Source organism: Acinetobacter sp. 1294243, from assembly GCF_000588015.1.
In the GTDB taxonomy this organism is placed as follows: Bacteria; Pseudomonadota; Gammaproteobacteria; order Pseudomonadales; family Moraxellaceae; genus Acinetobacter; species Acinetobacter pittii.
Map to the genome: position 1 here is coordinate 1 of NZ_JFXG01000001.1, position 57,671 is coordinate 57,671.

56 protein-coding genes and 1 pseudogene (1 of these 57 running past the window's edge) are annotated in these 57,671 nt (G+C 40.4%); 43 read left to right on the forward strand and 14 right to left on the reverse strand.

Annotated features, from left to right (window positions below; genetic code table 11):
- A partial coding sequence (locus J655_RS04990) for a helix-turn-helix domain-containing protein (protein ID WP_032052041.1) occupies window positions 1-272 on the reverse strand: 272 nt, incomplete at its 3' end.
- A gap of 410 nt (window positions 273-682) precedes the next feature.
- On the opposite strand from J655_RS04990, the gene J655_RS04995 reads away from it, so the two are divergent.
- Window positions 683-1,237: a TetR/AcrR family transcriptional regulator gene (locus J655_RS04995; protein ID WP_032052042.1), complete on the forward strand. Its 555-nt coding sequence runs from the start codon at window positions 683-685 to the stop codon at window positions 1,235-1,237.
- Between the two features lie 32 nt (window positions 1,238-1,269).
- Here J655_RS04995 and J655_RS05000 read toward each other — a convergent pair whose 3' ends face one another.
- On the reverse strand, window positions 1,270-2,181 hold the full coding sequence (locus J655_RS05000; RefSeq protein ID WP_017402676.1) for a LysR family transcriptional regulator: 912 nt from the start codon (window positions 2,179-2,181) through the stop codon (window positions 1,270-1,272).
- A gap of 417 nt (window positions 2,182-2,598) precedes the next feature.
- On the opposite strand from J655_RS05000, the gene J655_RS05005 reads away from it, so the two are divergent.
- The 24 genes from J655_RS05005 to J655_RS05120 all read left to right on the forward strand — a co-directional run bounded on the left by J655_RS05005 (window position 2,599) and on the right by J655_RS05120 (window position 26,208).
- On the forward strand, window positions 2,599-3,921 hold the full coding sequence (locus J655_RS05005) for a C4-dicarboxylate transporter DctA (RefSeq protein ID WP_017402677.1): 1,323 nt from the start codon (window positions 2,599-2,601) through the stop codon (window positions 3,919-3,921).
- A 30-nt stretch (window positions 3,922-3,951) separates the two neighbouring features.
- Entirely contained in the window at window positions 3,952-4,515 is a 564-nt protein-coding gene (locus J655_RS05010) for a carboxymuconolactone decarboxylase family protein (RefSeq protein WP_017402678.1), read from the forward strand.
- A 1-nt stretch (window position 4,516) separates the two neighbouring features.
- Window positions 4,517-5,335, forward strand: a complete 819-nt coding sequence (locus J655_RS05015) for an SDR family NAD(P)-dependent oxidoreductase (RefSeq protein WP_017402679.1) — start codon at window positions 4,517-4,519, stop codon at window positions 5,333-5,335.
- A gap of 79 nt (window positions 5,336-5,414) precedes the next feature.
- Window positions 5,415-6,254, forward strand: a complete 840-nt coding sequence (locus J655_RS05020; RefSeq protein ID WP_017480648.1) for an amidohydrolase family protein — start codon at window positions 5,415-5,417, stop codon at window positions 6,252-6,254.
- A gap of 63 nt (window positions 6,255-6,317) precedes the next feature.
- Window positions 6,318-7,091 carry a substrate-binding domain-containing protein gene (locus tag J655_RS05025; RefSeq protein WP_017480649.1) on the forward strand — a complete coding sequence of 258 codons (774 nt, stop codon included), beginning with the start codon at window positions 6,318-6,320 and terminating at the stop codon, window positions 7,089-7,091.
- A 9-nt stretch (window positions 7,092-7,100) separates the two neighbouring features.
- Window positions 7,101-8,012, forward strand: coding sequence for an alpha/beta fold hydrolase (locus J655_RS05030; protein WP_228131202.1), 912 nt, complete (start codon window positions 7,101-7,103; stop codon window positions 8,010-8,012).
- Between the two features lie 63 nt (window positions 8,013-8,075).
- Window positions 8,076-9,008, forward strand: coding sequence for an alpha/beta fold hydrolase (locus tag J655_RS05035; RefSeq protein ID WP_017480651.1), 933 nt, complete (start codon window positions 8,076-8,078; stop codon window positions 9,006-9,008).
- Between the two features lie 81 nt (window positions 9,009-9,089).
- Window positions 9,090-9,761: a 3-oxoacid CoA-transferase subunit A gene (locus tag J655_RS05040; RefSeq protein WP_017386040.1), complete on the forward strand. Its 672-nt coding sequence runs from the start codon at window positions 9,090-9,092 to the stop codon at window positions 9,759-9,761.
- Window positions 9,762-9,779: 18 nt separating this feature from the next.
- Window positions 9,780-10,433, forward strand: coding sequence for a 3-oxoacid CoA-transferase subunit B (locus tag J655_RS05045; protein WP_017480652.1), 654 nt, complete (start codon window positions 9,780-9,782; stop codon window positions 10,431-10,433).
- 12 nt (window positions 10,434-10,445) lie between these two features.
- A complete protein-coding gene (gene pcaF / locus J655_RS05050; protein ID WP_032052043.1) occupies window positions 10,446-11,657 on the forward strand; it encodes a 3-oxoadipyl-CoA thiolase in 1,212 nt (403 codons plus the stop codon).
- Window positions 11,658-11,659: 2 nt separating this feature from the next.
- Window positions 11,660-13,018: a 3-carboxy-cis,cis-muconate cycloisomerase gene (gene pcaB / locus J655_RS05055; RefSeq protein ID WP_032052044.1), complete on the forward strand. Its 1,359-nt coding sequence runs from the start codon at window positions 11,660-11,662 to the stop codon at window positions 13,016-13,018.
- On the forward strand, window positions 13,015-13,800 hold the full coding sequence (pcaD, locus tag J655_RS05060) for a 3-oxoadipate enol-lactonase (RefSeq protein WP_032052045.1): 786 nt from the start codon (window positions 13,015-13,017) through the stop codon (window positions 13,798-13,800). The genes pcaB and pcaD (J655_RS05060) overlap by 4 nt, the downstream gene beginning before the upstream one ends.
- A gap of 42 nt (window positions 13,801-13,842) precedes the next feature.
- Complete coding sequence (locus J655_RS05065; RefSeq protein ID WP_014206929.1) at window positions 13,843-15,198, forward strand: MFS transporter; 1,356 nt, start codon at window positions 13,843-13,845, stop codon at window positions 15,196-15,198.
- A gap of 15 nt (window positions 15,199-15,213) precedes the next feature.
- Entirely contained in the window at window positions 15,214-15,627 is a 414-nt protein-coding gene (gene pcaC, locus J655_RS05070) for a 4-carboxymuconolactone decarboxylase (RefSeq protein ID WP_005306044.1), read from the forward strand.
- Between the two features lie 10 nt (window positions 15,628-15,637).
- Window positions 15,638-16,363, forward strand: a complete 726-nt coding sequence (pcaH, locus tag J655_RS05075; RefSeq protein WP_000077913.1) for a protocatechuate 3,4-dioxygenase subunit beta — start codon at window positions 15,638-15,640, stop codon at window positions 16,361-16,363.
- Window positions 16,364-16,377: 14 nt separating this feature from the next.
- Window positions 16,378-17,007, forward strand: a complete 630-nt coding sequence (pcaG, locus tag J655_RS05080) for a protocatechuate 3,4-dioxygenase subunit alpha (RefSeq protein WP_032052046.1) — start codon at window positions 16,378-16,380, stop codon at window positions 17,005-17,007.
- 69 nt (window positions 17,008-17,076) lie between these two features.
- Window positions 17,077-17,904, forward strand: coding sequence for a type I 3-dehydroquinate dehydratase (gene aroD, locus J655_RS05085; RefSeq protein WP_075383137.1), 828 nt, complete (start codon window positions 17,077-17,079; stop codon window positions 17,902-17,904).
- A 19-nt stretch (window positions 17,905-17,923) separates the two neighbouring features.
- Window positions 17,924-19,375, forward strand: coding sequence for a NosD domain-containing protein (locus tag J655_RS05090; protein WP_032052048.1), 1,452 nt, complete (start codon window positions 17,924-17,926; stop codon window positions 19,373-19,375).
- Window positions 19,376-19,440: 65 nt separating this feature from the next.
- Complete coding sequence (locus J655_RS05095) at window positions 19,441-20,760, forward strand: carbohydrate porin (RefSeq protein ID WP_032052049.1); 1,320 nt, start codon at window positions 19,441-19,443, stop codon at window positions 20,758-20,760.
- Window positions 20,761-20,842: 82 nt separating this feature from the next.
- Window positions 20,843-23,272 carry a glucose/quinate/shikimate family membrane-bound PQQ-dependent dehydrogenase gene (locus J655_RS05100; protein ID WP_032052050.1) on the forward strand — a complete coding sequence of 810 codons (2,430 nt, stop codon included), beginning with the start codon at window positions 20,843-20,845 and terminating at the stop codon, window positions 23,270-23,272.
- Window positions 23,273-23,911: 639 nt separating this feature from the next.
- Window positions 23,912-24,370 carry a DUF6438 domain-containing protein gene (locus J655_RS05105; protein ID WP_014206923.1) on the forward strand — a complete coding sequence of 153 codons (459 nt, stop codon included), beginning with the start codon at window positions 23,912-23,914 and terminating at the stop codon, window positions 24,368-24,370.
- 135 nt (window positions 24,371-24,505) lie between these two features.
- Window positions 24,506-24,919 carry a YeeE/YedE family protein gene (locus tag J655_RS05110; RefSeq protein ID WP_032006308.1) on the forward strand — a complete coding sequence of 138 codons (414 nt, stop codon included), beginning with the start codon at window positions 24,506-24,508 and terminating at the stop codon, window positions 24,917-24,919.
- Between the two features lie 4 nt (window positions 24,920-24,923).
- Complete coding sequence (locus tag J655_RS05115) at window positions 24,924-25,337, forward strand: DUF6691 family protein (RefSeq protein ID WP_032006307.1); 414 nt, start codon at window positions 24,924-24,926, stop codon at window positions 25,335-25,337.
- A 4-nt stretch (window positions 25,338-25,341) separates the two neighbouring features.
- On the forward strand, window positions 25,342-26,208 hold the full coding sequence (locus J655_RS05120) for an MBL fold metallo-hydrolase (protein WP_032042682.1): 867 nt from the start codon (window positions 25,342-25,344) through the stop codon (window positions 26,206-26,208).
- 93 nt (window positions 26,209-26,301) lie between these two features.
- Here the strand turns inward: J655_RS05120 and pcaU are convergent, their stop codons facing one another.
- Together pcaU and J655_RS05130 are read right to left on the reverse strand one after the other, a co-directional pair.
- Window positions 26,302-27,114, reverse strand: coding sequence for an IclR family transcriptional regulator PcaU (pcaU, locus tag J655_RS05125; RefSeq protein WP_032038506.1), 813 nt, complete (start codon window positions 27,112-27,114; stop codon window positions 26,302-26,304).
- 42 nt (window positions 27,115-27,156) lie between these two features.
- On the reverse strand, window positions 27,157-28,077 hold the full coding sequence (locus tag J655_RS05130) for a LysR family transcriptional regulator (protein ID WP_032006304.1): 921 nt from the start codon (window positions 28,075-28,077) through the stop codon (window positions 27,157-27,159).
- Window positions 28,078-28,166: 89 nt separating this feature from the next.
- Here J655_RS05130 and J655_RS05135 point away from each other — a divergent pair.
- The 4 genes and pseudogenes from J655_RS05135 to J655_RS05150 all read left to right on the forward strand — a co-directional run bounded on the left by J655_RS05135 (window position 28,167) and on the right by J655_RS05150 (window position 32,002).
- A pseudogene (locus tag J655_RS05135) lies at window positions 28,167-29,408 on the forward strand (acyl-CoA dehydrogenase family protein).
- A 17-nt stretch (window positions 29,409-29,425) separates the two neighbouring features.
- Window positions 29,426-30,547 (forward strand): phosphotransferase family protein, encoded by a 1,122-nt coding sequence (locus tag J655_RS05140; RefSeq protein WP_032052051.1) that lies wholly within the window; start codon window positions 29,426-29,428, stop codon window positions 30,545-30,547.
- Window positions 30,544-31,242, forward strand: coding sequence for a histidine phosphatase family protein (locus tag J655_RS05145; protein ID WP_032052052.1), 699 nt, complete (start codon window positions 30,544-30,546; stop codon window positions 31,240-31,242). The genes J655_RS05140 and J655_RS05145 overlap by 4 nt, the downstream gene beginning before the upstream one ends.
- A gap of 16 nt (window positions 31,243-31,258) precedes the next feature.
- Window positions 31,259-32,002, forward strand: coding sequence for an SDR family oxidoreductase (locus J655_RS05150; RefSeq protein WP_032052053.1), 744 nt, complete (start codon window positions 31,259-31,261; stop codon window positions 32,000-32,002).
- A 36-nt stretch (window positions 32,003-32,038) separates the two neighbouring features.
- Here J655_RS05150 and J655_RS05155 read toward each other — a convergent pair whose 3' ends face one another.
- The 3 genes from J655_RS05155 to J655_RS05165 form a co-directional block, all read right to left on the reverse strand.
- Complete coding sequence (locus J655_RS05155; RefSeq protein ID WP_032052054.1) at window positions 32,039-33,295, reverse strand: OprD family outer membrane porin; 1,257 nt, start codon at window positions 33,293-33,295, stop codon at window positions 32,039-32,041.
- Window positions 33,296-33,404: 109 nt separating this feature from the next.
- A complete protein-coding gene (locus tag J655_RS05160) occupies window positions 33,405-34,754 on the reverse strand; it encodes a spinster family MFS transporter (RefSeq protein WP_017399597.1) in 1,350 nt (449 codons plus the stop codon).
- 400 nt (window positions 34,755-35,154) lie between these two features.
- The gene (locus J655_RS05165; protein ID WP_017399598.1) at window positions 35,155-35,622 is read right to left on the reverse strand and encodes a MarR family winged helix-turn-helix transcriptional regulator; all 468 of its coding nucleotides are present in this window, start codon (window positions 35,620-35,622) and stop codon (window positions 35,155-35,157) included.
- A gap of 149 nt (window positions 35,623-35,771) precedes the next feature.
- On the opposite strand from J655_RS05165, the gene J655_RS05170 reads away from it, so the two are divergent.
- From J655_RS05170 to J655_RS05235, 14 genes are all read left to right on the forward strand, one after another.
- On the forward strand, window positions 35,772-36,878 hold the full coding sequence (locus J655_RS05170) for an amidase (RefSeq protein ID WP_032052055.1): 1,107 nt from the start codon (window positions 35,772-35,774) through the stop codon (window positions 36,876-36,878).
- Window positions 36,879-36,917: 39 nt separating this feature from the next.
- On the forward strand, window positions 36,918-38,066 hold the full coding sequence (locus tag J655_RS05175) for an acyl-CoA dehydrogenase family protein (protein WP_081311969.1): 1,149 nt from the start codon (window positions 36,918-36,920) through the stop codon (window positions 38,064-38,066).
- A gap of 25 nt (window positions 38,067-38,091) precedes the next feature.
- A complete protein-coding gene (locus J655_RS05180; RefSeq protein ID WP_000387554.1) occupies window positions 38,092-38,451 on the forward strand; it encodes a hypothetical protein in 360 nt (119 codons plus the stop codon).
- A gap of 4 nt (window positions 38,452-38,455) precedes the next feature.
- Entirely contained in the window at window positions 38,456-38,989 is a 534-nt protein-coding gene (locus J655_RS05185) for a nuclear transport factor 2 family protein (RefSeq protein ID WP_080973549.1), read from the forward strand.
- Window positions 38,990-39,018: 29 nt separating this feature from the next.
- Window positions 39,019-40,296, forward strand: coding sequence for an aromatic ring-hydroxylating oxygenase subunit alpha (locus J655_RS05190; RefSeq protein WP_005069110.1), 1,278 nt, complete (start codon window positions 39,019-39,021; stop codon window positions 40,294-40,296).
- Window positions 40,297-40,306: 10 nt separating this feature from the next.
- Window positions 40,307-40,792, forward strand: a complete 486-nt coding sequence (locus J655_RS05195; protein ID WP_002120925.1) for an aromatic-ring-hydroxylating dioxygenase subunit beta — start codon at window positions 40,307-40,309, stop codon at window positions 40,790-40,792.
- A gap of 10 nt (window positions 40,793-40,802) precedes the next feature.
- Window positions 40,803-41,540: an SDR family NAD(P)-dependent oxidoreductase gene (locus J655_RS05200; RefSeq protein WP_032006294.1), complete on the forward strand. Its 738-nt coding sequence runs from the start codon at window positions 40,803-40,805 to the stop codon at window positions 41,538-41,540.
- Window positions 41,541-41,574: 34 nt separating this feature from the next.
- The gene (locus tag J655_RS05205) at window positions 41,575-42,528 is read left to right on the forward strand and encodes a PDR/VanB family oxidoreductase (RefSeq protein ID WP_032006293.1); all 954 of its coding nucleotides are present in this window, start codon (window positions 41,575-41,577) and stop codon (window positions 42,526-42,528) included.
- Between the two features lie 45 nt (window positions 42,529-42,573).
- Window positions 42,574-43,530, forward strand: coding sequence for a p-hydroxyphenylacetate 3-hydroxylase reductase component (locus J655_RS05210; RefSeq protein ID WP_081311968.1), 957 nt, complete (start codon window positions 42,574-42,576; stop codon window positions 43,528-43,530).
- Between the two features lie 198 nt (window positions 43,531-43,728).
- A complete protein-coding gene (feaR, locus tag J655_RS05215; RefSeq protein WP_032006291.1) occupies window positions 43,729-44,643 on the forward strand; it encodes a transcriptional regulator FeaR in 915 nt (304 codons plus the stop codon).
- Window positions 44,644-44,851: 208 nt separating this feature from the next.
- Window positions 44,852-47,167 carry a primary-amine oxidase gene (gene tynA / locus J655_RS05220; RefSeq protein ID WP_080973547.1) on the forward strand — a complete coding sequence of 772 codons (2,316 nt, stop codon included), beginning with the start codon at window positions 44,852-44,854 and terminating at the stop codon, window positions 47,165-47,167.
- A gap of 144 nt (window positions 47,168-47,311) precedes the next feature.
- The gene (locus J655_RS05225; protein WP_080973550.1) at window positions 47,312-48,529 is read left to right on the forward strand and encodes a hypothetical protein; all 1,218 of its coding nucleotides are present in this window, start codon (window positions 47,312-47,314) and stop codon (window positions 48,527-48,529) included.
- 66 nt (window positions 48,530-48,595) lie between these two features.
- Window positions 48,596-50,203 (forward strand): GMC family oxidoreductase, encoded by a 1,608-nt coding sequence (locus tag J655_RS05230; protein WP_032006287.1) that lies wholly within the window; start codon window positions 48,596-48,598, stop codon window positions 50,201-50,203.
- Window positions 50,204-50,247: 44 nt separating this feature from the next.
- Entirely contained in the window at window positions 50,248-51,735 is a 1,488-nt protein-coding gene (locus J655_RS05235; protein ID WP_032052058.1) for an NAD-dependent phenylacetaldehyde dehydrogenase, read from the forward strand.
- A 56-nt stretch (window positions 51,736-51,791) separates the two neighbouring features.
- On the opposite strand, the gene pcaD (J655_RS05240) is transcribed toward J655_RS05235, so the two are convergent.
- From pcaD (J655_RS05240) to J655_RS05270, 7 genes are all read right to left on the reverse strand, one after another.
- Window positions 51,792-52,571: a 3-oxoadipate enol-lactonase gene (pcaD, locus tag J655_RS05240; protein WP_032006285.1), complete on the reverse strand. Its 780-nt coding sequence runs from the start codon at window positions 52,569-52,571 to the stop codon at window positions 51,792-51,794.
- A gap of 10 nt (window positions 52,572-52,581) precedes the next feature.
- Window positions 52,582-53,796, reverse strand: a complete 1,215-nt coding sequence (gene pcaF, locus J655_RS05245; protein WP_032006284.1) for a 3-oxoadipyl-CoA thiolase — start codon at window positions 53,794-53,796, stop codon at window positions 52,582-52,584.
- A 495-nt stretch (window positions 53,797-54,291) separates the two neighbouring features.
- Window positions 54,292-54,945 (reverse strand): 3-oxoacid CoA-transferase subunit B, encoded by a 654-nt coding sequence (locus J655_RS05250; RefSeq protein WP_032006282.1) that lies wholly within the window; start codon window positions 54,943-54,945, stop codon window positions 54,292-54,294.
- 18 nt (window positions 54,946-54,963) lie between these two features.
- Window positions 54,964-55,635: a 3-oxoacid CoA-transferase subunit A gene (locus J655_RS05255; protein ID WP_017386040.1), complete on the reverse strand. Its 672-nt coding sequence runs from the start codon at window positions 55,633-55,635 to the stop codon at window positions 54,964-54,966.
- A gap of 134 nt (window positions 55,636-55,769) precedes the next feature.
- Entirely contained in the window at window positions 55,770-56,690 is a 921-nt protein-coding gene (gene catA / locus J655_RS05260) for a catechol 1,2-dioxygenase (protein ID WP_017481036.1), read from the reverse strand.
- 160 nt (window positions 56,691-56,850) lie between these two features.
- Window positions 56,851-57,141, reverse strand: a complete 291-nt coding sequence (catC, locus tag J655_RS05265; RefSeq protein ID WP_005069136.1) for a muconolactone Delta-isomerase — start codon at window positions 57,139-57,141, stop codon at window positions 56,851-56,853.
- A 23-nt stretch (window positions 57,142-57,164) separates the two neighbouring features.
- A protein-coding gene (locus tag J655_RS05270) for a muconate/chloromuconate family cycloisomerase (protein WP_032052059.1) crosses the window boundary here: on the reverse strand, window positions 57,165-57,671 show its final stretch. 600 nt of this gene lie beyond the right edge of the window; only the last 507 of its 1,107 coding nucleotides appear in the window; its start codon lies off the right edge, out of view; it ends in the stop codon at window positions 57,165-57,167.

The following is a 57,671-nucleotide window of genomic DNA, read 5'->3' on the forward strand; positions in this document are numbered from 1 at the left end:
CTCAGATTTAACCGTCTTCTAACTTCTCTTACCGGTATCTTATCAAGAAGCATTTGTACAGCCTTGATTTTAAATTCGGAAGAGTAGTAGGTTTTTTTAGTTTTAACATTCAGGCCATCTTCACCTTGTGCCTTATAGTTTTCAATCCATAAGCGGATGGTTTGGAGATCTACATTAAATTCTTGTGAAAGGATTTTATATCCTTTACTTCCCTCTAAATAAGCTTGAATGACTTTTAATTTTAACTCTTTTGAATGCTTCGGAATTGGCATAGAGCACACCTCATAAGTTTTAAAAGTCTAACTTATGGGGTGCAGTTCAGGACGGGAGAGGGACACCCTCGGGTGTGCTAGTCTGAGTTCATGCTAGTCTGTCAACCTTCTTCCGTTCTGCCACCATAATTCTATAAATGTCTGGCAGAACTCCCTATAAAAAGGAGTTGGCTTTGCACATTCTTAATTTCTTGGCAGCCTTTGCCAAAAGCTATAACGACACAACTTAAAAATTTAAAGCAGCTTGATGCCCTTTAGGGTTTTCAGGCTTTAAGTCATTACGGCTCAAAAAACTTGCATCAACAATAAAACTTGAGATGTGCCAAGCACAGTCTTACGGCTTTGCTATGCCTTTTTTCTCCCAAAAAGTATCTCGTTTAGAAACAACAAGAATTTATAACGGTAAAAATATGCCAAATTTAGTTCTCTCAACACGTGCGATCCAAATCATTAATACATCGATTCATTTGTTTCACCATCACGGATTTCATACGGTTGGGGTCGACCGAATCGTGAAAGAGTCTCACACTCCAAAAGCAACTTTTTATAACTACTTTCATTCTAAAGAGCGATTTATAGAAATCTGTTTGATCGTGCAAAAAGAACGCTTAAAAGAAAAAGTGGATGCAATTGGTGAGTACGATCAAAGTACAAACGTGAAGGATAAACTTAAGAAACTTTATTTCTTACATACCGATTTAGAGGGACTGTACTATTTATTGTTTAAAGCAATTTTTGAAACGAAACTGACCTATCCAAAAGCCTATATCACCGCAGTGAGATATAGAACGTGGCTCATCAATGAAATCTATAGCCAACTTAGAATACTTAAAAACGATGCGACTTTTCAGGATGCCAAATTATTTTTATATATGATTGAAGGCGCAATCATTCAGCTTTTAAGCCCGGATGCGGCAATTGAGAGGGAAAAGGTGTTGGATTGTTTTTTGGCGGGATTTGTTTAGGACAAATGAAAAAATCAACGTATAAAACAATCCTATTTATAACTATTTATAACGGATCTAATCACTTCTTGTACATCCAAAATAGCTTTGTCTTTTAGAGATGTTTTTCTACATGAAAGAACCATCGGGTAGGTCGGGATCGAAATTGGACATTTTGTATAAATCAGTGAGGGTACAATTTCAGAAATTTTTCTTGCAGCATGGGTTGGAAGCGTACAAACCGTTCCTTTTCTTTTTAATAACCAAGGAATGGCTGCAAAATGAGAGGTGGATGCAAATATGTGTCTGGTTTTATTTAATTTTGTTAAATGTTCGTCAACTATTCCGATCTGTGCTGTATTAGAAATTAATAGATGTTCAAAACCTAAAAACTTTTCCAAGGTCAGATCAACAGCATCTTCAGGGTGAGTGACTAAACAAGAATAATCACCTAAAACCATTAATTCTCGGTACAAAGAGTGATAGTAAATACCACCAGAAGTCACTCCAATATCAACATTATGTTTTACTAACATTTCAGCAATAATATGCATGTATGTCTGTTTTATCACGATTCTATAATGCGGAAATTTTAATCTAATTTGCTCGATAATCTCTTGTGCAAATGCAATTTCAAAATCATCTGACATACCAAGAGTGATAATTCTTTGCTGTAATGTATTGGTATTATCTGGTAGAGATATCAGTGTTTCTCTAAAAATATTTAAGGCATTGCTGACCAATGGTTTTAAAGCATGGGCTTTAGTAGTGGGTGCTAGACCTCGGCCAGTCCGTTGGAAAAGTGGATCTTGGTAAATATCCCTGAGGCGTCTTAAAGATGCACTGACCGCAGACTGAGTAATTCCTAAACGTTCCGCTGCACGCGAAGCATTCTGCTCTTCATATAGGATTTCAAAGCACTTCAAAAGATTTAAGTCGATTTGTTCGATATTAATTTCATTCATATCTGATAGTGCCTAAATCCTATTCCATAAAGATGGTGATTATATAACAATGAATTCAGACGTAATGAACGGAACTTGTATGGAAAGTTATAGATAAGGTTCTTATTTACGTGATGCTTTATCAAAATATATCAATTTTTTGGTCAAAAGTTATTGATATTATTGTTGATTTTTAACCTGATCTAGTAAATAGGATTGATCAGGTTTATTTGGAAAAATATGATTAAGGACTGATTCTATGACAGATTATCTTTTAAATCTAGCTTTTCGATGAGTTAATCACTCTAGACAATTGAACCCCCCGTTAAATTTAAATCTAAACACATATGAATGTTGTTTATAGGGGATTCGTTTGCCAAAAAATGCAGGGATGTGTTCAAGCACAAGCATTTTAAAGTTTCGATATAGGAATTCGACATGTTAAAAAAACTACATGTGCAGGTAATTATTGCAATTATTGCTGCCATTATTTTGGGTTTAGTCTCTCCTGAATGGGCAAAGGCAATGAAGCCATTAGGTCAAGCATTTATTGCTTTACTCAAAATGCTTTTAGCTCCTTTGATTTTTCTTACCTTGGTTCATGGTTTAACTCATATTAAAGATATGAAAAAACTGGGCCGTTTGGGTGTTAAGTCACTTATTTATTTTGAAGTGCTAACAACTGTAGCAATGCTGATTGGCTTTGTATTTGTCAATGTGTTGCAGCCCGGTTCAGGACTTCATGCAACCGATTTAGCCGAACCTGATGCGGCAAAAGGTTCAGCAACACTTTCGGCGGTTGATTTCTTCTTAAATATGATTCCGCACACCATCGTAGATGCTTTTGCGACCGGAAACGTATTGCAAGTATTGGTTGTTTCGATTTTAGCGGGTATGGCTATCAATTTATGTTGTGGCCCAGACTCTGTAATTGTTAAAGGAATTGATGAAGCGCAAACCATCTTGTTCAAGATGCTGGGCTTTATTATGAAACTTGCTCCGCTCGGTGCATTTGGTGCGATGTCGGCTGCAATTGGTAGTTACGGCGGTGAAACACTCATTTATTTAATGAAATTAATTGGTGTTTTCTATGCAGCATGCTTCTTCTTTATGGTGTTTGCCCTTGGTGCAGTGACATGGATTATTGGTCTACCTTTTCTCACCATTTTAAAAGTGATTCGCGACGAAATACTTTTGGTGTTCGGTACAGCATCAGGTGAAGTTGCCTTTCCAAAACTGATTGAAAAGCTCAAAAAAACGGGTTGTGACGAGGCTGTTGTCGGGTTCGTATTACCTACAGGTTATAGCTTTAATTTAGATGGCACAGCTTTATATATGGCAATTGCGGTGGGCTTTATTGCACAAGCAACTGACACACCTTTGAGCTTAATCGACCAGTTGGTTTTATTAGCAATCTTAAGCTTTACATCGAAAGGGGGAACTACTGTCGCTGGCGGCGCCTTTATTAAGTTGGCGGCGACCTTACAGTCTGTAAAAACTTTACCACTCGGTGGTTTGGGACTGTTATTTGGTGTTGACCGAATTATGGCAACTATCATGGCAATTACCAACATTATTGGAAACACGCTTGCAGTCTATGCGGTTGCTCGTTGGGAAAATGCTTTCGATGCTGATGCTTTTGAAAAACAAACAGGTAAGAGACCTAAACGTAGTTTGCTACGGGCGAAAGATTCTTTGGTAGAGACACCATTAGCCTCCGATTCAAATCAATCAAGTCAAGTTTTAGATAAATCTCATTAATTATCTCAACTTCTTATATCGAGAATAGACATGCGTTTAAAAGCGATAGACCCAGAACATTTAACTGCTGAACAACAAGTTGTTTTCGATGCAATTGCAAGCGGTCCACGTAAAGGGGTGCGAGGTCCTTTAGCGATCTGGTTGCATCATCCGAAGTTAGCCAATTTGGCACAAAGTCTTGGTCAATATTGCCGATACGATAGTTGTTTAGAGCCGCGTTTGAGTGAATTAGCCATCTTACTAATGGGTAGACACTGGCTCGCTGAATATGAATGGGCTGCTCATAAACCATATGCAATTGAGGCTGGCCTAAATACAGACGTCATTGAAGCTATTCGTTTAGGTGAGCAACCCGCATTTATTCATAAGGACGAACAATTAATTTATCAGTTTATTTGTGAGCTTCACGAGACCAAAAGGGTTTCTGATCAGACTTATCAAGAAATAGAGCAACTACTTGGGACAGATACATTAATCGATTTAGTCGCGATTGCAGGCTATTACACCCTTATTTCTATGACGATTAATGTTTTCGAAGTTCCACCACCAGCAGGTGTAGCTCCTGAATTACCAACTCCAAAAGCAGGAATTTAATATGTTTGATGAAATTAATCCTCAAGGACGTTTGCAAGACAAAGTTGCAATCATTACGGGTGCAGGTTGTGTTGGTCCGGGGTGGGGAAATGGTCGTGCCGCGGCAGTACTTTTTGCTAAAGCAGGGGCAAAAATTTTTGCTGTAGATCGTTCGATTGATGCAATGCAAGAGACTTTAAATCGTATTCAAAACTTCGGTGGTGAAGTAACCCCTTTTGCATGTGATGTGACTGACAGTGAGTCAGTTAAAACCATGGTTGAAGCCTGTGTAGAGAAATATGGTCGTGTCGATATTTTAGTTAATAACGTAGGTGGTTCTGCCGCTGGTGGAGCTGTCGCATTATCAGAAGAAGCTTGGAACAAACAACTCGACTTAAATTTAAAAAGCGTCTTTTTAACTTGTAAGCACACCATTCCATATATGGAGCAACAAGGCGGTGGTTCGATTGTAAATACGGCTTCAACTTCTGGAATCCGTTTTACAGGTGCTCCGCAAGTTGCCTATGCCGCAAGTAAAGCCGCGATTATTCAATTATCAAAAGTGACTGCTGTCGAATATGCCCCTAAAGGAATACGCGTAAACACTGTCTTGCCTGGTCAATTACATACTCCAATGGTTGAGGTCCGTTTAGCAGGACAACGTACTGGCGGTGATGTCGATCAATTGCTTGAAAGTCGTTTAAAACGAATTCCCGCAGGTTTTATGGGAGATGGTCGTGATACAGCTTTTGCTGCTCTGTTTCTAGCAAGTGATGAAGCCCGTTTTGTTACTGGAACAGAAATTGTGGTCGATGGTGGAATGACTGCACGTTGTGATTAAGGTGAATTCTGAGTAACTCCAAATATGTGAGGTACATGGAATATTTGTTGAACCTAATAAGATTTGTTTAGGAAGTACTATGTCATTTAATTTGCCAAAAGGTTCATGGGATTGCCATTTTCATATATACGGGCCTTTTGATCGTTTTCCGTTACCTGAAGATGCTGCATATCATCCTGAACCAGCAACATTTAAGCAGTTGCTTGAATTACACAAAAGTTTAGGAATTGAACATGGTGTTTTTGTTCAAGCTGTTGCCTATGGTTCAGATAACTTCATCATTTTAGATGCGATTGAACAAAGTAACTTTAATTATCGAGGAGTTGCTTTAGTAGATCACGATATTACAGATGAACAACTTGTTGAATTAAAGCACGGCGGAATTTGTGGCATTCGCTTTAACATGATGGGGCATTTGCCTGGAAATCATGATCCACAAGCATTACGAGGTTTGGTTGAACGAGTTGCAAAGCTCGGATTGCATATTCAGATACACGGAAAAATTGAGGATATCTTCCCAGCGATTGAAGCGTGGCAAGACATAGATGTCGATATTGTGATTGATCATATGGCACGACCTAATTTGCTTGATTCACAAGATGCAGAAAATACTTTTAACAAGTTGCAACAAGTCATGATTAATCCGAAGCATTGGCTAAAAATTTCCGGAATTGATCGCGCACAGAATGGACAACCTGCCAGCACTTGGGATGCTTCACTGAATTGGGTTCAGAAGTTAATCAAACTTGCACCAAACCGCGTGGTGTGGGGAACAGATTGGCCTCATCCAAATGTAAAAGGTGAGGTTCCTAATGATGATGAGCTTTTAAAGTTTGCATTAAAAGTACTCGATACGCCTGAATTACTACAAGCCGTATTTGTCGATAATCCACGGAATTTATATTTCAGAGAAAATTAATGTTTTAAAACCAATGAAGTATTCATTGACTGAATACTTCTTCACTTAAAAGGAAGTTAAAAAATGAGTTTAAAAAAACTAGTTTCAGGAATGGGCTTATCAATTGCTATGGTCGTGCCAGCACATGCAGCGCAATTAAATGTTATTGCATCTGGTTCTTTTCATGGTGCTATGGATATCCTTATTCCGATGTATGAAAAATTAACTGGAAATACGGTTCATATCGAATGGGGGCCATCTGCCGGAAAGTCTCCTGAATCATTACCAATGCGAATTAAAAACAATGAAAAAATGGACTTGGCTATTATTTTGGATGATGCACTTAAATCGAATGAATTGAGTCAAAATTTTGACTTGTCTAGTCGCACTGAATTGGCAAATTCAAAAATTGGTTTGGCTGTGAGTAAAGGTACTAAAGTACCGCCGTTAAAAAATGAAGCAGACCTAAAGGCGGCTTTATTGTCTGCTCAAAAAGTTGCCTACTCTCAAGGTTCAAGTGGTGTCTATATTCGTTCAACCTTATTCAAAAAATTGAATATTGAACAGGAAATGCAAACAAAAGGGCTTGAGGTTCCAGGCAAAAAACTGGTCGGAGAAGTGTTAGCAGAACATCAGGCTGATGTGGGAATGCAACAGATTAGTGAGCTTAAGCATACTAAAGGGATTACCTTTGTTGCACCTTTACCTGAAAGTTTGCAATACGTTAGTAAGTTTTCATCGGTTATTTCAAAAAAAGCTGAACATCCTCAAATCGCAGCTCAATTTGTACAGTTTTTAAAGTCTAAACAAGCAGCAAGTATTTTGACCAACAGTGGGTTGGAACCACTGGGTCAGTGAGGAATCACCATGAAGAAATACTTAACTGTAATTTTATCGACATCATTGAGCCTCATGGGATGCTCAAGTCTTGATAAGGTTGAATCTAATATGGATCAAGCAAATTTAATTTCAAATTTCTCTGTTCATAAAAAGCAGATCCAACAAGGTGATGTCTCAATTGAGTTCTATGTACAAGGGAAGGGCCCCGTAATTGTATTATTGCCTTCGTTAAGTCGTGGAGCTAGGGATTTTGATGTTGTTGCAGATTATCTTGCAAAATCAGGCTTTAAAGTAATACGTCCTGAACCTAGAGGTATCAATGGCAGTACAGGACCTTTAGAGAATTTAACTCTCCATGATTTTGCTGCTGACGTTGCTTTAGTTTTAGATGCTGAAAAAACTGGACCAGTGGTAGTCGTTGGACATGCATGGGGAAGTCAGCCTGCACGTATGCTTGCTGCTGACAGACCAGATCTAGTTCGCGGTATTGTCATGGCCGCTGCTTCAGCAGGTAAGTTACCTAAAGATTCAACTGAAAAACCGTATGGGCGTTTAAGAGATACAATTGATAACGCAGGCAATTATAAGCTTCCTCAAGAACAACGTATTTCATATCTAAAACAAGCTTTCTTCGCACCTATGAATGATCCACATGTGTGGTTAAACGGTTGGTATGAAAAAAACCATGCTGCTGAAGCGCATGCACGAATTGTGACGCCAATTGATGAATATTTTTCAGGTGGAAAAACGATTCCAATCCTTGATTTACAAGGAGAGTACGATGCCGTTGTCGTCAAAAATGTAATGAAAGAGTATTTGCCTGAACGAGTTGTTGAACAGGTCATCAAAAACGCAGGTCATGCGATGGTACCAGAACAACCAGAAGCGATGGCAAATGCGATAGCCAAATTTTCCAAACAAGTTTATTCAGCCAATTAGTTGACTTAAATCTGCTTATTTAATTTTTAAACCACAATCATCTAAAACATGGAGTTGATTAAGATGAACAAAACCTTAGCTATTTTATCTACAGCAATATTATTAGTCACAGCAACAGTTACGGAAGCAAAGCAAACAAACGTTTCACCAGCAACGCATACGGCAGCTGCCTCTAAGGTAAGCAATGTGCCTTATGAGATGGTGAAGTATGGTGATGTTTCTATTCAAGCCTACGTACAAGGGAAGGGACCAACTATTGTGATTATGTCGTCACTAGGACGTTCTGTACGTGACTATGATGTGGTTGCACAAGATTTAGTTAAACAAGGCTTTAGAGTGATTCGACCTGAAGTTCGTGGAATTGGTTTAAGCCGTGGTCCAATGGAAAAACTGCATATTCAAGATTATGGAAATGATGTTGCAGCAGTGATCGAACATTTTAAAGCTGGTCCTGCAATTGTAGTCGGTCATGCATGGGGCAATTTCCCAACCCGTATGGTCGCAACGCAACGTCCAGATTTGGTTAAAGGGGTGGTGTTAGCAGGCGCTTCCGCAGGTAAAGTGCCTGAGGGATATAAAGGTAAACCAATTGGACCTGAGATTCGTGAGGCGATTGATAATGCTGGAAATGAAGAGCTTCCAGAAGCTAAGCGTATTGAATATTTAAAACGTGCATTCTTTGCACCAATGAATGATCCGCGCGTATGGCTAACTGGTTGGCACCACGAAGCACACGATGCACAAGGTTATGCGCGTAATAACACTCCTGTAGATGACTATTTTGCTGCTGGCAAAGCACCAATTTTAGATATTCAACCAGAATATGACACAGTTGCGCCTAAACCTTTAAGAGGTGTTTTAAAAGGTGCTTTAGGGGATCGAGTGACGATAGTCGAAATTAAAAATGCAGGTCATGCCTTAGTTCCAGAGCAACCGAAAGCTTTAGCGGAAGCCATTGGTAAATTTGCTAAACAACAATTCGCGAAAAAATCATAGTTGTTCCTTAAAGAAACGAACGTTCAAGAACGTTCGTTTCTAATCGATTTTGTGCATTAAGGCTTTAAGAGACTTTTCCATATGATTGACAAAAGTAAGTCCTCACTAAGCGAGGTTCTATCGCAAATCAAAGATGGTGCAACCATTCTGATTGGCGGTTTCGGTACCGCAGGACAACCCGCTGAACTCATTGATGGTCTGATTGAACTCGGTGTTAAAGATTTAACCATTGTCAGCAACAATGCCGGTAATGGCGATTATGGTCTGGCGAAATTGCTTAAAGCCGGTTCGGTTAAAAAAGTCATCTGTTCTTTCCCACGTCAGTCAGATTCTTATGTATTTGATGAACTGTACCGTGCTGGAAAGGTCGAGCTTGAAGTGGTACCGCAAGGTAATCTGGCGTGTCGTATTCAGGCAGCCGGTATGGGCCTAGGCGCTGTGTTTACTCCAACAGGCTTTGGAACACTTTTGGCCGAAGGTAAAGAGACCCGTGAGATTGATGGGAAAGATTACGTACTTGAATATCCGATCAAGGCTGACTTTGCCTTGATTAAAGCTTACAAGGGCGATCGTTGGGGCAATCTGGTTTACCGTAAATCTGCACGTAACTTTGGCCCGATTATGGCCATGGCTGCTGATGTCACCATTGCTCAGGTTTCTGAAGTGGTTGAACTCGGTGGATTAGACCCTGAGCACATTATCACCCCGGGTATCTTTGTACAGCACGTTGTACAAGTAGCGCCCGCACAGTAAGCAATAAGGAGAAATAACATGAGCTACCAGAAACTCAGCCGTGACCAGATTGCACAACGTGTGGCACAAGATATTCCAGATGGTGCCTATGTGAACTTGGGTATTGGCCTGCCGACCAAGATCGCGAGCTACTTACCTGACGATAAAGATATTTTTCTTCATTCTGAAAATGGCCTGTTGGCTTTTGGCCCACCGCCAGCTGCAGGTGAAGAAGATCCTGAACTGATTAATGCGGGTAAAGAGTTTGTGACCATGCTTGAAGGCGGCAGCTTTTTCCACCATGGCGATTCATTTGCGATGATGCGTGGTGGTCACCTTGATATTGCAGTACTTGGTGCATTTCAGGTTGCCGCGAATGGTGACTTGGCAAACTGGCACACGGGAGCACCGGATGCGATTCCTGCGGTAGGTGGTGCGATGGATTTGGCTGTGGGTGCCAAGAAAGTATTTATCACTACAGACCATGTGACCAAACAAGGTGAACCGAAGATTGTGGCTGAGCTGAGCTATCCAGTGACAGGCAAGAAATGTGTTGACCGTATTTACACCGACCTGTGTGTGATTGACGTGACTCAAGATGGTTTAAAGGTAATTGAGAAAGTGGAAGGTCTTAGCTTTGATGAGTTACAGGCTTTGACTGGTGCAACTTTGATTGATGCGACTCAAGGGTAAGGAAGTAGGGAAATGACATTAAAAAATGCTTATATCATCGATGCCATCCGTACTCCATTCGGCCGTTACGCCGGTGGTCTTGCACCTGTCCGTGCCGATGACCTGGGCGCTGTACCGATTAAAGCCCTCATCCAACGTAACCCAAATGTAGATTGGGAACAGGTCGATGATGTGATCTATGGCTGTGCCAACCAAGCCGGTGAAGATAACCGTAACGTCGGCCGTATGTCAGCACTGCTTGCTGGTTTACCGTATCAGGTTCCAGCAACCACCATTAACCGTTTGTGTGGTTCTTCACTCGATGCGATTGCCATTGCTGCCCGTGCCATTAAAGCCGGTGAAGCAAACTTGGTGATTGCAGGTGGTGTCGAAAGCATGAGCCGCGCACCTTATGTGATGGGTAAGTCTGACAGTGCTTTTGGCCGTAGCCAGAAGATTGAAGACACCACCATGGGCTGGCGTTTCATTAACCCTAAACTTAAAGAATTGTATGGTGTAGACACCATGCCCCAGACTGCCGAAAACGTCGCTGAACAGTTTAACGTGAATCGTGCAGATCAGGACCAGTTTGCCTTGGTGAGCCAACAACGCACCGCAAGCGCGCAAGCCAAAGGCTTTTTTTCTAAAGAAATCGTGGCAGTTGAAATCCCTCAGCGTAAGGGCGATGCTGTTGTGATTGATACCGATGAACATCCACGTGCATCAACCACCCTTGAAGCTTTAAGCAAACTTAAACCAGTTGTTAAAGCAGATGGTTCTGTGACTGCGGGGAATGCTTCAGGTATTAACGATGGTGCTGCGGCTCTGCTGATTGCTTCTGATGAGGCAGTTCAAGCTTATAACCTCAAACCACGTGCCAAGATCATTGCTTCAACAGCAGTGGGTGTAGAACCACGTATTATGGGTTTTGCTCCTGCACCAGCGATTAAAAAACTACTTAAACAAGCCAACCTAACTTTAGATCAGATGGATGTGATTGAGCTGAATGAAGCTTTTGCTGCACAAGCTTTAGCAGTGACCCGTGATTTAGGCTTGCCAGATGATTCTGACAAGGTAAATCCAAACGGTGGTGCAATTGCTTTGGGTCATCCGCTTGGTGCATCAGGTGCACGCCTCGTAACTACAGCCCTAAACCAGCTTGAACAAACAGGTGGTCGTTATGCCTTGTGTTCAATGTGTATTGGTGTAGGTCAAGGTATCGCATTGATTATTGAGAGAGTCTAATCATGAGCCAGTTATATGCCAGCTTGTTTTATCAAAAAGACGTCACTGACATCTTTAGTGATTCAGCTTTAATCACATATATGATTCAGGTTGAAGTTGCGCTAGCTCAAGCACAGGCACAAGTTGGCGTGATTCCTCAAAATGCTGCTCATACAATTGCCCAAGTAGCTGAGCAGGCACTAGAAAAGTTTGATTTTCCAGCGTTGGCTGTAGCAACTGGCTTAGCTGGAAATATCGCAATTCCATTTGTAAAGCAGCTTACGGCAATTGTTAAAGATGTAGATGAAGATGCTTCACGTTATGTGCATTGGGGCGCAACAAGTCAGGATATTTTAGACACAGCTTGTATTTTGCAATGCCGCGATGCGTTAAACATTGTGGAAGCACAACTTCAACAGTGCTACACCACTGCATTACAACAAGCTAAGCAATATCGCCATCAGGTCATGATTGGGCGTACATGGTTACAGCAAGCTTTGCCAATTACTTTAGGACATAAGCTTGCACGTTGGGCTTCTGCATTTAAGCGTGATTTAGATCGTATACAAGCTATGAAATCACGTGTACTCACTGCTCAGTTAGGCGGTGCCGTAGGTTCATTAGCTTCTTTGCAAGATCAAGGTTCACTTGTGGTCATTGCATTTGCTCAGCAGCTGAATCTGACTGTACCGACAAGCACATGGCATGGTGAGCGCGACCGTATTGTAGAAATCGCAAGTGTGCTTGGCATGATTGTTGGGAATACGGGCAAGATGGCACGTGATTGGTCACTCATGATGCAAACTGAAATTGCCGAATTGTTTGAACCAACTGCAAAGGGCCGTGGTGGTTCATCAACCATGCCTCATAAGCGGAATCCAGTTGCAGCAGCTTCAGTACTTGCAGCAGCAAATCGTGTACCAGCACTTATGTCTAGCATCTATCAAAGCATGGTGCAGGAACATGAGCGTAGCTTAGGTGCATGGCATGCTGAATGGTTAGCAATCCCTGAAATTTTTCAGCTTTGTGCTGGAGCATTAACTCGTACTGGTGAAGTTTTACAAGGTTTCGAAGTTAATGCTGAGCATATGCAGCAGAACCTTGACTGTACCAACGGGCTGATTATGGCAGAAGCTGTGATGATGGCGCTTGCTCCAAAAATTGGACGTTTAACTGCTCATCATGTTGTTGAAGCAGCTTGTAAAACAGCCGTGGCTCAAAAGCAGCATTTATCTAAGGTTGTTAGTCAGTTAGATGAAGTAAAAGAACATTTTAGTCAAACAGAAATTTTGGAAATATTTAAAGCAGAAAACTATTTGGGCAACATTCAAGCTCAAATTGATGCTGTTCTGCAAGAAGTACAAGGAGGAGACATAAAGTGAAACAGCTTATAACCAATCGACAAGGTAAACAGCTCGCTGTATATACCGATGGATTAAAAGATGCTCCAGCACTTGTGTTATCTAACTCGTTAGGAACAGATCATGGAATGTGGCAGCCGCAAGTAGATGAGCTTAAAAGTCATTTTAATGTCATTACATACGACACACGTGGTCATGGCGAAAGTGATGTGATCGCTGAAACATCTTTACAAAATTTAGGTGAAGATGTTGCTGATATTTTAGATGCCTTAAATATTGAAAAAGCTCATTTTTGTGGCATTTCAATGGGCGGAATTACAGGGCTTTGGTTAGCTATCCATTACCCAGAGCGCTTTCTAAGCATTACTGTCGCAAATTCGGCGGCAAAAATTGGACAGGCTGAAGCGTGGTTGAGTCGCGCAGAATCAGTAGAACAAAATGGACTGGCTGAATTGGTTAAAACCACGCATATGCGTTGGTTTAGTGAAAAATTCGACTATCAACATAATGTGGTTGCGCAAACGACGATTCAAAGTCTGGCAAACACACCAGCACAAGGTTATGCCTATGCGTGTCGTGCTTTAGCACATGCTGATTTAAGAGATGAAATTACGCAAATCCAAGTGCCTGTATTGCTCATTGCAGGAACGGCAGATCCAGTGACAACAGTAGCAGATGCTGAGTTTATGCAGAATGCTATTAAGAACAGTCAAATTGCTAAATTGGAAGCATCTCATCTTTCTAATATTGAGCAACCGCAAAGATTTACTCAGGAATTGACTAGGTTTATTGAGCAAATCTAATAGCTTAGTAGTTTAAAAGGAATTGGCCTTAAGGAGGCAAATATGGCGTCTCAGGATTACGCTGCACCAAATAAAAGTATCGATGCTCAAGCATTAATTAATGATGCTCCACTCAGTAAGTATCAATGGATGATCGCAATCATCTGTTTCTTAATTATTTTTACTGATGGTATCGATACTGCTGCAATGGGTTTTATCGCTCCAGCTTTGGCTCAAGATTGGGGTGTTGATCGCTCTCAGTTAGGCCCAGTGATGAGTGCTGCACTTGGTGGAATGATTATTGGAGCTTTGGTTTCTGGCCCAACAGCTGACCGTTTTGGTCGAAAAATCGTTTTAGCTTTTTCGATGCTTGTGTTCGGTGGTTTTACTTTAGCATCTGCTTATGCAACCAACTTAGATAGCCTTGTCGTTTTACGCTTTTTGACAGGTATTGGTTTGGGTGCAGCGATGCCAAATGCCACTACATTATTTTCTGAATACTGTCCAACACGCATTCGTTCACTGCTGGTGACCTGTATGTTCTGTGGCTACAACTTAGGTATGGCAACAGGTGGCTTTATTAGTAGCTGGCTGATCCCGACCTACGGTTGGCACAGTCTATTTTTACTTGGTGGCTGGTCACCTTTGATCTTAATGATTTTAGTGATTTTAGTTTTACCTGAGTCTTACCGCTTTTTAATTGTGAAAGGTAAGAATCCTGAAAAAGTACGCAAAATCTTAAATCATATCGCTCCAGCTCAGATCGAAAATGCGACAGCATTTCACGTACCTGAAGAGAAAACTGAAACAGCTCAAAAGAAAAATGTCTTTGGAATTATGTTTTCTAAACCATATGCGAAAGGAACGCTTTTGCTTTGGTTGACCTATTTCATGGGCTTGGTGGTTGTTTACTTGCTGACCAGCTGGTTGCCAACGCTTATGCGTGAAACAGGCGCCTCAATGGAGCGTGCTGCATTTATCGGTGGATTGTTCCAGTTCGGTGGTGTGGTGAGTGCATTGTTTATTGGTTGGGCGATGGACAAATTTAACCCGAACCGTGTCATTGCCATTTTCTACTTTGCCGCAGGTCTATTTGCGATTGCTGTTGGTCAAAGCTTAGGAAACTCAACATTACTTGCAGTATTGGTGCTTTGCGCGGGTATCGCGATTAATGGTGCGCAATCTTCAATGCCAGCGTTAAGCGCTCGTTTCTACCCAACGCAGTGCCGTGCAACGGGTGTGTCTTGGATGACAGGTATCGGCCGTTTTGGTGCGGTATTTGGTGCTTGGATTGGTGCCGTACTACTCGGTAATGATTGGTCGTTTACTGCCATTCTCAGTTTATTACTAATTCCAGCGACTGCTGCGGCTGTTGCTGTATTTGTTAAATCACTTGTTGCGCATACCGATGCAACTTAATAGAGGTCTATCACAATGAATGATGAACAACGCTATAAACAAGGCATTGAAGTGCGGACTGAAGTTTTGGGTGAAAAGCATGTTGGTCGGTCTTTGCAAAACTTAAATGACTTTAACCAAGATTTTCAAAACTTTATTAGCCGTTACGCATGGGGTGAGGTGTGGTCTCGTCCGGGCCTTCCGCGTCATACACGTAGTTTAGTGACGATCGCAATTTTATTGGCGCTTGGCCGCGAAGACGAACTACGCATGCATTTACGTGCTTGCTTTAACAATGGCGTAACTAAAGAAGATTTAAAAGAGCTGATCTTACACAGTTCACTCTATGCAGGTTTACCTGCTGCAAATGCTGCAATGCATATGGCTGAAGAAGTCTTTAAAGAGTTGGGAATAGAAGTCAACTCAGTTGCAGCAAAAGAACAGGATTAAGGAGATAAAGATGTCACAACATAGCTGGGGTGCTTACGCCCAACGTAATACAGATGATCATCCACCAGCGTATACGCCAGGTTATAAAACAAGTGTATTGCGTTCGCCAAAAAATGCATTGATCTCTATTAACGAGACTTTAACTGAAGTCACTGCACCGCATTTTTCTTCAAATTTGTTTGGCCCAAAAGATAACGATTTGATTTTGAACTATGCCAAAGATGGTTTACCAATTGGTGAGCGTGTCATTGTCCATGGCTATGTTCGTGACCAATTTGGTCGTCCTGTGAAAAATGCACTTCTAGAAGTATGGCAGGCCAACGCTTCTGGTCGTTACCGTCATCCAAACGACAAGTTTATTGGTGCAATGGATCCTAACTTTGGTGGTTGTGGGCGTACCTTAACTGATGAAAACGGTTTTTATATTTTCCGTACCATTAAACCGGGTCCATACCCATGGCGTAACCGTATTAATGAATGGCGTCCTGCACATATTCATTTCTCTTTAATTGCTGATGGTTGGGCTCAGCGCCTAATTTCGCAGTTTTATTTTGAAGGCGATACGCTCATTGACACTTGCCCAATCTTAAAAACGATTCCTTCTGAAGATCAACGTCGTGCCTTGATTGCACTAGAAGATAAAAACAACTTTATCGAAGCTGATAGCCGTTGTTACCGTTTTGACATCACTTTACGTGGCCGTCGAGCGACTTACTTCGAAAACGAATTGACTTAATCGGGAGCACGAGCATGAATAACTGGAATTTTCAGGAACTAAAAGAAACTCCATCTCAAACAGGTGGTCCTTACGTTCACATTGGCTTATTGCCACAACAAGCAAATATTGAAGTGTTTGAAAACAACTTTAATAACCAGTTAGTACAAGATCAGACCAAAGGTGAGCGTATTCGTCTTGAAGGCCAAGTGTTTGACGGATTGGGTTTACCGCTACGCGATGTGCTGATTGAGATTTGGCAAGCTGATGCAAATGGTATTTACCCAAGTCAGGCAGATACGCGTGAGCAAGAAGCTGACCCAGCATTTCAAGGTTGGGGCCGTACAGGTGCTGACTTTGAAACGGGTGTTTGGAGCTTTAATACAATTAAGCCAGGTGCTACAGCAGGTCGCAAAGGTTCAATTCAGGCACCTCATATTGCCTTAGTGATTTTCGCTCGCGGTATTAACTTAGGTCTTCATACACGTGTTTATTTTGAAGATGAAGCTGAAGCAAATGCTAACGATCCAATTCTAAATAGCATTGAATGGGCACCACGTCGCCAAACACTTATTGCGAAACGTTTTGAAGAAAATGGTGAAGTTGTTTACCGCTTTGATATTCGTATTCAAGGTGATGACGAAACTGTATTTTTTGATATTTAAGAAACACCTAAGGCTACACCTGATTATTCAAGGATGCGTGTAGCCTTTTTAAGGATGAACGATATGAACATGAAAACATTATTAAGCCTCAGTTTGCTTGCGCTCCCATTTTTTACAGCACAGGTGAATGCTGAACCTGTTGCTTTAGCCGCTCAAACACAACCTGCTGCTACAGCCGTTAAAACGATTGTTCCGATTACCGCAAAAACCAAAGAACAAGCTTTGGCACAAGCTCAAGTCATTGCAAATACAGCAGATGCTGATTTGGCAGAGTTTCGTATCGATTTACTCAGTTTTGCGAGTGATACAAAACAAGTGATTGCTTTGGGGCATGAGTTAAAAAAGATTTTAGGCAATAAGCCAATGATCGCCACAATTCGCACCAAAAACGAGGGTGGCCAGCTTGAAATTAGTGACGTGGATTATGGTAAGACTTATCAGGCTTACTTAAAGAATCCGTTCATGGACTGGTTAGATGTTGAAATGTTCCGTGATCAAAAAGTAGTTTCAGAAATTGTTCAAAAAGCACATCAAAAGAAAGTGCTGATTGTCATGTCTAATCATGACTTCCAAAAAACACCAAGCCAAGATGAAATTGAAAAACGCTTATTAAAACAAGATCAAATGGGTGCAGATATTCTCAAAATTGCCGTAATGCCAAAATCTAAACAAGACGTTTTTACTTTAATGAACGCAACTTTAAAAGTAAGTCAGCAAACAACTAAACCTTTATTGACGATGTCAATGGGGCAACTAGGTACGATTTCTCGTGTTGCGACTGCCAACATGGGCGGAAGTTATAGCTTTGGCATGATTGGTCAGGCTTCTGCACCGGGTCAAATTGATGTGACTAAGCTCAAACAGATTTTACAAACCGTTCAACCAACAAACCCATAAATCATAAGGATATGATGAAATGACTACATTACGTTTAACTACTCTTGCATTAGGTTTGATGGTTTCAGGAATAGCTGCGGCTCAAACTTATGTGGTTGACCGTTATCATGACGATAGCAATAAAGGCTCTTTACGCTGGGCAATTGAACAAGCCAATGCAAACCCAAGCGAAGCTAGCGACATTTTGATTCAAGCAGTAGGCAAAGCGCCTTATGCGATTAAATTAAATAGTGCACTTCCTGAAATTAAAGCACCTGTCAAAATCATTGGTACACAGTGGGATAAAACTGGCGAATACATCGCAATTGATGGTTCAAATTATATTAAAGGAGAAGGTGCAAAAGCTTGTCCTGGGGCAAACCCTGAGCAGTACGGCACTAATGTACGTACGATGACTTTACCGGGGTTGGTATTGCGTGACGTCAACAATGTCACTTTAAAAGGTTTAGACATCCATCGCTTCTGTATTGGTGTATTGATTAACCGTTCAAGCAATAACCTCATCCAACACAACCGTATTAGTAATAACTACGGCGGTGCTGGTGTCATGCTCACTGGTGATGATGGTCAAGGTAACCCAACCGCAACCACCACCAATAACAACAAAGTTTTAGACAATATTTTCCAAGACAATGGTGATGGTCTAGAGCTGACACGTGGTGCTGCGTTTAACTTAATTGCGAATAACCATTTTGTTTCAACCAAAGCAAACCCAGAACCATCACAAGGTATTGAAATTTTGTGGGGTAATGATAATGCGGTAGTTGGTAATAAATTCGAAAACTATTCAGATGGCTTACAGATCAACTGGGGTAAGCGTAACTATATTGCCTACAACGAAATGACCAATAACTCGATTGGTTTCAACATGACGGGTGATGGCAATATTCTTGATAGCAATAAAGTACATGGTAATCGTATTGGTGTAGCCATCCGTTCTGAAAAAGATGCAAATGCAAAAATTACATTGACTAAAAACCTGATTTGGGACAATGGTAAAGATATTAAACGCTGTGAAGCGGGTGGTTCATGTGTACCAGATCAGCGTTTGGGTGCAATTGTATTTGCTGTGCCTGCACTTGAGCATGCAGGATTTGTAGGTTCTCGTGGTGGTGGTGTGGTTGTTGACCCATCTAAACAACAAAAAACATGTACTCAGTCAAATGAACAAGGCTGTAATGCTCAACCTAATCAGGGTATTAAAGCTCCTAAATTAACTGCAAATAAAGGTTCAGTTGCTGTAGAAGTCAATGGCTTGCCAAATCAACGCTATCAAGTTGAATTTTTTGGTAATCAAAATGCATCATCAAAAGAAGCTGAGCAATATTTAGGAGCAATAACTGTTGCTACAGATGCACAAGGGATCGCAAAAGCGAATTGGAAGCCGTCTGTAAAAGTTGCCTCAATTACAGCGAATATTACTGATCGTTTTGGCGCAACATCTGAGCTTGGTTTTACAAGTGTTAAATAACAATAAGGAAAGCGCCTCATATGAGGCGCAGCATAGAAATATAGAAATGATAAAAGGGACTTGAAATGCCAAATTTAATGAAACTGAGTGTTTTAACGCTCGCTGTATTAGGTAGCCAATTTGCGCTCGCGAATGAACCTTGGTCACAAGACCGTCAATGGTTGCTAGGTGACTGGAATGGAAAACGCCAGCAATTAGAGCAGCAGGGCTATAAATTTACAGCTTCTATTATGAGCCAAAGTGCTACAAATTTAGATGGTGGTTACAACGACAGCAATACTTTTGAAAATGCTGCGCAACTTTCTTTAGGTGCAAACCTAGATTTAGAAAAGATTGCTGGGTGGAAAGATACAACAGCGAGCCTAATCGTGACCAAACGTGATGGTAATGCATTAACTCTCGAGCGTATTAAAGACCCACGTTCTAGCCAATTGGGCAATGCTCAAGAAATTTATGGTCGCGGTAAAATCTGGCGTTTATCTCAAGCATGGGTGAAAAAGGGCTTTGTTGATAATACTGTACAGGTCAAATTTGGTCGTATGGGAATGTCAGAGGACTTTAATAGTTCTCAATGTGAATTTCAGAACTTATTGCTCTGCGGTGGGCAGTTAGGAAAATCAATCGGTTCAATTTGGTATAACTCACCAGTAGGTGTTTGGGCGACAAACGTTAAATATCAGTTTGCGCCTGAATGGACTTTGGGATTGGGTGTGTATGAGGTCAATCCAGACAACATTAAAACCGAATCAAATAGTGATGGTTTTAATCTGGATATGAACAATGTGAAGGGCGCCACCATACCAGTTGAACTTGCATGGAAACCAAAACTTGCTGCCTTCAATGGCTTGCCGGGTGAATATAAAGTAGGTGCACTGTATTCAACCGCCGAAGCAAATGATATTAAAACTGCCGGTAAAGTGCATGACGGGAAACAAAGTTTCTGGATTAATGCACAACAACAACTGACGAATAAAGGCGAAGATCCGAAACGCGGTTTATATGTAAGTTTTAATGGCGTTGTAAATGATAAGGCAACGACTTTTGTTCAAAGTACGCAACAACTTGCTCTTTGGTATAAGGGGCCATTTAATAGCCGTCCAAATGATTCGATTGGTTTTGGTATAGCCAATTATGTAGTTAATGACCGTGCTAAAGATAAACAGATCGCAACAAATGAAAGTCGTGGATATTACAGCTATGATCCGATTGCATCTGACTATATTCCAATACAAGACGACGAGCTAAATGTCGAGTTGAACTATACCTATCAATGGTCTCCGGCCGTCATGTTACGTCCAAACATTCAATATATTCATCAACCTGCTGGTGTAAAAGAGGTTGATGATGCTTGGGTGGCTGGTCTTAGTGTGAAAGTCAATTTTTAACAATATTGATGGCTGGTTAGACATAGTTTAACTGGCCCAAATGCTTGAACTATTCGGGTTCAGTATATGTGGAGTAGGATCTATGTCTGAGTCAGATTCTAAGTTTCATATCTTATTCAAAATATGGTGTTTTATATTAGGTCTAGTTTTGTTGGCTACTGGTGTTTTTTATATCGTAGGTGGCGGAAAACTAGTATCTCTTGGTGGTTCTTGGTATTTCCTTATCTCAGGACTTTTTATAACCATTTCGGCAATTAGTATTTTCCGTAAAAAAGCACTAGGTGTCTGGATTTTTGCGGCTGTTTTTGTTGGTACCGTAATTTGGTCATTTGTTGATGCTGGATGGGAATTTTGGCCGTTATTTTCGCGCTTAATGTTTCCTGCTGGTCTTTTTGCTGCCTTGCTATTTACTTTACCTTCAATCCGACGTTACCAATTTCAAACGAGCTTGGCATCTTCATCCTATGCGGTAGGTGGATTAGTTGTTGTGGGAATGTTGATTGCGCTCTATCAAATGTTCCAACCACATCCAACAGTAGAAAGTTCAGGTGAAAAACTACCTTTAGTACCAGTTGATCCTGCTAAAAAACAGGTAAATTGGGAAAATTATGGTAATGATGCAGGTGGTAGCCGCTTTGTTGCTCTCGATCAAATTAACCGAGATAATGTTCATAAACTAAAAGAAGCTTGGCGCTTTAGAACGGGCGACTTTACAACGGGTAGTGGTAATGGTGCTGAAGACCAAATGACTCCGCTACAAGTGGGAAATAAAGTGTTTTTATGTACACCACATAACAACATTTTTGCGATAGATGCCGACTCGGGCAAACAACTCTGGAAAGCTGAGGTGAACTCTACAGCCGATGCTTGGGAACGTTGCCGTGGTGTTGCATACTTTGATTCAACTAAACCACTTGTACAACCAACTTTAGCGGGTGCAAATGCAGTAACTGCGGTTGCAACCAATACAGCATGTCCACGTCGTGTATATACCAATACACCTGATGGTCGTTTAATTGCAGTGAATGCAGATAACGGTCAGCGCTGTGCTGATTTTGGTGTAAATGGAACGGTTGATTTGCTAGAAGGTCTTGGCGCTGGAACAAAAGCTCCACGTTTTGAAGTGACTTCTGCACCGACTATTGCTGGAACAACTATTGTGGTGGGTAGCCGTATTGCCGACAACGTAGCCGCAGATATGCCGGGCGGTGTTATTCGTGGTTATGACGTGATTACGGGTAAACTTCGCTGGGCATTTGACCCGCGTAATCCAAATCCTAACTATGTTCTTAAACCGGGTGAAACCTATAAACGTAGTTCGGCAAACTCATGGGCTGCAATGTCATATGATCCACAAATGAATACGGTGTTCTTACCGATGGGCAGTTCATCTGTCGATATTTGGGGTGGTAACCGTAATCCATTAGATCACAAATACAATACTTCTGTGTTAGCACTTGATGCGACAACAGGTAGAGAGAAGTGGGTATATCAAACTGTTCATAACGATTTATGGGACTTTGACTTACCAATGCAACCGAGTCTAGTCGACTTCCCATTAAAAGATGGTACGACTAAACCAGCTGTTGTCATTGGAACCAAATCAGGCCAATTCTTTGTTCTTGACCGTGTAACGGGTAAACCACTGACTAAAGTGATTGAACAACCAGTTAAACCTGCCAATATTCCGGGTGAACAATACAGCTTAACTCAACCTCGTTCAGTTGAAATGCCTCAAATTGGTAATCAGACTTTAACTGAGTCAGATATGTGGGGTGCAACGCCGTTCGACCAACTGATGTGTCGTATTAACTTCAAGTCAATGCGTTACGAAGGCCTATTTACTGCACCGGGAACTGATGTTTCTTTAAGCTTCCCAGGTTCTTTGGGTGGTATGAACTGGGGTAGCATCGCTTTTGACCCGACTCATCGTTATATGTTCGTGAACGATATGCGCCTTGGTTTGTGGATTCAATTGATGGAGCAAACTCCTGAAGATATTAAGATTCAGGCGAATGGTGGCGAGAAAGTAAACACAGGTATGGGTGCTGTACCAATGAAAGGTACACCTTACAAAGTGAATAAAAACCGCTTTATGTCGGCGTTAAAAATTCCATGTCAGAAACCACCATTTGGCACCATGACTGCAATTGACATGAAAACTCGTCAAGTTGCATGGCAAGTACCATTAGGTACAGTAGAAGATACTGGGCCTATGGGTATTAAGATGGGCTTAAAGGCACCGATCGGTATGCCAACAATTGGCGGGCCGATGGCAACTCAAGGTGGCTTAGTTTTCTTTGCTGCAACACAAGATTACTACTTACGTGCATTTGATTCATCTACAGGTAAGGAACTGTGGAAATCACGCATGCCAGTAGGTAGCCAAGGAACACCAATAAGCTATGTTTCACCTAAAACAGGTAAACAGTATGTGGTTGTTACCGCAGGTGGAGCACGTCAATCACCTGATCATGGTGATTATGTGATCGCTTATAGCTTAGAACAATAATTAAGTAAGGCAAAAGAGAGTATTTCTCTTTTGCCTTACTCTTTAATATATTTTTTATATAAAAGAGTAAAAGTAAATTCTATATTTTTAACTAGATAGCTTTACCAAATAGTAAAAAAGTGCTTGATGTTGTTGCTAAACTTGAAATAGTCTTATGGTCAATCCAGCCTGAACGCTAGATATAGCTTAACTATTGACCAGTTCCTTAGGATGTTTTACCTATAAATAAAACCTTAACTTTTATTAAGTTTTGTTTAATTTAACATTGTGAATTTTAATTAAAAATAAACATTATTAAGTTTTAAACCTTAAAAATACGGTGTTTTTTGTTGGAAAAACGAGCTTAAATATATACTTATATTATATTTATATAATTTATTGGGTTGCGCTAGAATGGTCGACGCAGATTATTACTATCCAGTAATAATTTGTATTTCAGGAATTTAAGCTTTTATGGCTTAAGGCTCATCGAAAGATGGGCCTTTTTTTATGGGTGAAAGAAAATGTTTTTGTCTTACTCAATAGCCTAAGCAAAATTAAATAATGAATAAAATCACAAAAAATAGTCTTTAATGACAAGAAGTGTATGATTTGATAAATTAAAGCCACTTGATAATAATAGGTGATGTAATGAGATTTTTGGTTCTTGCAACTTTATCTGGTTTAGCTTTGATGGGTTGTGCTTCTGTTCAGCAAGCACCGAATACACAAGAGACAATTCGCTATGCTTCAAGCCCATGTTTTGGCGCATGTCCGATTTATTCTGTAGAAGTAACACCTACAGGTTTAATTCGCTTTGAAGGTAAACAATACACTAAGGCTATAGGCGTTAAAGAAATTCAAGGTAGCGTAAAAGATTATAAAAAACTTGCAGATGATCTAAAAACTTATCGCCCTGAAACAGGTACACAATCAAAAACTGCGGGTTGCCAGCAAACAGCGACCGATATGTCTAGCTATTACATTACTTGGATTCAACCTAATGGCACAGAAACTAAATTAAGCCATTACACAGGTTGTATCTCTCCAGCAAATAATAGATTGAATAAGGTTATGGAAAAGTTACCTGAACAATTAGGCATTAAAGATCTAATTTAATGACAAAAGCCCCAGAATCTTGGGGCTTTTTCTTGTTAAGAAGAATTATACACTTAAGAGTTTTATTTTAAGTATTTCTAAAAGAATCAGCGTATAATACAGATTATAAAAACATATATTGTTAAGAGTGGTTATATGTCAAATATTGTCTATGCCTTTTTTGGTGGTTTATTACTAGGCATCGCAACAGTTGGATATTTATATATAAATGGCCGTATAGCCGGAATCAGTGGTTTGCTTGCTCAAGTCATCAATCCTACTAAAGACACCTTTAAGAGTTCGGCATTCTGGTTTATTGCGGGACTCGTGATTACACCTTTCGTATATGGTTATTTTTATCAGCCTGAAATTGAAATTAAAACCAATACATTTCCACTTATTCTAGCAGGTGTACTTGTTGGTTTTGGAACACGACTAGGCTCTGGATGCACAAGCGGCCATGGCATTTGTGGTATGAGCAGGTTATCAAAACGCTCGATGATAGCGACAGCAGTTTTTATGTTTGCTGGCATGTTAACGGTTTATATCATTCGTCATGTGATGGGGTAATCCTATGAAAAACTTTTTTGCTTTTTTATTTGGTAGCTTATTTTCAGTAGGTTTAATGATCTCTGGCATGTCTAATCCAGAAAAGGTATTAGGTTTTTTAGATATTTTTGGGCAGTGGGATATTAGCTTAATGTTTGTAATGTTAGGTGCTATTGCTGTGGCATTTATTCCATTTCAAAAGGCTATAAAAACTCCTAAAACACTCTTTAATGAACAAATTCAATTACCAACGAATACACAGATTGACCAAAGGTTAATTGTGGGTGCTTTTATTTTCGGTATAGGCTGGGGAATAGCAGGTATATGTCCAGCGCCCGCTTTAACTCTGATTGGATTAGGGCATTTTGAAGCGCTTTATTTTATTGTCGCAATGTTATTAGGAATGTTTATTTACCGAATTTTAAATAAAGGAAATTAAGCCTATGCAACAACCTCTAGTAAAAGATTTTTTTGATGAAAACACCAATACTTTTAGCTATGTTGTTGCGGATGTAGCGACTCTTCAATGCACTATTATTGATAGCGTGCTTGATTACGATGCCGCATCGGCCACTACAAAAACATCCAATGCTGATCTGATCGTCGATTATGTCTTGGCGCAAAACTTCAAAGTACAATGGATTTTAGAAACCCATGTACATGCGGACCATATGACTGCGGCTCAATATTTAAAATCTAAATTGGGCGGTACAATTGCGATTAGTCAAAAAATCTCGGTAGTACAAGAAACTTTTGCAGCTATCTATAATTTTGATTTTAAGAAATTCAATGAAAATCAGCCGTTTGATTATTTGTTTGAAGATTATGAACATTTTAAAATAGGGGAGATAGAAGCCTATAACATTCCTACACCAGGGCATACGCCAGCTTGCTTAAGCTATGTGATTGCCGATGCTGTTTTTGTAGGTGATACTTTATTTATGCCTGATTATGGTTCGGCCAGATGTGACTTTCCTAAAGGAAGTGCTGCTGCACTTTATGATTCGGTACAAAAGCTTTATACACTTCCTGACGATATGCGTATGTTTCTATGCCATGACTATAAGCCCGAAGGCCGTGACGAATATATCTGTCAAACAGATATAAAAACTCAAAAACAAAGCAATATCCATTTAAATCGACGAGTTTCTAAAGAATCATTCATCAAAATGCGTCAAGAAAGAGATGCTACTTTGGCAATGCCAAAATTAATTTTGCCTTCAATTCAAATTAATATGAATGGTGGAAATTTTCCGGAACCTGAAGCGAATGGTATTCGCTATTTGAAAATCCCTTTCAATTACTTTTAGAAATAGCCTAAGCATTCATTTGGGAACGTTCAATCTATTCAAATAGCCTAAGCAAACAATAAAATTAACCCTATGAAATAGCCTAAGCAAGATTTAAAGAACTTGTCTTAAATCCCGCGAAGTCTCTTGCAATAAAGGCAGAATATGTTGAATTAAATATTCTTCAGTTGTTTTCATAGTTGGAGAAACAATATTTAAAGCTGCAACCACTTTAAAGTCTTGTCCATAAATTGGTACGGCGAGCGCATGAACTCCTAATTCGTGTTCTTCACGCGAATAACACCAATCTTGTTCTCGAATCTCTTGTAGTAACTCTAAAAATTTATCATTTTCGACATGCGTATATTTAGTTAAACGCTGAAGAGGATATTTTTGGAGCCAGTCCAATTGTTCTTGTTGGCTTAAATGTGCCAGTAAAATTTTACCCGCAGATGTCGCATGAGCAGGTAAGCGGTTACCCAAGTGTAAGCCGTATGGATTTACACGGTCAGTTTGTTGGTGGGCCGCACTACGGGCAATAGTAATGGCTTCATAACCATCAAGTACCATCACTGAATAAATGAGAGAAGTTTGGTTAGTTAACAGATTTAATAAAGGCTGAGATACTTTCGGAAGCTGGGCTGCACCTAAATAAGCTCCTGAAAATTTAAGAACTTTCGGAGTTAAATAGTAATAGTGACCATCTGACTCAAGATACCCTAAATATTCTAAAGTTAATAAATGGCGTCTTGCTGCCGCTCGGGTAAGCCCGGTTTTTTCGGCAGCCATAGAAATGTTTAAACGATGTTGATTACTACTAAAGCTATCTAAAATCGCCATGCCTTTACCAATACCAGCAATGTAATCTTCATGACGAATCGTTTTTTTGTTGTCCTGATTCTGGATTATCCGTTCATCTTTACTCATTACTGATCCTTGTACGATAGAAGCTTAGTAGATCAATTTGCTTTACTGAAAAAGTTTAATAATTTCATGTCGCAGAAATTGATGTCTTAAATTATCCCTTAAATCTTCGTGCCAAAACATACCCATTTTAATATTGGTTATCTCAAAAGGCAGAGAATGTAAGCAAATTTCATGACTATAAGACAAATGCTGTAAAATCATTCGAGGCATGGTGAGTATTGCGTCGGCTTGAGCTCCCAAAACTTGTAACGCCGTTGAATAGTTTTGACAGCGCATAAATACATTTCTTGAAATTTTTTGGTGTTGGTTTAAATAAATATCTTCAAGTAAAGCGCCCGTACGGCGTGACGAAACACCAATGTGCCGACCACTGATATAACTAGCTAAATCGACTTCTTTAAGTTGGCTGCAAATGACAAACTCATCTGTTACCAAATGATCAAAGGTAATTTTTGGAGATAAGTATTGTTCTAGGTCAATCACGAAATCGAGTTGTTGTGTCGCTAAGTCAGTCATAATATGTTTTCGATCGAGTTTCATACTCACAAACTGCAAATCTAAATTAAGATTTTGAAAATGTTGAGCTAGTCTTGGAAGAATAATCGGCTCAATTTCATCATGCACGGCGATTTTTAAGTTTTTTAAGCTTGTTGGATCGAACACATGTTTCTGCTGGCTAATATTTTGGATGGTTAAAAGTGCTTGTTTCACCGTTGGGTAAATCTGCTCAGCAAAAGGAGTGGCAGACATTTTATTGCCTACTCGTATAAATACATCATCTTCAAGTTGCTGACGTAAACGCTGCAAAGCATGACTTGCCGCTGACTGCGTAATATTAAGGCTACTTGCGGCATTCGAAATACTTTTTTGTTCATAAATCGCGATAAAAAGCGGATATAAATTGATATCAATCCGGTGGAAAAAACTTAGATCTAGGCCATGTAAGTTATGAATATTATTCATGAGGTGTTATTTAATAAAATCATTTCATTCATATTAAGTTTCAAGTTATGTTGATGTAAAGACCAGATAATGATGTGAAGGAAAAAAGAATGTTTGAACTTTCAAAGAAAGCTCAAGATTTTGCTGAGCGAACAAGAAAATTTATTTTAGAAGAAATAGAACCTGTCGAAGCAAAATTTTGGGAAGAGGTTCATGAGTTAAATCCAGATGGGAACTGGAAAAAATGGCAGTGGCCTGAACTGTAAAAAACTCAAAAAACAAAAGAAAAAAAAGCCGGTCTTTGGAATATGTTTTTACCCGATGAAAAGTTGGGTGCTGGGTTAACTGTTCAAGAATATGCGCATATTGCTGAATTGACTGGCCGCAGTTTATTGGCACCAACCGTTTTTAACTGTAATGCACCAGATACAGGAAATATGGAATTGTTATGGCGCTATGGTAATGAACAGCAAAAACAGCAATGGTTAGAGCCATTATTGGACGGAAAAATCCGTTCGGTTTTTTGCATGACGGAACCCGAGGTTGCTTCAAGTGATGCAACAAATATGCAAGCGACTGCCTTAATCGAAGGTAATGAAATTGTTTTAAATGGCAAAAAATGGTGGTCGTCTGGTTTAGGTGACCCAAATGCTAAAGTCATTATTTTTATGGCACATACTCCAGATGAAACAAAAGACCGTCATCATCAACACTCTATGGTTTTAGTACCGATTGATACCGCAGGTGTTGAAATTCAACGGATGTTACCTGTGTTTGGCGACTATGATGCACCGCATGGACACGGTGAGGTTCATTTTAATAATGTTCGAGTGCCTCTCGAAAACTTTATTGGCGGAGCGGGGCAAGGTTTTGAAATTGCCCAAGGCCGTTTAGGACCAGGGCGTATTCACCATTGCATGCGTTGCATTGGGGCTGCTGAAAAAGCACTAGAACTCATGATTGATAGAGGCATGTCTAGAACGGCGTTTGGTAAAGAAATTTTAAAACTCGGTGGAAACCTCGAACGCGTGGCTGATGCTCGAGTCGCCATAGATCAAGCCAGACTTTTAACCTTGTATGCTGCTTATAAAATGGATACTTTAGGAAATATGGCTGCTTTAACAGAAAAATCTGCAATTAAAGTGGTCGCTCCGAGTGTTTTAGAAAAAGTAGTCGATATGGCGATTCAGCTACATGGCGGTGCAGGTGTTTCAAGAGATACGCCATTAACGGGTTTCTTTGCCCAAGCACGCAGTTTACGTTTAGCTGATGGTCCAGATGAAGTACATAAAGGCATGATTGCCAAATTAGAGTTGGCCAAACGTGGTTATGGTCGTCATAAGAAAGTATAAGTTTAAAGGAAGTGAATATGTCGGTAATTGATGTAGGCGGTGAAGTACGTGAAGGTGAAGAACTTGATATTGGGGCAGTTAAAAACTGGTTAAAGAACCAAGGGGTTGAGCTGGTTGGCCCAGCAGTTGTTACTCAATATACGGGCGGGGCGTCAAACTGGACTTATCGTTTAAAGTATGAAAATACCGATTTAATTTTGCGTCGTCCTCCAAAAGGAACTAAAGCGAAGTCGGCCCACGATATGGCCCGTGAATATATAGTGCAGAAAAATCTTGCGCCTTATTATCCAGTGCTTCCTAAAATGGTTGCACTTTGTCAGGATGAATCGGTCATTGGCTGTGATTTTTATGTCATGGAACGCATTGAAGGTATTATTCCTCGTGCAAAATTACCACCTGAACTTGGTTTTAATGAAGAAGATGTCCATCAACTTTGTGTAAATGTTATTGATAAGTTGATTGAGTTACATCAAGTTCCTTATGAAAACACGCCTTTAGCTGAACTAGGCAAAGGTACAGGGTATTGCCGTAGACAAGTTGAAGGATGGGATAAGCGCTATGAAAAAGTCCGTACAATCAACGTGCCTTCTTTTAAATATGTTCGAAAATGGCTAAACGATAATATCCCTCAAGACTCTACGACTTGTATTATTCACAATGATTGGCGTTTTGATAATGTGATTTTAGATCCAGAGCATCCAACAGAAGTGATTGGCGTGCTCGATTGGGAAATGGCGACCTTGGGTGATCCATTAATGGATTTGGGCAGTGCTTTGGCCTATTGGGTTGAGCCAACGGATAACATGATTTTTAGATCAACACGCCGTCAGCCGACTCACTTAAAGGGAATGTTCTCTCGAAAAGAAGTCGTTGACTATTATTTGCAAAAAACAGGTCTGGAACCTCAAAACTGGGCTTTTTATGAAGTGTTTGGTGTATTCCGTTTAGCCGTGATTGCCCAGCAAATCTATTATCGTTATTACCATAAACAAACCCGAAACCCCGCTTTTAAAGATTTCTGGATTGTCATTCATGCGCTACATATTCGAGCTTTAAAACTTATCGCGCAGCAAAAACTGCAAGACTCAGAATTTGCTCAGCAATCTCTACAGAAAATACAGGGTATTTTAAGAAAATGACCACAATTTATCTGGTAAGACATGGGCAGGCATCATTTGGTAAAAGTAACTATGATGAGCTGTCTGAAAATGGTGAAGCTCAAGCAACTTTATTAGGCCAATATTTTAAGCAAATATTAAAAGAACAACCTTATGTGATTGCAGGAACTATGCAGCGTCATGAGCAGACTGCAAAGCTCGCACTCAATGAATGCTTTCCAGATGCGATGATTCATCATAATAATTTATGGAATGAATTTAACCACCAACAGGTTTTCGCTCGTTACGAACCGCGTTTTGAACAGCCTGAACTTTTAAAAGCTGATGTAGCACAAGAACAGAACCCTCGCGCATATCTTGCCAAAATATTCGAAGGTGCCATTGGACGATGGACAGATGGTGATTTTCATCATGAATATGATGAGTCTTGGCCACACTTTAAAGAAAGAGTCGAAACAGCATTGCAGCAACTTTGTGATGAGTTAGCAAAAACCAAACCTCGTTATGCAGTTGTTTTTACCTCTGGTGGTGTGATTTCGGTAGCAATTGGCAAGCTGCTTGAACTTAGCCCTAATCGAACTTTTGCGTTGAATTGGGCAATTGCTAATACAAGCCTCACCACTTTGCGTTTGGTTGGAAATGAGGCTCAGGTGTTAAGTTTAAATGAACATCATTTTATAAAAGCTGAACGTCCAGATTTACTGACATGGATTTAAAAATAAGGATAAAAGCATGGCAAAGACAATTTTAATTACAGGTGCAAGTTCTGGATTGGGCGCGGGTATGGCGCATGAATTTGCAGCCAAAGGTTATAACTTGGCGATTTGTGCACGCCGTTTAGACCGACTAGAGACTTTAAAAACTGAACTAGAAAATCACTACGGTATTAAAGTCATTGCAAAAAGTCTGGACGTAACTAATTACGATCAGGTTTTTGAAGTATTTCGCGCCTTTAAACAAGAATTTGGCTATTTAGATCGAATTATTGTAAATGCGGGAGTCGGCAATGGCCGCCGTGTTGGTAAAGGTAATTTTGAAATTAACAGAGCCACAGCTGAAACAAACTTTATCTCTGCCTTAGCACAGTGTGAGGCGGCGACTGAAATTTTTAGAGAGCAAAACGCTGGTCATTTGGTTGTGATGTCATCCATGAGTGCGATGCGTGGATTACCAAAACATTTATCGACTTATGCAGCAAGTAAAGCTGCAGTTGCTCACTTGGCCGAGGGTATTCGTGCTGAATTACTGGATACCCCAATTAAAGTCTCAACTATTTTCCCGGGTTATATCCGTACCGAAATGAATGAAGGTGCTAAACATTTACCTTTTGAAGTCGATGCCAAAACAGGATGTAAAGCTTTAGTAAAAGCGATCGAAAAGCAACCTGTAAAAGCTTATGTGCCACAGTGGCCGTGGTTACCAATGAGTATTGCTATGAAGGTTTTACCATTAAAGTTGGTCAATAAATTAGGATAAAAAATTACCCCCTAAGTTTTAGGGGGTAATTTTTATTTAGAATTTTTTGGTGTAATTGACGAATAAACGGTCTTCGCCAAAGTCATTGCCATGTTTAACGTTGTAATCAATACGAATGTATTGCAGAGCAACGCCTTTTAAGAAAGGCTGCTGAAATGCATAGTTTAAAATCACATTAGACTCGGTTTCATGGTTTTTCTTGCCATTGGCAGCTTTAAAGTCATGTCCGTAAACATATTTCACCATCGCATTTAGGCCCGGAACATAATCTTTAAAATCGTAGCCATACATGACATGGTAAGACTTTTCATCTTCTTTAAAGAAGCCAGTGGCATTCCAATTAATGAAATACGTTTCTGGTAAAAAACCGTCTGGTAAGGGATAAGCTGACTCACCTATAATTTGTTGGTAACCCAAACCAAAGGTATGGTTTTTTACTTTGAGTGTTTCTAGCACCCCGATGTTCTGCGCATCAATGTCAAAAGTGTTGCCATCATCTTTTGCATTGAAGTATTTAAACTTAGAGGTGAGGGCAAAAGTTGGCTGTTTCCACGTATGTTCAAGTCCTACATAGTGTTTGTTATACAGATCTTCTAAATTACCGAAGTAATATTCACCCTTTAAAGACGGCGTGAATTGATAGCGCAGGTCAATGTAGTTCAAACCATCAGATTCTTTAGTAATCCCATTTGATGTGAAAGAAAACTTTTTAAAGTCTTCTTCATTTCGTGGAGATACTTTTTCAACCCGACCAATTTCTGCGTAGAGTTGGTCTGAAAGTTGTGACTTTAGGTTGGTTCCCCAATACGAAGTGAGTAACTGACGACTAGCATCTACGGCAGTTACAGGTAAATCTAGCCAGAGTTCACCGACACTTAAAAGAGTTTTGTCATAACCCAGCTTTAAAGTCGCGCCGTATTTTAGATAGTCTGAAGCCTGAGATTGCGTTTCTTTATTAAAAGGCAAAACTGTATCCGCAACATGTTTGTCTGAACTCAAGCGCACGGCGTATTGGACAGAAGCATCAGCCCCAATCGTGATTGGCTTGTCTGCAATGACTAACGGGGGGTCATGCATTTTCGATTTATAAAATAATGACGCTGCCTGAGACCAACTACCAGTATCTTTTAAGGCATCATTATCAAAATCACGGTTGATATAGGCATTTTTTAAAGTGAATTTCCATTCATCTTCAGTTTGCTGATTTGGATGTGCAGCCCATGAGTTGCTGCACATCAGTAATAAAGTGGCAACGGCTAAAGTGTGTGGTTGAAAGCGGTGAAATAATTCCATAATCCATTTCCCAAATGTATGCCTGTCCTCGGCACTAAATAATTTCTAATATTTCGGTACTCTCTAAGCGTTTAGTTAGAGAGTACATTTTTGCAATTGGTGAGACCTATTAATTTAATTTTTCAAGCTTCATGCTTTCACTAAAGAATTTGCAGCCTTTAAAAAGTAGAATTAAAGCCAGTACACAAGACAAACCACCCACAATAGATAAAGAAGAACCCACCATTAATGGGCTACCAAAAACTTTATCTGTAATAATGGCTACCAGTGTTGTGCCAATACCGAGTCCAATTAAGTTACTCACCAAAAGGAAGAGGGCAGAAAGGCGTGCTCTAAACTGGTTTGGGGCTAACATTTGCAAAGCAGTTGCTGAAATCACTAGAGGGAAAGATGCAAAGAACATTGCAGGAATCAGTAAGCTAACTGAAAGCCAAAGCTGATCTGTTTGGGTAAAAAATGCAATTGGAATAATCAGGCCAACAATACCAATTACACCCGTGAACATCGGCGCATCTTGACGGCCTTTTTTGATAAACCAGTCATTTAGCCAGCCTGCACAAAATACGCCTAATGTATTTGCGACTAACAGAATCGTACCGAGCATATAGCCTGTTTCAGTCGGCGCGAGTTGAAACTTACGAATATAAAATGCAGGTGTCCAGCTAGTTAGGCTATAGAGTGCCATTGCATAAAAGGTAAAACCTAAATAATGACAAGCAAATGTTTTCGAATGTTTTTTAATAAACTGAAGACATTGTGTGAATTTAACTTGGTCAACTTGTCCATTTTGGTTGAGCTGTTGGCCTTTACGTGCAGGATCTTTAACGGTCAAAATAAACAGCAAACCAATAATGATGCCGGGTAAACCCACCACTAAAAAGGCAATTTGCCATGCTTTAAGGGCCCCTAATAATGGAACTTCAATGAGTGTCACGCCTTTAAGCAGATTAATGACATAACCGCCAACTAAGAAGGCAATACCTCCACCTAAAAAAGCACCAATTGAATAGATCCCGACAGCACGCCCCAGTTTGTCCTTACTAAACATGTCGCTAAACATTGAATAAGCCGCTGGAGATAAAGCCGCTTCACCGACACCTACCGCCATACGGCTTAAGAACAGTTGAATAAAGTTTTTACTTAAACCGCAAGTTGCTGTTGCCAGACTCCAAACAATAATCCCGATTGAAATTAATTTTGGTCGTGAAAAACGATCGGCAATATAGGCTAACGGTAAACCCATAACCGCATAAAACAGTGAGAAGGCGAGGCCATGTAATAAGCTAAATTGTGTATCTGAAAGTTGGAGATCTGCTTTGATGGGTTCAATCATCAGCGCCAGAATTTGGCGGTCAATAAATGAAAATATATATGCCAACATACAAAGTATGACCACATACCATGCATATGCATTGCTTTTCTTCTGTGTCCTTTCAACAGCGATATTACTTTGGTTCATACACTTAATCCTTATGTATAAAACGCTTAAAGAAATTGATATCTAACTTTTATTATTCCTCTAAAATTTTCGATATTTCCCCCGTTTAGATAAGAATAATAAATAGGCTAGAAATGAGTAATTTGGTCTCGTACAGACCGGAAGAGTGCGTCTAAACCCAATTACGAGTTAATGGGATTTTTAAGATCATGGAATTATTATTTTCTTTTTATATGTAAAATTCCATTACTTATTGAGTATGTTAGAATACCTAAAAAGTATGTTAAGTAATTATATACAGATAAATTTATAATATAAAGATTTGATTTTATTAATTTTTATTGTTTTAACAAAAGAGCAGCTAAAGAAAAAGAAATTTTTAACTGCTCTAAGAGAGCTAATTTATCATAATGAGAAATATTTAACTGGATGGCATCAGGTCAAATAATTTTTTTAACTGGTTATTTAAATTATGTAGCTCGTCTTCTGAAAAAGCGTTAAGGATGCCTGCCAAGGTAACCACACTAATCTGATTAATCTGTTCAACCAGATCAACACCTTTGGGAGTTAATTTCACCATCGAGATGCGTTCATCGGAAGTAGAAGAGTAGACCTCGACAATTCCATCTTCTACCAAGCGATATACCGCTTTGGTTGCCGTCGTTAACTTTAAAGTAGAAAGATTGGCGATGTCGGTGATACTGGCTTCCCCAAGGGCATTAGTGCTTAAAATAATTTTACGGCGCGTATTATCAATACCTAGCTTTTTTATTGATTTTTCAATCAGTTGTGAATACTTTCCATTCACTTGGGAAACCCAAAAAAAAGGGAAATTTTGAATACTCGACGGTTCTTTATTAGGAAGAAATTGTTCTAAATGATCAAGCATAGCTAAGCAATAACTTAGTGAAAAAAGGGTAATCCTATTATAAACAAAATTTTGCATATTTCCTTGAGAACAAATTATAAAAAATACTTGACAATTCCATTAAATTTTCCCATATTTTGATTAATGGATAAAAATACATGGAAAAGTGAATGAATATTGTTAGCCAAAGCGTGCACAAAGGAAGTGGCAAGCTCAAGGTCATGGTTAAGGACACAATTGATATTCAAGGTCTAAAAACCATTGCTGGCAGTCGAGCTTTATTAAATGTTGAACCTGCTCAAGATGATGCTGAGGTGGTTAAAAACATTTTAAAAGCTGACTGTGAAATTATTGCGAAAACAAACTTGCACGAATTGGCTTTTGGTATTACAGGCATTAATCACGCTTTTGGTACACCCATCAATCCTAAATATCCTGAACTTATTCCAGGCGGCTCTTCGAGTGGTTCGGCTGCGGCAGTTGCTGCTAAACAAGCTGACTTTACTTTAGGTACAGACACGGGCGGCTCTATCCGTATGCCCGCTGCGTGCTGCGGAGTTTTTGGATTAAAGCCATCTTTCGGTCGCGTGAGCAGAAAAGGCGTATATCCGCCATCGAGTTCTTTAGATTGCGTTGGCCCTTTTGCAAATTCAGTCGAGATGATTGAAAAGGCCATGCAAATTATTGATCCAACTTTCAAACCTACTGAATTTACTCGTAAACCAAAAATTGCTGTTCTCGATGTAAGCGCAGATGAGGTTGTTTGGAACTGTATCCATCAAGCACTTCAAAAAGCTAATTTACAGACCACTTCAGAAAAAGTTGAACATTTTGAAGATGCTTATGATGCAGGAATGCAGATTATTAATTATGAAAATTGGCAAGCTTTTGGTGAGTTAACTCAAACCGGCTTAATTGGTTCTGATGTAAATGGTCGTTTATTAAAAGCGGCACACACCACTTTAGAGCAAGTAAAACAAGCGGAAGCTGTAAAAGAGCAGCTCACCCAAGAACTCGATGCTTTATTAGAAAAATATGATGCATTGGTTTTACCGACACTTCCACAAATTCCACCGAAAGTTTCTGAAGCTGAAAACACAGTCGCTTTTTTGAATCTTACAGCTTTAGTTCGACCATTTAATTTATCAGGTCATCCAGCCATTTCAGTGCCACTTGAAACCAGTGAAGGTTTACCTGTGGGCCTACAGATCGTATCAAAGCATCAAAAAGATGAGCAATTATGCGCTATAGCTAAATTTTGTGTTGATGCAATGTAATAAATTACAAGGAGTTAGATGATGAATAAGTTGTCTAAAATGGAGTTTGTTTTTCAAGACAAAGCAGTTGACTTAGACGCTTTGTGTCAAGAAATTCGTGAGCGTGCCTGTACAGGTGAATTTGATAATCAGGCATATGTGAGCCAAGACATTATCGAAAAACTTAAACAGATTGGCGTTTACCGTGCATTGGTGCCTAAACGTTTTGGTGGCGAAGAATGGTCACCACGGCAGTTTTGCGAATTGATCGAAACTTTATCTAAAGCTGACGGTTCTGTGGGCTGGGTGGCAAGTTTCGGCATGAGCCCTGCTTATTTAGGAAGTTTGCCTGAAGAAACACTGAAAGAGTTGTACCAAAACGGCCCGGATGTGGTGTTTGCCGGAGGTATTTTTCCACCGCAACCAGCTGAAATTACCGATGAAGGTGTCGTAGTTCGTGGACGTTGGAAATTCTCAAGCGGCTGCATGGGAGCTGACATTGTTGGCGTGGGAATTTCACCGCTTAAAAACAATGAAATGCAAGGCTTACCACGCATGGCAGTGATGCCTGCCAAAAAAGCAAAAATCGAAATGACTTGGGACACCGTTGGCCTAAAAGGTACAGGAAGTCATGACTTAGTCGTTGAAGATGTATTGGTCGAAAAGAAATGGACCTTTGTACGTGGTGAACCTTCGAAACTCAGCGAGCCATTCTTTAAATATCCGTCACTGTCTTTAGCCACCCAAGTATTAACCGTGGTGGGTATTGGGGTTGCAGCTGCTGCATTAGAAGAATTTGAAAAATTGGCACCAGGTAAAGCATCGATTACAGGCGGGTCAGAAATTGCAAACCGCCCAGTGACTCAATATGAGTTCGCTCAAGCTGATGCTGAGTTTCAGGCTGCAAAGTCTTGGTTTTATCAAACCATGGATATTGTTTGGAATGAAATTATTGCTGGTCGTGAAGCAACTCCTGAACAAATTAGCGATATGCGTCTGGCATGTACCCATGCAGCGCGAGTTTGCGCCAAAGTCACCCGAAAAATGCAAATGCTCGCGGGTATGACAGCAATTTATACCAACAATCCATTTAGCCGTTTTGTGAATGACACCAACGTGGTGACTCAGCATGCCTTTATGGGTGATGCAACTTTACAAAATGCAGGCTCAATCAGTTTCGGGTTAAAACCAACCCCAGGTTATTTATAAGTTTAATTTTTAAAAGGATATTGAGATGGAAGCTAAAAAATCATTACGCGTTTTGTTCTGCATGGGTATTAATCAAAACTTTTTTGATGCAGAACCTGCTGAAGCAAAAGCAGTTTGGGCAGCGTTTGGTGAAATGTGGAATGGCATTCATGACTTACCGGGCGTACATGTTTTTGGAAATCTTGATGATGACCAAAGCATGGTTGGCCCAAGTGCTGGCTGGCCTTGGACAACGTACTTGCTTGCAGATGTTCCAGATATTGAAACAGTACATGCAGCTTGTAACTTGTTTAGAACGACGGTGGTGGGTGAAGGTCCATACAAACTTTGGAAATATTGCAAAGTTGAAGCTCGTGTTGGGCGCGAATTGATTATCCAACGTTAAGGCGATGGCGATGAATGACAAAGTGAATCTTGCAGAAATCATAGAGCGACTAGAACAGTTGGAAGCGCATAACGCCATTCGTAATTGTCTGAACCGTTATATGGAAATCTGCGACGAGCTCAATGCAAATACAGACCTTGACGAGCTGATGAATCTTTTTGATCAAGACTGTATTTGGGAAGGTGTTGGCGAGAAATATGCCAAATCTTTTGGCCGTTATGATTCTTGGCAGTCGATTTACGACATGTTTAAAAGCTATACCCAAAAAGAATCTCACTTTGTTATGAATGCACACTTTGTCAATTCAGAACAAATTTATGTAAACCAAGGCTATGCAAATGCTTCTTGGTTGATGTTGCAAACTTCAACTTTTCAAGATGGCCGTAGTCATCTGAATGCGGCAAAGCTCAAGGTGAAGTTTCATAAGCAAGCAGATGGAACATGGAAAATTAAACATTTCCAAACACAGAATATTTTCAGTCGTCCCGTATCGCATTGGCACAGTGAAGCTGAATTGCCGGTACCTTCCCAGGAATGACCCAGGACATATTTAAAAGGACTATTGATATGAACAGTATTATCCCAACGCATAACATTGGCATTGATTACGATGCTTTGGTTCAAAGTGACCGTGCTCATACTTCTCTTTATAAAGATGAACGTATTTTTGATGAAGAAATGGAGAAAATCTTTTATAGCACTTGGGTGTGGGTCGCACATGCCAGCGAAATTCCAGAAGGCGGAAGCTATAAAACGATTAACATCGGTAAACAGCCAGTGGTTGTGGTACGTGACCGTAAAAAGAAAGTCCATGTACTTTTAAACCGTTGCCGTCACCGTGCAGCAACCGTATGCGAACATAAAAAAGGAAAAACCAATAGTTTTGTATGCCCGTACCACGGTTGGAGTTATGCACTTGATGGTAGTTTACGTGGTGTGCCATCTCCGGAAAGCTACGGTGATTGCTTAGATAAATCAGAATTACCACTGGTGAGTCTACGTGTAGAAGAATATAACGGAATGATCTTCGCTTCATTTAAAGAAGACATTCAACCGCTTGAAGAGTTCCTTGGGCCTGCGAAAAAATGGATTGACCTGTTTATGAAACAAGGTGCGGGTTATCCAATTAAAGTGTTGGGCGAACACCGTTTCCGCTTCCCGGGTAACTGGAAAATCCAGCTTGAAAATACCACCGATGCATATCACTTTCCATTAGTGCACAAGTCATTCTTAAGTTCTGTTGATGAAAAAACAGAAGAACTCTTTAACTTCGAAAATCAGCCGGGCTTTGTTGAAGACTTAGGTAATGGTCACAGTGTTATGGTGATGATTCCTGAACTGGTTGATTTAGACGAAGAGCTCATGGAACGTCCAATTCAAGAGCGCTTTGAAGACTTGGCTCAAGCTTTGCGCGACGAAGGCCATGAGGAATTAGAAGTACGCCGTATTGTTCGAGCAGTTGGTGGTTCTGGCTTTAACTTAAATTTATTCCCGAATATTGCATGTTCGATGGCGTTCTTCCGAGTGTTACAGCCAATTTCAGTTGCTGAAACAGAAATTCATCACTCGGTAATTACGATGGATGGCGGTCCACAAATTGCCAACCAATATCGCTTACGTTTGCATGAACATTTCCAAGGTCCATTTGGTTTCGGTACACCAGATGACTCAGAAGCTTGGGAACGCGTACAACATGGTGCCAATGCCGGTAATGATTTATGGATCATGCTCAACCGCGGTTTACCGGGTGAAGTCAAAACTGAAGATGGCTTAAAAAGTGATGTCAGTGCTGAAACAGGTATGCGTGCAGCATACCAGCAGTGGAAAAAGATGATGACGGCTTAAGGAGAGAGCAATGAATATGAATCTGCAATTATTAAATGAAGTCACTGCTTTCATCTGGGCTGAGGCAGATATGTTAGATCACAGTGAATACCGTGAATGGCTCAATTTATGGAATGAAAAAGGTGTCTATATCATTCCAATTGACCCAAACCTAACGGACTACGAAAACAACTTAAATTATGCCTATGACGATAATCATATGCGTACTTTACGTGTACAGCGTCTTGAAAATGGTGAAGCAATTTCTACAGCGCCTAAAGCAAATACTGTGCGTAGCATTTCTCGTGTACGAGTGATTCAAGATCAGGATGATGAAATCGTTTTACGCTGTGCTCAAAACTTACGTGAATTCCGTAAAGAAAACCTCAAGCATTACACAGCTGATATTACCTACCATCTAACTCGTGATGCAGCTACAGGTTTTAAGATTAACCGTAAAATCATCAACTTGGTTAACTCAACCGATACCTTAGCTGGTATTAGTTACATTCTTTAGGAGCGGTAACATGAAACAAGTTGTTTTAGTGACAGGTGCTGCTTCTGGACTCGGTAATGTCATTGCTGAATATTTTGCGAGCCAAGGCCATCAAGTGATTTTGTCGGCAAGTACGCTTGAAAAAGCCGAAAATGCCAAGGCACAAAGTCAATATGCCCAACATATGTTTCCCTTGAAATTAGATATTTCTGTCGAGGCAGATTTTCATGCTGCCGTTAAATGGATTGAAGAGAAGTTTTCTAAACTTGATGTGTTAATTAACAATGCCACCGTCACCAAAGCAACGCCAGTATTAGAAATTACCGCAACCGATTTTGATTGGGTGACCCAAGTCAACCAACGCGGCACCTTTCAGGCTTGCCAAATTATTGGCCAATATATGGCTAAAAAAGGCTATGGACGCATCATTAATATGGCGTCGTTAGCAGGACAAAACGGTGGTACTGCAACAGGTGCACACTATGCGGCAACCAAAGGCGCGATTGTGACGTTAACCAAAATTTTTGCCAAAGAGTTTGCGGCAAAAGGGGTAACGGTCAATGCAGTTGCACCGGGACCTATGGAATCACCGATCGTTCATAGTGTGGTGCCAGACGAAAAAATGGAACAGTTCATCCAGAATATTCCGGTTAAAGCCTTAGGAAGTATGCATTTTATTGCTGAAACTTGTGGGTTGCTTGCGAGTCCAAATGCGGGGTTTGTGACTGGTGCAACATGGGATATTAACGGTGGTTTATTCATGCGCTAAGCCACAAGCTTAGGCATGAAAAGGGAGTTAAATTATGACTACACTTTATGATGTTGTCGTTAAAAATCGCCATGTAGAAGGTGGAAATATTGCAGTCATGGAATTTGAATCTGCAACTTCTGCTGCATTACCAAAAGTTGAAGCGGGTGCGCATATTGATGTGCACTTACCAAATGGTATGGTTCGCCAGTATTCACTTTGCCAAAATCCAAATGACGAAGGTAAGTTTCGCCTTGGAATTTTACGTGACCCTGAATCACGTGGTGGCTCAATATCCGCTTTTGATGAAATTAAAGATGGCATGCAAATTCAGGTCAGTGAGCCAAAAAATTTATTTCCACTTTTAAAAGCCAAACACAGTGTCTTGATTGGCGGTGGAATCGGGATTACGCCATTAATCACGATGGCGTATCAACTTGCACATGAAGGCGAATCATTTGAGCTTCACTACTGCGGGGCTAGCCCAGAAAACTGTGCTTTTGTTGATGAAATTAAAAATGGTGAGTTAGCAAAACACACAACTTTTCATTTTAAATCGGAAGGTGCAAGCCACCGAGCATTTTTTGAATCTGCCATTAAAGATATTGATCTTGAGAGCCATATTTACACCTGTGGTCCAGTCGGTTTTATGGATTGGGTGATTAACCTTGCTACGACTCACAATTTTCCTGAGCAGCAAATCCACAAAGAATATTTCCAAGTCGAAACTGACACCTCGGGAGATTCATTTGAAGTGGTGGCTGAACGTAGCGGAAAAATTATTATGGTTGAAGCTGGCGAAACCATTTTGCAGGCTTTGGCGAAAGAAGGCATCGAGATCGAAATGTCATGCGAGCAAGGTGTATGCGGAACTTGCATGTGCGATGTAATTGAAGGCGAACCTGATCATCGAGATGTTTATTTTACTGATGAAGAAAAAGCCAGCAATGAACAAATATTGGTGTGCTGTTCGCGCTCTAAAACACCGAGACTAGTTTTAGATATCTAATGCTCTCGCGATTTATATGGATGTAAGAGAAGGTTTAGGAGAAAGATGATGAATGTATTACAACAAATAGATGAGTTTACGGTCGATCCATTACAGTTCCGACGAGCATTAGGAAATTTTGCAACAGGCGTTACCATTGTTACCGCACAAAATGCACAAGGTGAGAAAGTCGGTGTAACCGCAAATAGTTTTAACTCGGTGTCACTTGATCCACCGCTTATTTTGTGGAGCATTGATAAAAAATCGTCAAGTTTTTCAGTATTTGAAGAAGCAACACATTTTGCAGTCAATATTTTATCAGGCACGCAAATTAAGCTGTCTAATAAGTTTTCGAGACGCAATATTGATAAATTCGCAGACACAAACTTTCAACTTGGTGCAGGAAGCGCTCCCATTTTAGAAAATTGTTCTGCAGTGTTTGAGTGCGAACGTTATCAAGTGATTGAAGGTGGTGACCACTGGATTATTGTTGGCAAAGTGGTTCGTTTCCATGACCAAGGCCGAAGCCCGTTGGTCTACCATCAAGGCGCATATTCTTGTGTCATGCCGCATCCGAGCCTTCAAGTTAAACAAACTGAAGAGAACGGTGTAGATCAAACACATTATGGGCACTTATATAATAATGTCTGCTATTTGATGAGTCGTGCTTTTAAAGCTTATCAAACCGACTATATCCCTAAGCAAATGGCTTCGGGTTTCCGTACCAGTGAATCACGTCTTTTGCTCGTTTTAGCCAGTGGTACTGCTTCAAGTAAGGAAGATTTACCGCGTGATATTGCTATGCCAATGCAAGAAGTTGAAAGGTCGGCTGAAATCTTAAAATTTGAAGGGTTATTGGTTGACCACGATAATTTGTATGCATTGACCGAAAAGGGTAAACAAACAGCGCAGTATTTATTTGATATTGCCGACAGCCACCAAAATGAGGTGTTTAAAAAGTATTCTGAGGAACAAAAGGATATTTTTATTACCATGCTGCGAGACTTTGCAGGAGTAGCATAAGTCCCATTAAGCTGATAAATTAAATTGATTTATCAGCTTCTTTACATCTAGCTGACTATCATCAAAACAATTCCAAGGATAAGGAATTTTTGGCACACAATTTGTTTATCAATAAAACAAGATTGCAAATAAGCCAAGACAGTGCACCACCACAAACGCAAAATCTTGAGCGGTGGCACGTGTATAGAGAGGTAAGGGATGAACCAATATGTAAGTGATGCATTACTCACATGGACGCACCATATTAAAAGTGTGTGCGGCAATTTTGAAACCGATTTTGACGGAACCCGTAATTTATTCATTGGTGAAGTTCAGTGCTTTTTATTGGGCGATACTGAAATTGCTTTTATTAAAAACAATGCCAATAAAATTGTCCGAAAAGCCGATGAAATTGATCGAGTGAATAACCGTTTTTGTTTTTTGATTTTGCAGTATTCGGGAAAAATGCTGCTCGAGTATAAAAATGAAACGCTAAGCCTGAATGAAGGCGATATTGTGTTGGTCGATCCGGTCGAAACCATTTCAATGTATCCGCAAGGCTTGGTAAGCCAGATTTCTGTCCATCTGTCGCGTGAAAAATTACTGAAAGAAAATATTAGTACTGAATATTTTGGAAAACTGATTACTCAAAATATGAGTGGTTTTTTACTCAAGAATATTTTGAAAAACATGTCTGCTGAAAACATCAAACTTTGGTACGCAACCGAAGACGGTAATGCTTTTGAAGATGCGTTAATTGCCCTAATTAAACCCACAATCAATTATAAAAATATAAATAGCTCCAATAATCTAATGGAAAAAGCCGAGCGCTATATTATAGAAAACTTAGCAAAACCAGATTTAACACCTAAATTAATTGCAGAGCACATTGGGGTATCTCTACGTCATCTTTATCGTCTATTTCTTCAAGAAAAATTATCGATTAACAAATATATACAGCTCAAACGCCTAGAAAAAGTCAAAGCAGATTTGCTTGATAAAAGAAATAAACAAAGCTCAATTACCCAAATTGCCTTGAAGTGGGGTTTCTGGGACGGTGCTCATTTTTCAAAAATCTTTAAAAAGACCTATGGTATCTCTCCTAAAGAGTTTAGAGAGGGTATGACAGTTTAATTTTTCATCTTTGAATGTCATTTTTAGACAAATACGACGTCATTCTTGAACAAGCTAGCCCTATGTAACTGTGTTGAAATTAAATTCATTAAAGCAGGTTAGATAAGCTTAATAACCATAAAACTATTAAGTTGGTCTAATGAATTTCACTCACAGGAAAGTGCATTTTAACTGTCTGATTCAGATAGTTCAGGGATATATGAAAAGGATGAAACCAATGCGTAAACAACGATTATTGAATGACATACAAAAAATACTGGCACTTAACTTATCAATCGCTGCAAGCTTTTGGGGACTCAATACTCAAGCGTTTGCTCATGGTGGAAAGGCCGACATGGTCTCACTTTATCAAAACATGAGTGAGCAAGGCGCTAAAGTTGTTAAAGACGATTTTACGAATACTTATATGATTACCAAAGGCTCTATGGTGGTTCGAGCTAAACCTAATTCAGATCAGGTTTTGGTGAATGGCAAACCTTTCAAGCTCAGTGTCCCGTTATTAATTAAAGATGGTAAACCTGTTATTGGAAAAGATTTTTTTAATGAAGTATTCCAGTCTGGTTTAGATCAAACTTTTAAAATTGAAAATACGTTTCACCCGCTCAATAGCCTAAACTCTGACGAAATTAAAAAGACCTTTGATGTGATTAACCGCTCGAAATACGCCTATAAAAATATGCGTTTTGCCGAGTTAAAGCTTAAAGAGCCTGAAAAAGCCAAAGTCTGGGATTACTTTATTAATCACAAAGAATTTAAAGAAGATCGTATTGCCTCATTTATTTTATTAAAGGGGAGTCAAGCGATTGAAGGTGAAGTTAACCTTAACACTCAACAAGTCACAAAATGGAATGTACTGAAAGACACTCATGGAATGGTGTTGCTCGATAATTTTGAAGCCGTACAGCGTGTAATTGAGACGAGTAAAGAATATCAAGATGCATTGCGGAAACGTGGCATTACCGATGTGAAGAAAGTGATTGCTACACCACTAACTGTTGGATATTTTGGCGGTAAAGATGGTCTGGACAAACAACTCAATATATTAAAAGTTGTTGCTTACCTTGATGTCGGTGATGGTAACTACTGGGCGCATCCTATTGAAAATTTAGTTGCTGTAGTCGATTTAGATAAAGAAAAAATTATCAAGATTGAAGAAGGTGCGATCATTCCTGTGCCAATGGCAAATCGACCTTATATGTCGAATAAGCCCGTAGCAAGTAAGCTAAAACCACTCAATATTACTGAACCTGAGGGCAAAAACTTTAGCATTACAGGTCAAACCATACATTGGGGCAACTGGTGTTTGCATGTGGCGTTAGATTCTCGTGTTGGCTTACAGCTTTCAACCGTGACTTACAAAGATAAGGGCGTAAAGCGTAAAGTCATGTATGAAGGTAACTTGGGTGGAATGGTGGTTCCATATGGTGATCCTGATATCGGTTGGTACTTCAAATCTTATTTAGACTCTGGCGAATATGGTATGGGAACACTTACCTCATCTATTATTCCGGGAACAGATGCACCCGACAACGCTGTTTTACTTGATGCCGTGATTGCTGACTATAAAGGCCAGCCACAAGTGATTCCAAATGCCATTGCCGTGTTTGAACGTTATGCTGGGCCTGAATATAAACATCACGAAATTTTTGGTAATCAAGATGCCAGTGAAGCCCGCCGTGAACTTGTTGTGCGCTGGATTAGTACGGTTGGAAACTACGATTACATGTTTGACTGGGTATTTGCCCAAAATGGTGTAATTGGGATTAATGCGGGTGCAACGGGTATTGAAGCTGTTAAAGGCGTTAAATCACGCACCATGCATGACAGTACCGCAAAAGAAGACACCAAATATGGAACTTTAATTGACCATAATATTGTGGGTACAACGCATCAGCACATCTATAACTTCCGCTTAGATATGGATGTAGATGGGGAAAACAACAGCTTTATGCATATGGACCCTGTGGTGAAAGCCAATGACAAAGGTGGTGTTCGTACAAGCTCAATGCAAATTGATAGTAAAGTCATTACGAATGAGCAAAATGCAGCTGAAAAATTTGATCCATCCACTATTCGCTTACTCACGAATTTCAATAAGGAAAATAAATTAGGTAATCCGGTTTCTTACCAATTAATTCCGTTTGCAGGTGGAACACACCCTGTGGCAAAAGGAGCCAATTTCTCTAAAGATGAATGGTTATTTAAACGTTTGAACTTTATGGATAAGCAAATTTGGGTGACTCAGTACAATCCAGACGAACGCTACCCTGAAGGGAAATATTCAAATCGTTCGACTCATGACACAGGATTAGGGCAGTTCATTGGTAACAACGAAAATATTGAAAATAAAGACCTCGTGGTGTGGATGACAACAGGTACAACCCATGTGGCACGTGCTGAAGAGTGGCCAATCATGCCAACAGAATGGGTAAATACACTCATCAAACCTTGGAACTTCTTTGACAACACGCCGACTTTAAATTTGGGTGAACAAGAGCAAAACACACAGCACGACCATCAATAAAAATGTGAATAAGCCAGAATGGGTAACGAATAGGTTACCCATACCTGAGCACGGTTAGACCATTCGCAAAAAAGGAATTTCTCAATGAAAAATTTATTTTCTCAGGTTGTGAGAGGGACTCTCTTTGTCTCATTTTTTTCAACTGTGCATGCTGGTGAGCTTGAAATTAAACCGACTTTTGAAGCAACTTTGGGGGCTTTTAGTAGCGGTAAAAGCTATAACGGTGAAAACCTAGATGATGAAAGAATCAATTGGCAAGAAGGCCATCTTAAATATGGTGCAAAAGGACAATACACCTTCAAAAACAATCAGCTCTATGCAAGCTTGAGCGGTATTAGCTCGGCAACATTTGGTGATGGTGATGCTGGCCAAAATAGTAATGGTAAAGAACGCAAAACGGATGTGAATGAATGGATCATTGGTTTTAAAGACGGCACCAATAAAGATGAGTTAACGACCTATGATTTAAGTATCGGTCGACAAAATATCATGATTGGTGATGGGTTCTTCATTGCGGGTGATGCATTAAATCTCGGTAAAGCGCCCGCGGACGGCACACTAGATCGGGGCGGAGCATATTATCTGGCAGCTCGTCGAAGCTTTGATTTTACAAGTTTGCTTCAATATAAACCGCAAGAGAATACAACCCTAAAGTTGGCTTATTTAAAATCGGACAATAAAGCACAATTTTCCCCAGAACTCTTTGTGACTGATCTGATGTATCAGCTTAAAGATAAGGGCGTTGGGTTCACTTACTTAAATGTATTAGACCTAGAAGATACTGAGCAGATTTCAGGGCGAGAAGATCTTAAAAATTATGCTTTACGTTTGAATTATCAACCTTTACCAGAGTTGCAAGTTAAAACTGAGTTTGTAGTTCAAGATAAAAAAGATGGCCACGAAAATGCTGGCTACTTAGCGCTGAACTATAACTTTTTATCTTCAAAATATACGCCTTCATTAGGCTACCGTTTTAGCCATTTTTCAGACCAATACGACACGATGTTTTATGGAAATACAGTCGGCTTTGGTACATGGTTTCAGGGCGAAGTTGCAGGAAACTATGCAGGCCCATTCAACAAAAATGCCGATATTCATCAAGTTTCTTATAGTCTGAATCTAAAAGAAAATTTTATGTTGGGTGCTTTGGCCTATAAGTTCAAAACAGTAAATAAGTCTTTAACCAATGTGGATGGACATGAGTTAGATGTCTTTTCAGTCTGGTCGGTTAATAAAAAATTCAATGTTATTCCTTTAGCAGGACTCTATAAACCAAAACACGATATCCATAATGGTGGTACTCAAAACTACGATGACAAGACCAATGTATATGCGCAGTTGATTCTGCAATACATCTATTAAATTAGAGCGAAGGAGATCGTGTTTATTGGCGGTACATTCATAGAAATAAAATTAGGATGAAATCAGATGAATCAACAATATGACTATATCGTGATTGGTGCTGGCTCAGCAGGTTGTGTGGTCGCAGCACGACTATTAGAAGCCAAGGCAGGGCGCGTTCTTGTTTTAGAGGCTGGAAGCCGAGATAGCAGTATATTTCATACTATACCTGCAACAGTAGTTAAAGTATTCCAGCAAAAATCATGGCAATACATGACCGTTCCACAGAAATATTGTAATCATCGTGAAATGATCCTTGCACAAGGAAAAGTGTTGGGAGGTGGAAGCTCGGTTAATGGCATGATCTATTGCCGAGGCCAACGACAGGATTATGATTTATGGTCCTCGGAATGGGGATGCAATCAGTGGTCTTATCAACATGTGCTGCCTTTTTTTAAGAAAGCAGAAAAAAATGAAAGTCTTGCTGATGAATATCACGGACAAGATGGCATTTTACCTGTCAGTGAAAACCGTTATCGCCATCCTTTAACACTTGCTTGTATTAAAGCAGGTCAACAAATGGGGATGAATTATGTCAATGATATTAATGGTTGGGATCAGGCTGGGGTAGGGTTTTATCAAACTACTACTCAAAACGGTTCTCGGGCGAGTACCTCAAAAACTTATTTAAAGTCAGTCGAAAACCACCCAGTTCTTACGGTCATTACGGATGCCTTAGTACATAAAATTGAAACTCAAGGTGATCAGGTTACTGGGGTTACTTACAGTGTTGACGGAAAATCACCGATTACGGTACAGGCTCAAAAAGAAGTTATTCTGAGCGCTGGTGCAATTGGCAGTCCTAAGGTTTTATTACTTTCGGGAATTGGCCCAAAACAGCATTTAGATGAACTCGGAATAGAATGCATTCGTGACTTACCTGTAGGTAACAATTTTCACGACCATTTGCATATGTCGGTTAATGCGACAGTAACAACCAATAACAGCCTGCTCGGTGAAGACCACGGTTTAGCCGCAGTACGACACTTTTTACAATGGTGTTTTACACGTTCAGGATTGCTAACCACCAATATTCTAGAAGGTGGTGGTTTTATTGACACAAACAACAATGGTCGACCTGATGTCCAATTTCATTTTTTACCTGTGCTGGATAATTTCGATAATACCCCCGGTGAAAAAGCAGTTGCTCAGGCACATGGCCTTACCATTAAAGTCGGACATGTACAGCCAAAAGCACGTGGGACTTTGCGTTTAAGCAGTAAAGATCCAAAAGATTTGCCTGTCATTGACCCTAATTATCTAGGTCATCAAGAAGATATTGACGCAAATATCCGTGCCGTACAGGCCGGACTTCGCTTATTACAACAACCAGCATTGAAAGCGATTGTCAAAGAAGTGATTGAGCCTGCAAATGTCGATCCTGATGATATTGATGCGATTGATAAATGGATGCGCCAGAACATTAAAACGGTTTATCACCCCGCAGGTAGCTGCAAAATGGGCAATGCTCCGCAAGATTCGGTCACCGATCAGACCCTTAAAGTACATGGTTTTAAAAACTTACGTGTGGTGGATTGTTCTATTTGCCCACAAGTTCCAAGCGGTAATACCAACGCAATTGCCATCATGATTGGTGAACGCGGTGCAGACTTTATTTTGAATCAGGTCGCGTAGTTGCTGTCATAACAATATTTTAGAAATGAAAAGAGGAAAAGAAAATGAGTGAAGTTCAGATTTTAGAAAGCGTACAACAATTTATGGCACGTCAACATGGACATTTTATTGATGGAAAATTAGTTGCTACCGAGCTTTTAGATAAAGTGGATATTGTGAATCCATCGACTGAACAAGTGGTTGCTCAAATTAGTATTGGTAGTGAACACGATGTCGAAAATGCGGTGAAAAGTGCTGAACATGCTTTTCAAAATGCTTGGGCTGAAACGACGCCGTATGAACGTGGCGTTAAACTGAACAAGCTAGCCGATTTAATTGAGCAACATGGTGAAGAACTTGCACAGCTCGAAACGTTGTCTACAGGAAAACTTATCAATATTTCACGGCATCTTGAAGTCGCACAATCTGTTATTTTCTTGAGATATTTTGCTGGTTGGGCAACTAAAATTAATGGTCAAACCATGCAACCCTCTATTCCTTCTATGCAAGGTGAAAAATATACGGCCTTTACTTTAAGACAACCGATTGGTGTGGTTGCAGGGATTGTGCCTTGGAATTTTTCACTGATGATTGGTGTTTGGAAAATCGGTTCGGCTTTAACAACTGGCTGTACCATTGTGCTTAAACCAAGTGAGTTTGCCAGCTTATCTTTATTGCGTTTAGCCGAACTTGCCATCGAGGCAGGTATTCCGGCAGGTGTGATTAATGTGGTTACGGGTAAGGGCGATACAGGACAATATTTAATTGAGTCGCCGCTCGTTAAGAAAGTCTCGTTTACAGGTTCAGTACCAACAGGCATTGCGATTGGTAAACTTGCAATGAGCAGTGATTTAACCCGTGTAAGTCTGGAGCTGGGTGGTAAAAATGCCATAGCTGTTTTGGCCGATGCAAATATTGATGAGATTTTACCGACTTTGTTGCAAGCAACTTTTGTACATCAAGGTCAAGTTTGCGCATCCCCAGAGCGTTTTTTTGTACACCGTGCAAAATATAATGAACTGGTCGAGAAACTCTCGAAAGCACTTTCTAGTTTCAAAATTGGATCGGCTATGGATGAGGGAAATATGTTTGGTCCACTCTCTAATCAACCACATTTTAATAAAGTGAAACATTATTTAGATATGGCAAAAGCCAACAACCAGATTATTGCCGGTGGTGAGGCTCTAGATCAGACAGGATATTTTGTACAGCCGACTTTAATTTCCTTCAAAAATACCGATGATCCTTTATTTTCAGAAGAAACCTTTGGTCCCGTGGTCGGGATAATGCCATTCGAAACCGATGAAGAACTCATTCAACTTATGAATCAGTCACGTTTTGGTTTAACCGCAAGTATCTGGACAAATGATTTGTCTAAAGCTTTGCGATTAATTCCTAAAATTGAAGCAGGGACTTTGTGGGTCAATATGCATACGTTCTTAGATCCAGCAGTTCCATTTGGTGGCGTGAAAGCTTCGGGAATTGGCAGAGAGTTTTCAGATGCATTTATTGAAGATTACACCGAATTAAAATCGGTGATGATTCGGTATTAAGTTTCTACGAGATATAAAAAATGGCCTTTATAGGCCATTTCTTTTGAATCATTAAATTAACCTAATAAAAAATCTTTTAAGATTTTATTAAAAGCTTCTGGTTGTTCTACATTGGAAATATGAGAGGCATCTATTTCTGCAAGATGTGATTGTGGAATGCGCTGCTGCATAAATTGACCATCTGCAACGGTTGTTACAGGGTCTTCAGTTCCAGCAACCACCAATACAGAAATTTTGATATCTTTTAATTGCTCACGGACATCCGCTTTAGCCAAAGCCTCACAACAATTGGCATAACCCATTGCGCTGCCAGCACTTAAGTCGTTACATAGGTTGTTGACAATAGAAGGATGACTTTGGATAAAGGGATCTGTAAACCATCGCGAAGCTGCTGTAGCGGCGATTGGTTGTAAACCTTGCTCACGTACTAGTTTTGCACGGTCAAGCCATGCTTGTTCTAGTCCAATTTTAGCGGCAGTATTTGCCACAACCACATGACTAAAACGGTCAGGGTAGTGAATCGCCAGCCATTGACCGGTTAAACCACCCATAGAAATTCCACAAAAAGCAGCTTTACTAATATTCAGATGATCCAGTAAACGGACAACATCTTCACCTAATTGCTCTACAGTATATGGGCCGTCAGGCGTAGACGATGAACCGTGGCCACGTGTGTCATAACAGATCACAAAAAATTGATCTTTTAATTCATTAAACTGTTTTTGCCACATACCGTAGTTAGTGCCTAAAGAATTGGAAAACACCAGAGCAGGGGAAGATGGCTCACCAAAAGTTTGATAGTTAATTTGTGCATCGGCAGATTGAAAAGATGGCATTTGTTTCTCCTTAAAGTGCTTCAACACGTTCAATAATCAATGCGATGCCTTGACCCACACCAATACACATTGAACACAAGGCATAACGACCACCTGTCTGTTCAAGCTGGTTTAGGGCTGTGGTGACTAGGCGTGCACCTGATGCACCAAGTGGATGGCCCAAAGCAATGGCACCACCATTTGGATTCACCTTGGCAGAATCATCTGGCAAACCTAAATCACGGGTGACGGCCAAAGCTTGTGCAGCAAAGGCTTCATTGAGCTCAATCACATCCATCTGCTCTAAAGTCAGGTTGGCTTGTTTAAGTAATTTTTTAATTGCAGGCGCTGGAGCAAAACCCATAATACGTGGTTCTACACCCACCGCTGTTGAAGCAATAATCTTGGCACGGGGTTTGAGGTTATAAGCCTGAACTGCTTCGTCAGATGCAATGAGTAGAGCTGCTGCACCATCATTAATGCCTGAAGCATTACCCGCAGTAACTGTGCCATCTGCTTTTACAACAGGTTTAAGTTTGCTTAAACCTTCCAGGGTAGTCGATGCACGTGGATGCTCATCGGTATCAATCACAACAGCATCACCCTTACGCTGAGGGATTTCAACTGCCACGATTTCTTTAGAAAAAAAGCCTTTGGCTTGCGCGCTTGCGGTGCGTTGTTGGCTCACCAAGGCAAACTGGTCCTGATCTGCACGATTGACGTTGAACTGTTCAGCTACGTTTTCGGCAGTCTGGGGCATGGTATCTACACCATACAATTCTTTAAGTTTAGGGTTAATGAAACGCCAGCCCATGGTGGTGTCTTCAATCTTCTGGCTACGGCCAAAAGCACTGTCAGACTTACCCATCACATAGGGTGCACGGCTCATGCTTTCTACACCACCTGCAATCACCAAGTTCGCTTCGCCGGCTTTAATGGCACGAGCAGCAATCGCAATCGCATCGAGTGAAGAACCACAGAGACGATTAATGGTGGTTGCCGGTACCTGATACGGTAGACCTGCAAGTAATGCTGACATACGACCCACGTTACGGTTATCTTCACCGGCTTGGTTGGCACAGCCATAAATCACATCATCGACCTGTTCCCAATCTACATTTGGGTTACGCTGCATGAGCGCTTTAATCGGCACAGCGCCAAGGTCATCGGCACGGACAGGTGCAAGGCCACCGGCATAACGGCCGAATGGGGTACGGATGGCATCGATGATATAAGCGTTTTTCATTCTTACATTTCCATTTTGAAATCTGTTGCTGTCATTGCCACATTGTTAGACTTTTCCAGATTTTGCTGGCGATCATCATGGTTACTAAGTTAAAAGTAGTCATGACAGAGTCTTATCGTGTTGAGTCAAATGCCAGTAGCTAATTCTTGTCACTTTTTTAAAAAAGTAACCAAAAACCTTTGTTGAACAGAGGAGGCTTCCATGCCTCCCTGTCCAACGGGCGACATCCATGTCGCCTGTCACAATAGCGAATTACGGTAAAATCCAAATTAATAAGCAAGAACCGTATTCAAAGAGTTCTATTCAGTGTTTCGCGATGGCGACACGGATGTCGCCTCGTTGCTCAGCACAACAGGGATGTTGTGTCAGAGTAACAAAGGATTTTTGTTACTTTTTATCCTTAAAAAGTAAGGTATTGCCTATACAAAGGGCTTTCGAAGACCACTATCATTTACAGGCAATGACCGTAGTAGCATTGGCTATGCTGTGTAAACCTTACCCTTGAGTCGCATCAATCAGAGTTGCACCCGTTAAAGCTTGTAGCTCATCAAAGCTAAGACCTTCCACTTTCTCAATCACCTTCAAACCATCTTTAGTCACGTCAATCACACATAGGTCAGTGTAAATACGATCCACACATTTCTTACCCGTAACCGGATAAGTCAGCTCAGCCACAATCTTCGGCTCACCTTGCTTGGTCACATGATCTGTGGTGATAAATACTTTCTTGGCACCAACCGCCAAATCCATCGCACCACCCACAGCAGGAATCGCATCCGGTGCCCCCGTGTGCCAGTTGGCCAAGTCACCATTCGCAGCAACCTGAAATGCACCGAGTACTGCAATATCAAGGTGACCACCACGCATCATGGCAAATGAGTCGCCATGGTGGAAAAAGCTGCCGCCTTCAAGTATGGTCACAAACTCTTTACCCGCATTAATCAGTTCAGGATCTTCTTCACCTGCAGCTGGCGGTGGGCCAAAAGCCAATAGGCCATTTTCAGAATGAAGAAAAATATCTTTGTCATTCGGTAAGTAACTAGCGATCTTGGTTGGTAAGCCAATGCCTAGGTTTACATAGGCGCCATCTGGAATATCTTGTGCCACATGTTGTGCAATCTGGTCACGGCTGAGTTTCTGGTAGCTCATGTTATTTCTCCTTATTGCTTACTGTGCTGGCGCTACTTGTACAACGTGCTGTACAAAAATACCTGGGGTGATGATGTGCTCTGGGTCTAAACCACCTAGCTCAACCACTTCAGAAACCTGAGCAATAGTGACATCCGCAGCCATGGCCATAATCGGGCCAAAGTTACGTGCAGATTTACGGTAAACCAGATTGCCCCAACGATCGCCTTTGTAGGCTTTAATCAAAGCAAAGTCAGCCTTGATCGGATATTCAAGTACGTAGTCTTTACCATCAATTTCGCGGGTTTCTTTGCCTTCGGCTAAAAGTGTTCCAAAGCCTGTTGGGGTAAACACAGCGCCTAGGCCCATACCGGCTGCCTGAATACGGCACGCCAGATTACCTTGTGGTACGACTTCAAGCTCGACCTTTCCCGCACGGTAAAGTTCATCAAAAACATAAGAGTCAGACTGACGTGGGAAAGAACAGATGACTTTTTTAACTGAACCAGCCTTAAGCAGCTTAGCCAGACCGTAATCGCCATTACCGGCATTGTTGCTCACAATGGTCAGGTCCTTAACGCCAAGTTCAATAAGACCGTCAATGAGTTCAGCGGGTTGTCCTGCGGTACCGAAACCACCAATCAGAATGGTTGCACCATCTTTAATCTGCGATAGAACCTCGCTTAGTGAGGACTTACTTTTGTCAATCATGTGAGAAACCCTAGAGCATGAGGTAACGTGATGTATTACTACCGCTAAAAATTTATTTAAATTCTTAATGGTAGTAATAAATGGAATAAACTTTGTGAGTCAAAAGCGAACTTTTAACTCACATATATTTTCAATTAAGCACTAGCGCGACGACGTTCAACTTCAGTTGAAGGAGCAGCAGCGGCATCTTTAACAAGTTCGATGTTAAATGTGATGTGTTTGAAAGCGTGATCTAAACCACGGCGTTGAATTTCAGCTGGGTCAGTTACATCAACTGCTGTTGCAACTAAGCCGTCACGCGTTGCGAAAGCAAAGTCGTCCCATAAGTACTCATCACCCTCAATGTTGAATTGAGTAGTTAGCTTGCGGTAACCCGGTGCAGAAACGAAGTAATGAACGTGAGATGGACGGTTACCATGACGGCCTAATTTGTTAAGAAGGGCCTGAGTCGTACCTTCTGGCGGGCAACCATAACCTACAGGCATAGTGGTTAATGCAACATACTTACCATTGGCATCAGTCAAGATAGTACGGCGTAAGTTAAAGTCAGATTGAGACTTATCAAAGAATGAATAGTTACCTAAACTGTTGGCATGCCATACTTCAACTTTGGCATTTTCAATGATATTGCCATCAGTATCAGTTACAGTACCTTCAATAATTAAGGTATCGATTTTGCCAGATTCTGTACCATCATCCATACGCGCAAAACCAACAGATTCAGGCGCGCCAGCTACATAAAGTGGGCCTTCGATGGTACGAGGTGTGCCACCCGTAACGCCAGCTTTTGCATCAGCTTCATCTGCACGTAAATCAAGATAGTGCTCTAAACCTAAGCCAGCTGCCAAAAGACCAAGTTCGTTTGCTTGACCAGCATCTGTGAAATATTCCAAACCTTTCCATACTTCTGAAGGTTGAATATCTAAATCTTCAATGGCTTGAAATAAATCCCCAAGAAGGCGCACTACAATTTGTTGAACACGTGCATCAACTTCGCCTTTTGCAGTGTCGACATTCATTTGTTTTACAAGCGCATCAATTTGTTGACGATTCATACTAAAACTCCTTAAGTATGCAATACGGTTTTGGGTGGCAGCGCTGCGGGCATTTTGTTTTGCTAGCGAATAAGAGCCGCCACGTTCCTTGTTACCTTCTGAATAATCTGCTTGGTTTTTAAATGGACTTCAGAGATCACATTTAAAAAATTCTTTTGGTTTACGAATCATCATCACGAACAGAAGAAGGGTGACGATTCATTGCCATAACTTCAATGTTCATGTAAGGATAGAGAGGTAAACCCTGTAAAATATTGTGCAATTCTTCATTGCTCTCGACATCAAAAATACTGATGTTTGAGTACTGGCCTGTAATGCGCCAGATGTGACGCCATTTACCTTGACGCTGTAAGTCTTGCGAATAGGCTTTTTCAACAGCCTTAATTTCATTTGCTTTGTCGGCTGGCATATCAAGTGGAATATGCACATCCATACGTACATGAAATAACATGGGAAACTCCTTATCCTGTTGCCTTAACGACGTAACTTCTCGACTTTATCTTCATCAATTTCAATGCCTAAGCCGGGAGCCGTTGGCAAGTGCAATTCAAAGTTTTCGTAACGTAGCGGTTCTTTCAAAATTTCTTCGGTAAGTAATAACGGACCAAATAATTCAGTACCAAACGCTAATGTTTCAAAGGTTGCAAACGCATGAGCAGAAGCCATGCTACCTACAGGGCCTTCAAGCATAGTGCCGCCATAAAGATCAATTCCAGCCAAACCTGCAACCTTGGCAACTTCACACGCTTCGATCAGACCACCAGATTGTTCAATTTTCACGGCAAATACATCTGCACCATGACTTTTTGCAATACGGTATGCGCTGTCAGGGCCAGTTAAAGCTTCATCTGCCATGATTGCGACATCAAAACGACGCGTTAAACGAGCAAGTGCTTCAGTATTTTGAATAGCACAAGGCTGTTCAATTAAATCAATTCCGCCATCTTGTAGCTGTTGAATACCTTGAATACATTCCAGCTC

Excerpts from the sequence above, each read along its gene's own strand:
- tynA (WP_080973547.1), top strand. The coding sequence starts at position 44,852 with ATGAAACCAATGCGTAAACAACGATTATTGAATGACATACAAAAAATA.
- J655_RS04995 (WP_032052042.1), top strand. The coding sequence starts at position 683 with ATGCCAAATTTAGTTCTCTCAACACGTGCGATCCAAATCATTAATACA.
- pcaH (WP_000077913.1), top strand. The coding sequence starts at position 15,638 with ATGTCACAACATAGCTGGGGTGCTTACGCCCAACGTAATACAGATGAT.
- J655_RS05255 (WP_017386040.1), bottom strand. The coding sequence starts at position 55,635 with ATGATTGACAAAAGTAAGTCCTCACTAAGCGAGGTTCTATCGCAGATT.
- J655_RS05185 (WP_080973549.1), top strand. The coding sequence starts at position 38,456 with ATGGCGATGAATGACAAAGTGAATCTTGCAGAAATCATAGAGCGACTA.
- pcaC (WP_005306044.1), top strand. The coding sequence starts at position 15,214 with ATGAATGATGAACAACGCTATAAACAAGGCATTGAAGTGCGGACTGAA.
- J655_RS05180 (WP_000387554.1), top strand. The coding sequence starts at position 38,092 with ATGGAAGCTAAAAAATCATTACGCGTTTTGTTCTGCATGGGTATTAAT.
- J655_RS05170 (WP_032052055.1), top strand. The coding sequence starts at position 35,772 with ATGAATATTGTTAGCCAAAGCGTGCACAAAGGAAGTGGCAAGCTCAAG.
- J655_RS05175 (WP_081311969.1), top strand. The coding sequence starts at position 36,918 with ATGGAGTTTGTTTTTCAAGACAAAGCAGTTGACTTAGACGCTTTGTGT.
- J655_RS05040 (WP_017386040.1), top strand. The coding sequence starts at position 9,090 with ATGATTGACAAAAGTAAGTCCTCACTAAGCGAGGTTCTATCGCAAATC.
- J655_RS05190 (WP_005069110.1), top strand. The coding sequence starts at position 39,019 with ATGAACAGTATTATCCCAACGCATAACATTGGCATTGATTACGATGCT.
- J655_RS05155 (WP_032052054.1), bottom strand. The coding sequence starts at position 33,295 with ATGGAATTATTTCACCGCTTTCAACCACACACTTTAGCCGTTGCCACT.
- J655_RS05090 (WP_032052048.1), top strand. The coding sequence starts at position 17,924 with ATGACTACATTACGTTTAACTACTCTTGCATTAGGTTTGATGGTTTCA.
- aroD (WP_075383137.1), top strand. The coding sequence starts at position 17,077 with ATGAAAACATTATTAAGCCTCAGTTTGCTTGCGCTCCCATTTTTTACA.
- pcaF (WP_032006284.1), bottom strand. The coding sequence starts at position 53,796 with ATGAAAAACGCTTATATCATCGATGCCATCCGTACCCCATTCGGCCGT.
- J655_RS05045 (WP_017480652.1), top strand. The coding sequence starts at position 9,780 with ATGAGCTACCAGAAACTCAGCCGTGACCAGATTGCACAACGTGTGGCA.
- J655_RS05020 (WP_017480648.1), top strand. The coding sequence starts at position 5,415 with ATGTCATTTAATTTGCCAAAAGGTTCATGGGATTGCCATTTTCATATA.
- feaR (WP_032006291.1), top strand. The coding sequence starts at position 43,729 with ATGAACCAATATGTAAGTGATGCATTACTCACATGGACGCACCATATT.
- J655_RS05140 (WP_032052051.1), top strand. The coding sequence starts at position 29,426 with ATGTCGGTAATTGATGTAGGCGGTGAAGTACGTGAAGGTGAAGAACTT.
- pcaG (WP_032052046.1), top strand. The coding sequence starts at position 16,378 with ATGAATAACTGGAATTTTCAGGAACTAAAAGAAACTCCATCTCAAACA.
- pcaF (WP_032052043.1), top strand. The coding sequence starts at position 10,446 with ATGACATTAAAAAATGCTTATATCATCGATGCCATCCGTACTCCATTC.
- J655_RS05000 (WP_017402676.1), bottom strand. The coding sequence starts at position 2,181 with ATGAATGAAATTAATATCGAACAAATCGACTTAAATCTTTTGAAGTGC.
- J655_RS05030 (WP_228131202.1), top strand. The coding sequence starts at position 7,101 with ATGAAGAAATACTTAACTGTAATTTTATCGACATCATTGAGCCTCATG.
- J655_RS05205 (WP_032006293.1), top strand. The coding sequence starts at position 41,575 with ATGACTACACTTTATGATGTTGTCGTTAAAAATCGCCATGTAGAAGGT.
- J655_RS05230 (WP_032006287.1), top strand. The coding sequence starts at position 48,596 with ATGAATCAACAATATGACTATATCGTGATTGGTGCTGGCTCAGCAGGT.
- J655_RS05200 (WP_032006294.1), top strand. The coding sequence starts at position 40,803 with ATGAAACAAGTTGTTTTAGTGACAGGTGCTGCTTCTGGACTCGGTAAT.
- J655_RS05065 (WP_014206929.1), top strand. The coding sequence starts at position 13,843 with ATGGCGTCTCAGGATTACGCTGCACCAAATAAAAGTATCGATGCTCAA.
- J655_RS05120 (WP_032042682.1), top strand. The coding sequence starts at position 25,342 with ATGCAACAACCTCTAGTAAAAGATTTTTTTGATGAAAACACCAATACT.
- J655_RS05160 (WP_017399597.1), bottom strand. The coding sequence starts at position 34,754 with ATGAACCAAAGTAATATCGCTGTTGAAAGGACACAGAAGAAAAGCAAT.
- pcaB (WP_032052044.1), top strand. The coding sequence starts at position 11,660 with ATGAGCCAGTTATATGCCAGCTTGTTTTATCAAAAAGACGTCACTGAC.
- J655_RS05145 (WP_032052052.1), top strand. The coding sequence starts at position 30,544 with ATGACCACAATTTATCTGGTAAGACATGGGCAGGCATCATTTGGTAAA.
- catA (WP_017481036.1), bottom strand. The coding sequence starts at position 56,690 with ATGAATCGTCAACAAATTGATGCGCTTGTAAAACAAATGAATGTCGAC.
- J655_RS05130 (WP_032006304.1), bottom strand. The coding sequence starts at position 28,077 with ATGAATAATATTCATAACTTACATGGCCTAGATCTAAGTTTTTTCCAC.
- J655_RS05015 (WP_017402679.1), top strand. The coding sequence starts at position 4,517 with ATGTTTGATGAAATTAATCCTCAAGGACGTTTGCAAGACAAAGTTGCA.
- J655_RS05005 (WP_017402677.1), top strand. The coding sequence starts at position 2,599 with ATGTTAAAAAAACTACATGTGCAGGTAATTATTGCAATTATTGCTGCC.
- J655_RS05110 (WP_032006308.1), top strand. The coding sequence starts at position 24,506 with ATGTCAAATATTGTCTATGCCTTTTTTGGTGGTTTATTACTAGGCATC.
- pcaD (WP_032006285.1), bottom strand. The coding sequence starts at position 52,571 with ATGCCATCTTTTCAATCTGCCGATGCACAAATTAACTATCAAACTTTT.
- J655_RS05250 (WP_032006282.1), bottom strand. The coding sequence starts at position 54,945 with ATGAGCTACCAGAAACTCAGCCGTGACCAGATTGCACAACATGTGGCA.
- J655_RS05115 (WP_032006307.1), top strand. The coding sequence starts at position 24,924 with ATGAAAAACTTTTTTGCTTTTTTATTTGGTAGCTTATTTTCAGTAGGT.
- J655_RS05010 (WP_017402678.1), top strand. The coding sequence starts at position 3,952 with ATGCGTTTAAAAGCGATAGACCCAGAACATTTAACTGCTGAACAACAA.
- pcaU (WP_032038506.1), bottom strand. The coding sequence starts at position 27,114 with ATGAGTAAAGATGAACGGATAATCCAGAATCAGGACAACAAAAAAACG.
- J655_RS05100 (WP_032052050.1), top strand. The coding sequence starts at position 20,843 with ATGTCTGAGTCAGATTCTAAGTTTCATATCTTATTCAAAATATGGTGT.
- J655_RS05025 (WP_017480649.1), top strand. The coding sequence starts at position 6,318 with ATGAGTTTAAAAAAACTAGTTTCAGGAATGGGCTTATCAATTGCTATG.
- J655_RS05235 (WP_032052058.1), top strand. The coding sequence starts at position 50,248 with ATGAGTGAAGTTCAGATTTTAGAAAGCGTACAACAATTTATGGCACGT.
- J655_RS05210 (WP_081311968.1), top strand. The coding sequence starts at position 42,574 with ATGATGAATGTATTACAACAAATAGATGAGTTTACGGTCGATCCATTA.
- J655_RS05165 (WP_017399598.1), bottom strand. The coding sequence starts at position 35,622 with ATGCTTGATCATTTAGAACAATTTCTTCCTAATAAAGAACCGTCGAGT.
- J655_RS05195 (WP_002120925.1), top strand. The coding sequence starts at position 40,307 with ATGAATATGAATCTGCAATTATTAAATGAAGTCACTGCTTTCATCTGG.
- J655_RS05035 (WP_017480651.1), top strand. The coding sequence starts at position 8,076 with ATGAACAAAACCTTAGCTATTTTATCTACAGCAATATTATTAGTCACA.
- J655_RS05150 (WP_032052053.1), top strand. The coding sequence starts at position 31,259 with ATGGCAAAGACAATTTTAATTACAGGTGCAAGTTCTGGATTGGGCGCG.
- J655_RS05095 (WP_032052049.1), top strand. The coding sequence starts at position 19,441 with ATGCCAAATTTAATGAAACTGAGTGTTTTAACGCTCGCTGTATTAGGT.
- catC (WP_005069136.1), bottom strand. The coding sequence starts at position 57,141 with ATGTTATTTCATGTACGTATGGATGTGCATATTCCACTTGATATGCCA.